This window comes from Leptospira chreensis, assembly GCF_016919165.1.
In the GTDB taxonomy this organism is placed as follows: domain Bacteria; phylum Spirochaetota; class Leptospiria; order Leptospirales; family Leptospiraceae; genus Leptospira_A; species Leptospira_A chreensis.
In genome coordinates this window covers 115,344-173,014 of record NZ_JAFFPS010000031.1, presented here as the reverse complement: position 1 = coordinate 173,014, position 57,671 = coordinate 115,344, and the positions used below count along the sequence as shown (strand labels likewise).

Below are 57,671 nucleotides of genomic sequence, written 5' to 3'. Positions count from 1 at the left end.
GACCTAGCTGATCCAAATTCCGAAAGTTTCCATTCCCAAACTTTCCCATGAAATTCATATTCATAGTTAGGTGCTCTTGGAGGGATTGTTGCCGCAGTTTGGTATTCTTTTAATTGGGTCTTTCTATACTCCGATCCAATTCCCAAATCCCAATACCTTCCCGAATAAAAGAGAGCATAATTCAAAGGAAAACCCACAGAAAGGATGAGAAGTAAGGGAGAAAACCAAATCGTTTTCCTGAGTTTATCAAAGGACGGCGAGTATCCCGATCCTTTTTCGCCAAGAAGGATTAGATAAAAACAAAGAAAGGCCCCATCGGAATTTTGGATTTGGACTCCAAAAAAGAATGGGATGATAAGAAGGAGGGTCTGTTTTCCGAGCCCCCTCTCCCACAAAAACACTCCGATAAAAAATAAAAATACAAACGAACCGACAAACCCTAAATCATGCACGAGCCATAAATAAAAGTTAGGTGGAAAATCGATCATACCAATCGAAGTTTTTGTCCCTGTTCTAAAGGGATCGAGAAGAGCCAAGGGGAAAGATCCTATCCCATTCCCGAGCCATAGATTATTTTTAATTCCTTCGATACAAATCGTCAAAAGTTCGGTTCGGGTATGGTCCATTCTTTCCAGGGCCAAAAGCGGTTCTCTCCTCCAAACAGGAAATGCTTCCATAAAACGTTTGGATAAAGCGACAAGGTCCCAATCTTTCTTTAAGAAACTAAGTCCATAAAGGACGAGAAATCCTAAAATCGGGATGAGTAAATACAATACGACCCTTGTGATTCTTTTTTTAGTGATGGAAATAATCCACAAATCAGTCGTTAGATGGATAATTCCAATTGCACTCGTAATGGTCCAAATCACCCAAAAGGCTTTCCCTTGTTTCAATCCGAGCCAAGTCACAAAAAGAAAAGATAGAATGGCAAGGATCAAACTGAATCTTTCTTTGGACTTACGCCAATTGGTGATCAGTTTCGTGATCCAAAGCGAAGAAAGAACAGGTAAAATCCAAGAAGCAGAACCTGAGTCTTGGAGAAGTCCTGTGGTCCGCCCCGCTTTCACACTTTCCAAAGTCCCTTCAGAAAAAAATTCCAAACTCGCAACTGATTGGATACTCATCACAAGTAGATTGATTCCAAGACCTAAAAAGATTCCAAATCGAATCTGCTCCGACAAACTGTCCTTAGACGGTGTCGGCATAGACCTTTCTTCAGAAAACAAATACAACACAACAAAGGACATAGGAACTAAGATCTTAGAAGAAAGGCCCATAGCTTCTCTGGAAGAAAGAGAAGGAAAATACAAATACTCTTGGATTCCAAGCCCTGTGGCCAAACCAAGTCCTTGGTATTGGAAAAGACAAAGCAGGGTCAAAATACAAAGGAAAAGAACAAAACCAAAGTAAGTGGAATACCAGAGCGGAAGGGCAGATTTTCCCGTGGGGTTACGGATCATCCAATCAGTGAGTATTTGTTCGGATTGTTTGGGAAGGGCCGTTTCATTCCTTCCCATAAGGACGAGGATGACCTCTCTTGTCCATATCCCAAGAATCGAACCAAGAAACAAACCTACAAGCTGGTAGGAGCCCACCATCGGCAATCCAGAGAGAAAGGGAAGCCGTAGAAATGTAAAAACGCCGAGGGCAGTGAATATCCTTCCCCATTTCCTTTGGTACATCTGTGGAAAGAACCCAAAGGCAAACTGCAAAAGAAAGGAAGGATAGAAGGAAGGACCGGGAACAGGTTCCACATACCGATGGAGGCTCCAAACGGAGAAAGTACTAAGGAAAATGAAAAGGAGATCAGAAAAAGGTAAGGAACGCAGGCGGCCTAGAAAATTCACGATAGAAAGAGTTTAGAGCCTGGCCTAGTGAATCAATTGTAAATTTAAAGGATTCGGGAGAATTCGCGTGGAGGGAGATCGGGGTTTTTAAAAAAGAATAAAGGGGACTCTCTTAATCTAGAGAATCCACGTCCATTCCGGTTGTAGGATAAGCAGACAAAGAATCCATGCGGTATCCAGCACGGTTACGGCTCTTCGCCATTTGTTCCGCAAATTCTACAGTAAATCTTGTCCACGGAAGCGCCTTGAGCCTTGCGATCGGAATTTTTTTCTTTGTTCCTTCGCAGATTCCATAGGTTCCGTTTTCAATCTTTTCTAACGCAAGTTCGATCTCACGTAGAGTTTCAATTTCGTTTTCAGTCAAAACAGAAGACAAAGCTTCCGAATTGAGTTCGGATGCGATATCCGCAATATCCCCCATTTCCTTCAATCCGGAAGGAGAACTGGTGTCTTCCCACTGATTGAGTTTGATGAGAAGCGACTCTTTTTTCTCTTGGAGGAGCTCACGCACCTCTTCGATGAACTTTTTGTCCACTCCCTTCTCTGCTGATGAAGATTTTGCAGCTGGTTTAGGCATCTTAATCCTTAGACTTTGGATTCCTTGTGATCAGTATGTGATTTGCAAAATTTGCAATATTTTTTAGTCACAAGTTTTTCCGACTTAGTCTTCTTATTTTTAGTCTGGAAGTAATTTGACCGCCCAGGTATCGCACATGGGACACAGGTTAGTTTTATGATTTCTCTCATAATTTATGCCATGACGTACCGACCCCATATATAGTCAATCGACAATAGCGGGTTTTTTCGGCTCCTTTCTGAAATAGGTCGCAAATAAACTTCCCAAGAGCGAATGAGTCAAACTCGATAAAGCACTAGGAATCGCGGTGCTCGGATCTAGGAAATGGGTCTTGGCAAGCACGGCTCCGAGCCCGGAATTTTGCATCCCCACCTCAATCGAAATGGTTTTTGCCGTTTTGGGATTTTTCGTCAGGAACCAACTGAAGATCCCGCCGAGTCCAAACCCACCTAGGTGCAAAAGTACCACCGCAAAAAAGATACGGAAGTCCGATTTTAGGATGGTTTCTTTTCCACTCGCAATGATCGAAGCCACAATCATTGCAATGAGTAAAACAGAGAGAACTGGAAAGACTTCCTGGATCTCTTTTGTGAGTTTGGGAAATAAAGATTTCAAAAAAAGACCGAGGGCAACAGGAACTAAAATCACTTGGAAGGTGGTGATCACAAGACCCAAACGATCAATCTCCAACCGACTGCCAATCAGAAGGGCCACAAGGAAAGGTGTCATGAGAATTCCGAGGATGGTAGAGACCGAAGTTAAGGTCACACTCAAAGGAACATCGGCTTTCGATAGAAAGGTAATGACATTCGAGGCGGTTCCCCCAGGACAACAAGAGACAAGAATGAGTCCCACAGCATAAGCTTCTGGCAATTGGAAAACATAACCCAAAGAATATCCGAGTATGGGCATGATGGTGTATTGTAAAACAGTGCCAATGAGAATGGGTTTTGGTTGTTTTAAGATACGAATGAAATCTTCTGCCTCCAAAGTTAAACCCATCCCAAGCATAATGGCACCCAGACTATAAGTAATCCAAGGGCCTTTGAACCAAATGATCTTTTCCGGATATAAAAATCCAACACCGGAAACAACAAGAAGGACAAGAGGAAACGCATTCACAATGAGTTTCAAAATTTTTGTGACCATATTTTTGTTCGTTCTCTACTTAATTTTGTTTTAAGTATTCTTCTAAGGCATCTTTGACTCGGGCCACATGTTCTTCTTCTATTGCAATATGGGGTGCCATTCGGAGTCTTCCCAAACGAACTGCTGTTATGATTTTCTTTTGTTTTAAGAAGGCTTGGATCCGTTCAGGTTGGAACTTAGAAGGATCTTTGTGACCCGTGATGGCAAGAATTCCTGTTTGCACTGATGGAAACGCATCCGATTCTAAAGTGAATCCTAAATCGTGGAGTACCTTTTTAAAAAGCCCTGCTACTTCGTAGATACGTTCTCTCACCCGTGAAAATCCAAGAGTCGACAACATCCGAAGGGATGCATAAAAATAAATCCAATCATTGAAGTTGATGGTACTTTGTTCAAATTGGTCAGCGGCTGGTTTCCATTCATTTCTATAAGGAAAATAATTGGAATCGTTGACCACACTGGCCTGGCCTTTGAAAATCAGTTTGAATCCTTTGGATTCTTCTTTGGATAAATACACAACCCCAAGTCCCAAAGGACCAAGTAACCACTTCCAAGCAGCAAAGGCACAAAAAGCCACTTTGGTTTTCCCAAAGTCTAGGGCGATATGACCGACAGCTTGGCTTCCATCAATCACAAGTTTAGTGTGATAAGTTTCGCAAAGTTTAGAAACGGCATCTAAGTCAAATGCTACACCGGTGCACCAATGAACAGGCGATAAGCTAAGGATATAGACATCCCCTTTTTTTAATTCCAAACTTAAATTGGAAAGGAAATCTTCTGGTGTTTTTCCCACAGGGATAAAATCCAAACCAACACCTTTCTCTTTCCAATGTTCCCAAGGATAGACATTGCTCGGGTATTCGTTTTCCAAAACGAGAATCCGTTTTCCTTTAGGAATCTGGATGCTATGAGAGTAGAGATTTATCCCCTCACTCGTGTTATGTACGATTCCAATCTCAGAAGGATCACAAACAAGAATTTCTGCGATGTATTCTCTTATGGCAGCCTTGATCGCTGGCTCTGCAAAACTCGGAGCAAAGATTCCAGACCTTGCATATTCCTGAAAGTAGAGATTCATCATCTCGATGGCATAGGTGGAAACAGGTGTGGTGCCACAATAGTTCAACCAGACGGAATCAGATTGTACGGGGAAATACTGGGAGATCCCTTTCCAATTGGCAAAAGGGGGAAATGAAGGAAGTTCGGAGTGATTAGGAAGCATGCAAAAATAGAAATATCTGAAGCGACAGAAGAGAAAAGTAAAAAAAAATGGGACCGTGCTCTCTTCACGAATTTACCTCTCTCGGTCGGCATTTAGTCACAATATCGCCCTCTTTCGCAAACTCATTGGGCCAAAAACCAAATTTACTGCCATCATCAAATCCAATGCCTATGGACATGGACTGCTTGCCGCGGCCTCCATCGCCCTCGATGCCGGTGCTGATTATCTGGGGGTCAATTCACTGGAAGAAGCCTTATCCGTTCGCAGGGTATTTACCAAAGCCACCATCCTCATTATGGGAAGTATCCCAGATCTGAAAGACCGGAAGGAATCCTTAGCAGATGAAAACTTTTGGGTTATGGTCTCTCGTGTCGAAGAAATCGAAATCTTAAGTAAACTTTCCCCCACTCCCAAGATCCATTTGAAAGTGGATACAGGAATGTCTAGACTCGGAATCCCAACGAGTGATGCCGATCTCCTTGCCAAAGAAATTTTTGAAAAGAAACTTCCCCTCTCCGGGATTGCCACTCACTTTGCGAGTACAGAAGATTTTACAGAACATAGTTATTCTATGTTACAACTAGGAAGGTTCCAAGACACGATCGACACATTCGCCAAACACGGGTTTATCGATCTTATTTGTCACTGTGCTTCTTCAGCCTCTGCTATGTTATTTTCAGAAGCGAGAATGGATTTAGTTCGTGTAGGAATTTCTCTTTATGGACTTTGGCCCAGTTTGGAAACCAAACTCTCTCTCTCCCTAATGAAAAAAGATGTAGGGATGTTAAAACCAGCCCTCAGTTGGAAAACACAAATCCAACACATCCAAAACCTAAACCAAGGAACTTTTATTGGTTATGGGTCCACATATAAAACCACTCACGATACGAAATTGGCAGTTGTTCCCGTCGGATACTATGAGGGACTCGACAGAAAACTTTCCAACCATGGTTACATGTTGGTTCGCGGCGAACGTGCTAAAATTTTGGGAAGAATTTGTATGAATATGACCATGCTTGATATCACTCATATTCCCGACGCAAAACTAGGAGACGATGTCGTCATCCTTGGAAAGTCAGGAAACGAAACCATATCAGCAGATGACCATGCGGCTTGGACTGGAACCATCAACTATGAAGTGGTTACAAAAATTCTAAGTTCTTTTCCCCGTATCATTGAAGACTAGAGGACTGTATGTCAGAAAGACAAATTTATAATTGGAAAAATCATAGACTCACTTATGTGAAACATAAATCGCTCAATCCCAAATCCAAAGAGACCATTGTTCTCATTGGTGGTTGGTGTTCGGCGGCAGGGTATTGGGGTCTCAATATTCCTTTTTTCCGCCAACTAGGAGACGTCATCGAACTCGACTTAGTCGGTCATTACCCTGCAGAAATCTTTGATCAAAAAAAAGGTTTAACCCTCCAAGATTTTTTAGAAACACAAGCACAAGGGATTTGGGCTTCTGCGGGAGAAAAGGACATCACACTTGTGGGCCATTCCACTGGTGGGATGGCGGTTCTAGCCATTGCTTCCCTATTCCCACAACGAATCAAACAAGTGATCTCCATTGCCCCTTTTGTCCATGGCCCCATTCCCGGTTTTTTAAAAATCGGTGTGATCGGACTTCGTGCCAACTTAGGTAGTTTTTTTGATTTTGGATTTAAAATTGGGAAATCTCTTCCCAAAGCCTTACAAATTGGATTTTCGTATGGAGTTTATGATTCTGCTGCCTTCCATGCAAGAGAAGACATCAAACAATTCTTAAAAGAATACAACCCACAATTTGAATGTTTGAATCCAAGATACATCCTAATGATCCTTGAGATGTTGGACAGGACCGACATTCGGCCTATAGTCTTTGGAAACCAAGTCCCCACTCTCATTATGCGGGGAGAAGAAGATCCCGTCATTCCAGGAAAAGATGTATTGGAACTAGAAAGAACCACTCCTCACGTAAAAGCAGTTTTGTTTTCCGAATGCGGACACTTTGTACATATGGAAAAACAAAAAGCAGCAGAGAAAGTAATGAAAGATTTCATTCTTATGAAAAAGGCTTCTACCACAAAGAAGACTTTTTTTTAAAACAGGCGATGGTTTAGACTAGGTAATTGATTTCTAATTTCGCTTAATCTTTGTAAGTCGATATCGGCAATGGCAAAACCCTCTTCTTTGTCTATCTCTGCGAGAATTTCTCCCCAAGGAGAAATGATGAGAGAATGGCCAAAGGTTTTACGATTTCCATGCGGGTCGTGAGTTCCCGTTTGTCCGGGTGCGATTACATACATGAAATTTTCAATCGCGCGGGCACGAAGTAATACATGCCAATGGGCTTCCCCAGTAGGAACTGTAAACGCTGCTGGTAAAAAACAAAGTTCTGCTCCCTTCTCAGAAAGAGTTCGAAAGAGTTCTGGAAACCGAATGTCGTAACAAATTGCCGAAGAAATTTTTCCATATTCGGTTTGGATGACATCGGGAACCTTTCCCCCACTTTCAGTGGAATTGGATTCGCTATAATTGAATCCGTCCCCGACAACAGCATTGAAAAGATGAGCTTTATGATAACGAAATACTTCCTCGCCTTCGGGGTTTGTGATGACAGCGGTATTGTAAACCTTTCCCGTAGGTGCCTTTGTGGGAAACCCACCACCCAAAAGAAAAATCCCTAAGTCTTTGGATGTCTCTTTCAGAAAAGCATTTGTTTCCTCTTCGATTTGACCGAGGAGATTTTTTTTCTCGGCCTCCGTTCCCATAAAGGAAAAGTTTTCAGGAAGGCCTATGACTTTGGCACCGGCCCGAGTCGCCTCTTCCACAAGTTGCCTACACTTAGTTAGGTTATTTGAGACTCTTGCTGTACTTGTGACTTGCACTGCGGCGGCTTTAAATTTCATTATCATAAATGAGGACTTTTATGAACCACCATTCTGAAAAAATCAATCATATCTTGGAAGCTCTTCCCTATTTGATAAAATATTCGGGGAAAACCATTGTCATCAAATATGGCGGGGCTGCCATGGTGGAAGAAGAATTAAAAGCGTCTTTTGCTGAAGATATTGTACTTCTCAAGTATTTAGGAATCAATCCTGTCGTGGTTCACGGTGGTGGACCCGAAATTAACGCTCTCATCAAGTCACTAAACCTCAATACCCAGTTCATTCGTGGCCATAGGGTCACCGATGAAGCGACCATGGAAGTGGTGGAGATGGTTCTTACCGGAAAAGTGAATAAACAGATTGTTTCTCTCATCCAAGAAAAGGGTGGAAAACCTGTCGGTCTATCGGGTAAAGATGGGGGCCTCGCTCTCGCAGAAAAGTATCTGATGGAAGTGGAAGGTGAAGACGGCAAGGTTCAAAAAGTGGACTTAGGTCTTGTGGGCGAAATTGCAGAAGTAGATCCCAATATTTTACTCACCTTACAACGTGAAGGTTTTATTCCTATCATCTCTCCTGTTGCTATGTCCAAAGAAGGCCAAACATTAAATATCAATGCCGATACAATGGCAGGTGCGATTGCACAAGCCCTTCATGCTGACAAACTCATACTACTCACAGACACACCAGGAATTCTCATTGATGGCCAATTGGTAACGGGTCTCAAAAAGGCTGATATTCACGGCTATATAAAAAGTGGACAGATCTCTGGTGGCATGATACCAAAAGTAGAGTGTTGTTTGGGAGCTATTGACTCAGGAGTCAAACGAGCCCACATCATTGACGGTCGAGTTCCCCATTCCGTCTTAATTGAAATATTGACGAACCAAGGGATTGGAAGTTTGATCGAACAAGGATAGATTCGGATGCCTACTAAATTACTGACATTAAGTCTGATTTCAGACATTACAAGCCGGATCAATTCCCATGAAGATTTGGATACCTTACTCAGCGAAATTATGGGGATCACCCGTGATGTCCTCCATACAGAAGGTTCCTCACTCCTTCTATATGATAAAGAAAATGATCAGTTAGTTTTTAATACCACTAGCGGTTTAAAAGAAGAATCCCTTGCTCACCTAACAGTTCCTAGAGGAAAAGGGATTGCGGGAATGGTACTCGAAACTCTCAAACCAGAAATTGTAAATGATGCTGCCAATGACCCAAGGATATTCAAAGCCATTGACCAAAAAGTGGGGTATGTCACAAGAAACCTTCTTTGTGTTCCCATGATTGCCCAAGGGGAAGTACAAGGTGTACTCGAAGCCGTAAACTCTCTCGACAACCGCGAATTTAATAATAACGATATCAAAATTCTAAAGTATCTTTCGAACTTAGCTGCCATTGCGGTGAAGAACCGACTTCTCATCGACAACCTCAATTTACGCGCGAACGAACTCAATTGCCTATTCCAAATTTCCCAGGCTCTTGCCAACATCCAAAGTTCCGATGAATTTATGGAACTTGCCGTCAAAACCATTTCGGAAGTTTTGCAAGTAGATAGAGTATGCCTAAATTTCGAAAAAATCGAAAAGAAAGGCCTCCCCAGATCCAAATCCAAAGGTTTTTCCGACCAAATCCAAGATGAAGATGTGGTGGCCCTACTCTTTGCTGACAAAGCGGATTGGATGTATAAGGGATTCAAAATCATAACAGCTAGTTCTCCTCAAGGTATCCAACTCACTACCCACAAAGGATTATTCCAACACAGTATGATCTTATTCCCCATTCTTAAAAATAAAGAATGGCTTGGGTCTCTCGTGGTGTCGGATAAAACATCACGCACTCGTTTCGATGAAATGGACATTCGGATTTTGCGAACCCTCACAAACCAAGTCGGGGAAGCCTATACTGCCTTACAAGTGAAGATACAAAGTGAACGTTTGAAAAACATAGACCGCGATATGCAAGTTGCGGCCATGATCCAAAAACATTCACTCCCCATCATTCCAAAACAATATTCTCTCTTAGAGTTTGATACGTATTACCAAGCATCAAGAGAAATTGGGGGAGACTTCTATGATATGGTGGTCCATGGAAAAGATGAAGTCTCTGTGATCATTGCCGATGTTTCTGGAAAAGGAACTCCCGCAGCCCTCTTTATGGAATTTTCCAAAACGGTTTTACAACAAGAAGTTTCGAAGACTACTTCCACAAGTGAAGCTCTCTTCAATGCCAATCAAATTTTACAAGACAAAACTGGGTTCCTTATGTTTGTCACTGCGATGCTTGTAAGAATCAATATGACCAAAAAAGAATTAACATATTCTTCTGCTGGTCATAATTTACAAATTATCTACCGCAAAAAACATCATAAAATCCAACACCTTTCCGGAAAAGGCCAACCGATGGGAATTGGAAATTGTGAATTCTCCGAACATACGGTGAGTTATTTACCCGGTGATCTTTTGGTACTTTATACAGATGGTGTCACAGAAGCAATGAATATGAAAGAGGAACTCTTCTCAGAAGAAAGATTAGAATCTGTGATTCTCTCTCATATCAATGATCCACCAGAAGTAGTCAGACAGGCAATTTTACAAAAAGTCAGTGAATTTGTGGGAGAAGCAGAACCTCACGATGACCTTTCTCTCTTTATTATTCGTCTAAACTAATAGTAAGGAGTTTTTATGAAACGCATTCTATATGCCATAGCAGTGTTCTTTCGATTGGACAAACTGCACAAAGCCATGTTAGATGCTGTTATCGAAACACGTGTCAAAAACGCGCTACAAACATCTGACAAATTACGAAAAGAACAAGATCGTTTGCGAGAAAAAGAATTTCGCAAACAAATGGAAGATTTACAAAACAATCACAACAGCAGTTTTGAAAATTATAAATTAGAAACAGAAAATCTAATTCGAATTTTTAAAAACCAGATCCTTGTGGAGAAAAAAGAAGTTCTGAAAGAACGCGAAGTGGTGCGTGAAATGCAACGCCAAGCCATGATCCGCGAAAACAGATTCCAACATTACATTTTACGATTCAAAGAAATTCTATTTGTAAACAAGAAGGTAGTGGAATCCATCCAAAGTCTTGTGAAAGTAGAATCCAACATCGAAGATCTGTTGTATGAAATTGATAACTACGATGAAAGTAAGTTCATCAAAAAACCAGAAATGATTTTGGATACAGAGTTTCTAAAAGAACTCCACCAGAAAGAAGAAGAGATCCGGGACAATATCCTCAAGTTCCAAAAAAAAGTAGAAAACAGCTGATCTATTGATCAGCCTTTCGCTTTCATAGAATTCGGTTGGCCTGTGGAGGCAAGAAGAGCTCGCCACAAAGTACTCCTCTCAGGTCGCAACACCTTCCGCTCTGCAATGGCCAAAGAAATCGGCATCACAGTAAATACGTTATTCCAAATCCCTACCACACAACCCGTCCGACCGGCAAAGGCAGCGTGGACTGCGTTTTGTGCAAGAAACCCACAGAACACCGAGTCTTCCGCATTGGCAGGAACAGACCGAATGATATAACTTGGATCTATGTATTTTAAATTCAGAGTGGTTCCTTCTTTTTTGAAGTACTCGGTAATTTTATCCTTAATGAAGATTCCAATATCCGCCAACTTCTTGTTACCCGACTGGTCTTTTTCCCCTTTGTCTTCAAAGTATTTTTGACCCGCACCTTCGGCCACTATGATCACCGCATGCCCTCTCTTTTGCACCCGGTCTTTTAGGACGGTAAGAAAGGCACCCTCCCCTTCTAAATCAAAATCAAGTTCTGGGATGAGGACAAAATTTACATTTTTGGAGGCAAGAGCCGAATTCACAGCTATGAAACCAGAATGCCTTCCCATCAGTTTCACAAGCCCAATCCCATTCGGAGCCCCTTTGGCTTCTTCGTGAGCACAGTTCACAGCCTCTACCGCCTTACTAAAAGCAGTCGAAAAGCCAAAAGTCTTTTGTACATAATTGATATCGTTATCAATCGTTTTGGGAATGCCCACAATGGCGATGTCTTCCTTTCGTTTACGCACTTCTTCTTGGATGGCCTGGGCTCCCCGAAGGGTTCCATCTCCCCCAATACAAAATAACATCTTCACTCCATACAGGAATAAAGTATCGACCATATCTCCAATATTTTGGTTCCCACGCGAAGATCCTAAGATAGAACCACCAAAGTTCATGATATGAGCCACTTTGTCGGGAGTGAGTTCGATAGGTCTATGTCCAAATTTTTTCACAAGGCCTTCATATCCAAAAGGAAATCCCAAAATACGGGGCACTTTGTACCGGTAATGGAGCTCCATCACAAGGGCTCGAATCACATCATTGATTCCTGGGCAAAGACCGCCACAAGTCACAATGCCTGCAGTGACTTCTTCCGGTCGAAAGTAGATCTTTTCTTTGGGGCCCGCTTGTTCAAAGAATACGGGACTCGTTTCTACCGTCTTTTTAGCGTCGGCGGGACCGGAAAATATCGTTTGGAAAAGAACGACGGAGTTGTCTTCCGTCCAATAGTCGTAGGCAGCAGGATTCGGGATGGTACAGGGTCCAAATTGTTCGACCTTGGTATCGTTTTCATTCATCGATAAAACTTATAACAAAAAAAGAGAGAGAAGAAAGCAAATTTCATTGCCAAACTAAGGAAAAGCAGGCATAAATGCTTTTAGATGCTTAAAAAGATAGTAATCCTTACCTCTCTCGTCTCAATGACGAGCCTTACTCTTTTAGCACAGGGTTTGCCTTTTTTTTCGAGTTATTCTTTCTCTGACCCCAGAGCGTCTTTATTCCAAGTGGGCGGGTCGCATAACGGAAATTTGGCGATTCTAATCCCATTTCGTTTCCCGAAGGAACTAGAACTCGGGTATGATGGCAAACTTCCTAAATCCGATGACCCAATGGCGGGGATTCAAATTTTTTCCCCCATCATTCCTTTCTCTACATCGAACCCTTATAGAAATCCAGAAGGGAATTTTGATGTTCGCCCTGAACGAATGAACTCAGCCCTACTTTCCTACCAACCTAACGTCACTTATGTGTATTACCGCAATGGTTTTACTTTTGATTTGGGACTGAGTATGGGAATGTCCATGAACCAAGGGGCTTCTGGTTATGTGGATATTGCTGAGTCAAGAGTGCGAATCAAATACCGACTCAATCGCAACTTGTTTTCCTTTATTAAAAATTCTCGTTGGGAACTGTTCTTACAACTTTCAGAACTCCACCGTTTTGATAACGATATCAACAGTCGTCTCAACTCTTCCATTCGTGCCCAAGAACCTTCTCGCACCAACTTCGTGGGAAGACAAGTCTACGTAACTCCAGGGATTAGCATTTCCAATAGCAACCTAACTTTCGAAGGGATGGTTCGGGTTCCCATCAACGCAAGGGAAGCGGGTCGCACTTTAGATGAACTTTGGGCACCGGAAATCCAAGGGAACTTGGGTCTCAAATACTATATGCCTGTCGCGGCATCGTCTCACTCTAATTAGTTAATTTCCATTCAAAACTAGCCAAACTCGCCACCACAATCATTTCTAAAACAAAATACAACTCACCCCAAACCGTGGTTTGTTCTAAATTCAAAAGCAAATAAACCATAGTCACCAAACAGTAGGAAAAGTTTGCAATCGCAATCACCCGTAAAAAAAATTTCCACTGGAACGGATTCAAAAAATAACATAACAACGAATATATGGCATACACTACAGGTATTATGGATAGAATATAAAGTGTATCTAATGGCATACCGAGTAGGTCGATAAAGAGAGGTAATACAAAAGCGAGTAACACTGCCGAAAGGATGGCACCGAGGCCATCCACAAGAAATATGTATCGGCGATTGTTTTTTAAAAACGTAAATTGATCTTTCATGATTCTATTTTTCCTTTGGGGCACATCGAATTTGATTCCATACTAGAATCGGATTTTAGACCGACCGGGCTCTTCGCTCCAATCTTTCCAAAATGATTTTGTTTCCATATTGTTTTTACTAACAGGAAAGGATTTCCGCTTTCGATCCCTTGTGCGGGACTTTAGGTTTGACTCGAAAACCGCTTCCAAGACAAATCTACATCCATCTTAGAAATCATTTCTTTTTTACGAGAGATCCGAAACTCGTGTTTGTCCCAAACAATTAAGGTTTCTTCTGTGGGACAACTGGCTTCCCCGCAACTGACTTCTAGAATTTCAAGCTCTGTCTCTTTCGGAATGTTTGTATATTCCTGAAGCCAAGTCGCGAGTTTGGAATGAAAGGGGAAACCGCCGCCAAGCGTTCCTTTGGCGACCGATTTCCATCCATGGTTATGGTTACTTTGAATGAAAGCCATTAAGATTCCCCCTAAAAGATGTACACTGACTCTTTAAGTCTTAGACTTACGCGACGGGTCATAGTTGAGAATTGGTGACAACCAACGTTCCACTTCTGATTTTTCCATCGCTTTGTCTTTTGCATAATCTACCACTTGGTCTTCGTTAATCTTACCAATGGCAAAATACCTTGAGTCTGGATGAGAGAAATAATACCCACTCACACTACTCGCCGGCCACATCGCACAGGATTCTGTAAGTTGGATCCCTGCATTTTTTTCCACATCCAGAAGTTTCCAAATTTTCTTTTTCTCTGTATGATCAGGACAAGCTGGATATCCAGGTGCCGGACGGATTCCGCGATATTTTTCACGAATCAGGTCTTCGGTCGTTAGATTTTCATCCTTTCCAAATCCCCACTCTTCGCGCATTCTATGGTGCATATACTCAGCGAAAGCTTCTGCAAATCGGTCTGCAAGTGCCTTTACCAAAATCGAATTATAATCGTCTTGTTTGGCTTCGTATGTTTTTGCTAGTTCATCAATCCCATGCCCTGCAGTGACTGCAAAAAAACCGATGTAGTCGTTTTTATTTTTCTCTTTAGGAGCAATAAAATCCGCCAAACTATAGTTTGGTTGGTTTGACATTTTGGTAGTCTGTTGGCGTAACATAGGATAGAGACCCAAAGATTTAGTTTTGGCATCATCTTCAAAAATCTCTACCATTTCCCCATGAGAAACTGCCGGAAACATTCCCACTACCGCTCTTGGTTTGAGGGATTTGTTTTCTAACATTTCTTTTAAAATGATTTGTGCATCGTTGAACAAAGAAGTGGCTTCCTTTCCAATGATCGCATCTTTTAAAATTTGTGGGTAACGGCCTTTTAGTTCCCAAGCCAAAAAGAAAGGAGACCAGTCAATAAACGGAAGTAAATCTTTCAAATTTACGTCGTCGATGTTTTTCACTCCCGTAAAACTTGGTTTTGGTGGAGTATAGGAATCCCATTCTGCATGGAACTTGTTTTTGATCGCATCCGCAATCGGCAAAATGTTTCGTTCGTTTTCTCTAGAATAAAATTCTTCGCGGATTCTGGATTGTTCTTCCACGATAGACTTTGCATAATCCACCGCTGTTTGTGGGTTCAGAGCACTATTCATCACGTTCACAACACGAGAAGCGTCCATTACATGAAGGACTGGCTTCGAATACTGCTCGGCAATTTTCACTGCGGTATGTGCAGGTGAAGTAGTGGCTCCACCAATAAGAAGAGGCACTTTAAATCCTTGGCGTTCCATTTCTTTGGCTACATAAACCATTTCATCGAGAGAGGGAGTGATAAGCCCCGAAAGACCAATGGCTGCTACATTTTCCTTTCTAGCAGTTTCTAAAATCTTTTCACAAGGGACCATCACACCAAGGTCTATCACCTCATAATTGTTACATGCAAGTACAACCCCCACAATATTTTTTCCAATATCGTGAACATCACCCTTTACCGTAGCAATAAGGAATTTCGCCTGTTTACTTTCGTCTTTTTGATTTCTTTTTTCTTCTTCCATGTAAGGAAGTAGGTAAGCCACGGCTTTTTTCATCACCCGCGCACTTTTTACCACTTGCGGAAGGAACATCTTACCGGCACCAAACAGCTCCCCCACTACTTTCATTCCATTCATGAGAGGCCCTTCAATCACTTCCAGGGGCCTTGCAAAACTAGTGCGAGCTTCTTCTGTATCTTGCGTTACAAATTCATCAATCCCTTTCACCAGAGCATGAGTGAGTCGTTCTTCCACAGAACCACTCCTCCATACATCGTCTTTCTTTTGTACTTTTGCTTCTCCATGGAAGGTAGCGGCAGCATCAATCAAACGTTCGGTGGCGTCAGGACGACGATTCAAAATGACATCTTCAATCAGTTCTAATAGATCTTTTGGGATTTGTTCATACACTTCGAGCATCCCTGCGTTCACAATCGCCATATCCATTCCGGCTTGGATGGCATGGTATAAAAATACGGAGTGCATCGCCTCCCGAACCGGGTTATTCCCGCGGAAGGAAAAGGAAATATTACTTAAACCCCCAGATACCTTAGCACCGGGACAAACTTGTTTGATCTCACGAGTCGCCTCAATAAAGTCCATAGCATAGTTGTTATGTTCTTCAATTCCTGTTGCTACCGTGAGGATGTTCGGATCAAAGATAATATCCGTGGGATCAAAATCTAGTTTTTCCACAAGAAGGTCGTACGCCCGCTTACAAATGCGTACTTTGTCATCTTTCGTTGCCGCCTGGCCTTGTTCGTCGAAAGCCATTACGATAGCAGCAGCACCAAATCTTTGTATGGTGCGTGCATGATCCAAAAATGATTCTTCCCCTTCTTTCAAAGAGATCGAGTTCACAATGGGTTTTCCTTGAATGCATTTCAAACCTGCCAATAGAACCGACCATTTGGAAGAATCCACCATAAAGGGAACTCGTGCAATGTCTGGTTCCCCTGAGATCAAGTTTAAAAACTTAGTCATCGAGGCTTCGCCGTCAAGGAGGGCTTCATCAAAGTTAACGTCGATGATATTGGCACCGGCTTGTACTTGTTGGAGAGCCACTTGCACCGCTTCTTCAAAGTTTCCATCTAAGATGAGTTTTTTAAATTTAGGAGATCCGGTTACGTTATTTCTCTCTCCCACATTGATAAACCCTTGGTCTTTGGTGAGTTTCAATGGTTCGAGTCCTGCAAAAGTACTGAGTTTTGGTTGTTCTTTTATGGGACGAGGAGCGATGGTTGCGACTGCTTCTTTGGCCGCACGGATATGATCTGGTGTTGTACCACAACAGCCACCTACGATATTTAAAAAACCGGACTCCGCAAAGTTTTTCATCCAACCACCAAACTCTTCTGGTGTTTGGTCATAACCACCAAAGGCATTGGGTAGACCCGCGTTCGGATAACAAGACACATAACAATCGGCCACACGAGAAAGTTCCTCGATATAAGGACGCATTTCCCCGGCCCCGAGCGCACAGTTGATTCCAACGGCGAGAGCTTTTGCATGTTTGATCGATACGTAAAAAGCTTCTCCTGTTTGCCCAGAAAGGGTTCTTCCTGAAGCATCCGTAATGGTCACAGACAATACAACAGGGATACGAATTTTTCGTTCTTCAAATACCTTTTCAATGGCATAAATACATGCCTTCAGGTTCAAAGTATCAATATTAGTTTCTGGTAAAAGTAAATCCACACCACCATCAAGAAGGGCAGAAACTTGTTCGTGAAAACAATCCACTAACTCATCAAAGGTGACCGCACGATATGCCGGATTGTTCACATCGGGAGAAAGGGAAGCCGTTTTTACTGTAGGCCCAATCGAACCCGCAATGAATACATCCGTTTTCCCTGTTTTTTCTTTGTATTTGGCGACTGCATTTTTAGCGCAAGTTACGGCAGCAAGATTTAGATCCCGAACCGCTGATTCCATTTTGTAGTCCGCTTGCGAAACAATGTTCGAACTGAATGTATTGGTTTCGATGATATCGGCACCGGCTTCTAAGTATTCTAAGTGGACAGATTCAATGATATCCGGGCGAGTGATGGCCAAAACATCGTTATTTCCTTTAATGGAACAAGGCCAATCCTTAAAACGATCTCCACGGAAATCATCTTCTTCCAAAGAATGTCTTTGGATCATGGTACCCATAGCACCATCTAAAACGAGAATTCTCTCATTTATTAATTTTAAAAGGTTTTTAGAAGAAGGATTTGTATATTCAAATTTCATATAATTATATTAGTATATAGTAAAAGGGTGCATAACTTTCGATATACACCCGTAAAATCATTTATTTACTCGAATCAGAACACTTTGCACCCTTAAGAGGTGGTTTCGTGTTTACTATGACCGGGTATTTGGTTGCTTCTTGTGCATTGACTTCAATAGAAGGTTTGTGTTTTTCCGGAACATCATAGTCCGGGAAAATCGCATCAATCGGGCATTCATATTGACAGGCATTACAATCAATACAAGTGTCCGGATCAATGTACAGAGTGTCCGGAGCTTCATGAAAAGCTTCCACGGGACAAACTGCTGCGCAACTTGTGTATTTACAATCAACGCAAATTTCAGTTACAACATAAGCCATGAGAAACTCCAAAGCCCTTCTTGAATTTTATCAAAAAGGGTAATTTTTTTAGTATCGGTAGTGGTCAGGTTTGTACGGACCTTCGAGTGGAACACTGATATAATCAGCTTGTTTTTGAGATAGTTTTGTTAAACGAACTCCCAACTGTTCCAAATGAAGAGCTGCCACTTTTTCATCCAAGTGTTTTGGAAGGCGGTGAACACCCAATTCGTATTTTGTAGTGTAAAGTTCAATCTGAGCCAAAACTTGGTTTGTGAATGAACTAGACATTACGAAAGATGGGTGACCAGTAGCACAACCAAGGTTCACAAGTCGACCTTCTGCAAGAACGATAATCGATCTTCCATTAGGGAAAGTATATTTATCTACTTGTGGTTTGATTTCTTTTTTGATTACGTCTTTTTCTGAATTCAAACGAGACATTTGAATTTCTGTATCGAAGTGACCAATGTTACAAAGAATCGCACCGTCTTTCATCGCTTTCATGTTTTCAAGTGTGATGATGTCATCATTTCCCGTTGCCGTTACAATGATGTCTGCATTTTCGATTACATCTTCTACACGAAGAACTTGATATCCTTCCATTACAGCTTGAAGAGCACAAATTGGATCGATTTCAGTAACAATCACTCGTGCACCGAAGTTACGAAGAGATGCTGCAGAACCTTTTCCTACGTCACCGTATCCACAAACAAGTGCTACTTTACCAGCAAGCATCACGTCTGTTGCACGTTTGATTCCATCTGCAAGTGATTCACGGCAACCGTAAAGGTTATCAAACTTAGATTTTGTTACCGAGTCATTTACGTTGATCGCAGGGATTTTAAGAGTTCCCGCTTTCAATTTTTTATGAAGTGCAATTACACCTGTAGTTGTTTCTTCAGAAACACCTTTGATGTCTGTAAGAAGTTGTGGGTATTTTTCATGAATGTAATGAGTTAGATCATGACCGTCATCAAGGATCATGTTTGGTCCTTTACCACCGTCAAAAAATAGTGTTTGTTCAATACACCACCAGTATTCTTCTTCTGATTCGCCTTTCCATGCAAATACAGGAATTCCTGCTTTTGCAATCGCAGCGGCAGCATGGTCTTGAGTTGAAAAAATGTTACAAGAGGACCAACGAATGTCAGCACCTAATGCAGCCAAGGTTTCAATTAGAACCGCTGTTTGGATTGTCATGTGAAGAGATCCGCAAATTCTAGCACCTTTGAGTGGCTTAGAAGTTCCAAATTCTTTACGAAGAGCCATAAGGCCCGGCATTTCTTTTTCTGCCAAAATGATCTCTTCTCTTCCCCATTCTGCAAGAGAGATATCCTTCACTTTAAATGGCAATCTTTCCGTTTTTGTTTCAGTTGCTGTGGACATATTGTCCTCCTTCTTCCTTTGTTGCTTTGATAGTTAAAATTTTAAAACTAGATTCTGTTTGGATCTCATTCATAGATCCGACTCTAAAACCTGCATTGGACAACCATGACTCAAATAGTTCTGGTTCAAATCCAAGCCACAAGTCTGCAAAATTATCACGCATATACTCTGCATTGTGTTTTGCTAAATCAACAATACACAATACCCCACCTGGTTTCAAAACCCGAGACACTTCTTCGAGGACTGTGGGTGGATGCGAAATATGATGCATGACCATAGAGGCGACAACAGCGTCACAAGAGTTAGTTGCCAGTGGCAAATGTTCCATGGGCGTTTGAATGAGACTCACACTGGGATTTTTCCCATAATTGGACGAAGCACTTTCAATCATTTTCGAAGAGTTATCCACTCCTGTCACATGTTTGGCCTTGTTCAAAAGAAAAGGAATGAGTCCACCCGGTCCACAACCCAAATCCAAAATGTTTTCACATGTCGGGAGCTCTTGTAACACCCAAGACCGGTAGAGTTTGGGATGTAAGGTCTCTTCTTGTAATTTCTCCCAACTCTCGGCCACGGTATCAAAAAAGGACTTTGATTTGCGTTCCCGAGTTTCGAGGATTTGGTGGACCATCTTTTGGTCCCTTTCCCTGGATGGAAGGTCTTCTTTGTAGGATAATAGTAGTTTGGTAAGTTCTAAAGGGAACTTTAAATTGGTATCTTCTTCTTCCGGAAGGAAACTATACACAAGACTCCCTTCCCGACGAGAGCCAATAAGACCGGCCTCGGTCAATATCTTCAAGTGGCGGGAGATCCGCGACTGGCCCATTCCCAAAATCTCCACCACTTCGTTCACGGAAAAAGCCCCAAAACTGAGGATATGGAGGATCCGAATCCGAGTTTCATCGGAAATGGCCTTTGTGGCAGAAAGCAGGTGGCCGGAGGGCCTAGAGGTAGAGAGGGTTTCTATCGCCATATCCTAGATATCTACATATCAAGAAATCTTGATATGTAGACTCCGGCAAGCAAATTTCTCCGATTTTAGGAGATTTTGAAGAAATTGATCTTTCGTTTCAGAGTTTCTGCCAAATTCGCGATTCCGTTGGAAGTGGCTGTCATCTCTTCGAGACCTGCAGCTGTCCCTTGGGTCAAATCATTGATACTGAAAATGGCCTGCGCCACCTCACCAATGGCATTTTTCTGCTCTTCCATGGATAGTCGGATGGCCTGGCTGATTTGATTCACCTTGTCCACCTCTTCCCCTACCTTTTGGTTGATGATAAGCTGTTCTTTGGTGCTTGTCTCAATGGAATCGGTCATTTCATTGAAGGAACTCACACCTTGGATGATCCTTTGGATGAGGGAAATGGTGGTTTCGATATTTTCTCGACCACTTTCAATTTCCTTTTCATTCGCTTGGATGAGCTCCCCAATGTCATTGATCGAACTTGCCGTTTTTTCAGCTAATTTCCCAATTTCATCCGCAACCACAGCAAATCCCCTTCCATACACTCCCGCACGAGCTGCCTCGATCGCAGCATTTAACGCCAGTAAGTTGATTTGTTCTGAGATATTATTAATGATTTCAATGACACTTCCAATTTCCTCAGAACTGTTACTGATTTTGGTGATGGAATTTCTCATCGAATCAAGGGAAGCTTGGCCTGAGCGAGCTTCTTCCGAAATGAGAGTTACATCCTTCGAAGCTTTACCCACTTGTCTTCCCGTCGCTTCGATCAAACTAGAAAGTTCTGCCATTTTTAATTTCAAAAAATCAACTTTGCGGAACTGGTCTTCGGCCTGTGCATCCACGTTTTGGACTGCCGCAGAAATCTCTTCGATCGAAGCCGATATTTCTTCTGCAGAAGCCGCTTGCGTTTGGGCGTTACCAGACAACATATTGAGGGAAGCTGACATCTGTTCTGCGGATGATGCAAGGTCTTCTGAGAATGCTTGGTTGGATCCCACAACTTCTGAAATTTGTTTTAGAGTGGCATTGAGCCCGCGCGCCAGTCTTGCAAACTCATCCGACGATTCTATTTTCGCATTATGACGCAGGTCACCCACTTCAATGTCATGGAGGATTTTTCCAATGGTTCTCATTGGTTTGAACCTTGCAGTAAACAATAGATAAATGGCTATGGCGATAAAAATAGCACCGACAATACTAATGATTGTTAGTCCGCGAAGGGAAGAAAGACTTTCAACTTCGATTTCTTTGATATCAATGGTTGAAAAGAATTGGAGACCATATCTTTCACTCACCTTTCTTCTAAGTAAAAAAGTGGATCCTTCCCATGGATTTCGGAATGAATCTAATTCCCCTGCATTTTTTGCGAGGGCCTCAAATTCAGAATTTTTAAAACTATGCATTAAATACTTCGGATTGGGATGATACACCATCGTAGATTGTTTATCTAATAAAAAGGAATATCCGGTAGTTCCAATTTTTACATTTTTAAGGAAGGATTCCATGGCTTTTCCCACAAGAAACGGCATCCCTACCATTCCAATGATAGTCCCATTTGCGTTTTTGACCGGGCCTGTCACCATAATCACAATACTACCGTTAATCGGAGATTTGACAGCCACACCGACATGGATTTTTCCCTCTTTGGCTGCATTGATATTTTCTAAAACTTCTGGATTGGAAGAAAGAGAATAACCCACGCTGGTGCCATTCGGAAGGCCCGAAGCTACAATCGGGGTTCCTTCTTCAAAGGAAGCAATAAACGCATTTTCTAAGAGCAATTGAGAATCATCCAAAACTTTTGCCAAGGTCGGTTCTGCGAGTTTGTAATTTTTAGTTTCGAGAGCTGTTTTCACCGCAGGAGAAACAACCAATCCTTTTAAATTGGTTTCCACCGATTCAAAATACACATGAATCCCAGCTTCGTTACTTTGATTGAAGTTGTAGAGTTGGTTCGAAAAGGCTTTTTCTAAAGACTTCGCATTCGTATTGAATGCATAAATCAAAAGGAAAATAGAAAGCACCATAACCATAAGTGAAAACATAATTGGAACTGTATTTCTTAGGTTTCGATAATAAGGAGAGACTCTTTCTTTTAGTTCGGATTGAAGAATCTCATCTTCCAAAACCAAATGCGAGGCCTTTTCCAAAAGGATAAAAGAGAAAATTACATTCAGAAGGGCTGTGAGGATGAGAACACAAACGATATAAAACGAATCCGACTTACTAGTTTCGGGAAGGTAAAGGAGAGGACCAATGACGATAGGAAAAGCCATAATCCACTGAGCACTTCCCACCACCGCACCGACCACAGGCATCTTGGCAATTAAGTTCCAAACGGCCACATAGGTTTTGGGATCTTTCTCTGCTTGGGACTCGAGGGCAACGAGTCCGTCTTTGATGGCCTTTAATCTTTTTGGGAAAATGAAAGCCGGTAGAATGAGACTGGTAAGTCCTGCTGCTATCGTCGCCCCAATAAAGGTCTTCACCTGAGTGGGACTTAAATCAACATAGAAAAGAATGAGAGCGATTCCAATGGGAACCACGACTCCTAAAGAGAATACTTGGGAGGCGAGCGTGAATGCCCTTGCGTAGCGTTTGTATAATTTCATTGAAACTTAGACCTAGGACTTAAGGTAAATTTCGCAATCGGTACGGCAAGGTTTTATGGATTTCCCCGAAGTTTTCCTAAAAGGAGAGTTTGACTCCCAGGTTTGCAGAGTAGAGATCCTTGCCACCATACAATCCTTCCGCAATGACCTTTACGAGAAACAAATCCAACTCCAATCCAACAATCCCGTATCCAATCCCACGTTTGGAATGAGACTCGCCAGCCGCACGAAATCCAAGAGTGGCATTGGGATTTTGTGCGAGAAGTTCTCTGTCCAAAACAGATTGGTATTCACGAGGGAGTTCCAAAGGAAGAGAATCGTTTAGGGTGACAAGAAAAGGGCCACGTCTCGAGAGGGAGGCAGAATTACTTCCCGAATTCCAACTATAACCCCCACCTACGATCACATTGGCGATCCAAAACACGCCAAGACCCGTACGTAAATCTACATTTGTAGTTTGAACCTTGGTATTAAAAATGAAGTTCGTGTCTCCGCCCCACTTTCCTTTTACGCCTTGGAATTCAATTTGGGAAGCCTTACCTTCTAGGTAACTGAGGCTCATGTTTTGTTCCATCACATGATGGCCCACTCCCACATTGATCCCGTTCCAAGTGATGAGGTTCATTAAAAAACCTTCTTTTTCCACCAATTGGTACCGGACCATACCACCATACGAGCGTACGGCGATGCGACCTTCGTAATTTTTATTATTAGAAGCAGCTTGGATTTGATCTTCTGTGACGGCAATGTTCATCCCATGGAGAAAAATCCCGATCCGACGAATGTATCCACCTTCAGAAGTTCCGAGTAACCATCCAGGATTGATGTCCAAATGAAAGGAAGGAATGACAGCACCACCGACGTTCGGAAGTTTTGGGTATTTGATATAATCATCTTTGATTTGGATGTCGTCTTTTTTGTATCCCGCACCCGAGACACTCACACCAAATTGAATGCGACGGACAGTACCTGTTCCGATATTACTTGCGCCTATGTTGGCAAGAAAACCAGCTTCCAAATTGGTTTTGAGTACTTCGTTTAAGTACCCAGTTTCGAATTTTTTAAGGGAACCATTCCCGGCTTCCGTAAGTGTAGATGGTAAAAAACCACAGGCTGATCCTTCACAAGTAAATTGTGCATACAGTTCCCCTTGAGACACTGTTGTGACAAATACGAGTAGAAGCAGCAGATTTCGCAATTTCATATAGTTCCTTGATTCTCTACCTTCTGTAACAATTGGAAAGAAAAATTCTCTCCTAAACAGAGGCTTCTTTTGTTTTTTTTACCGAACTAATCCAAAAAACACCAGTGAGTACGAATAATGTACCAATGGCATGTAGTATAGTTATCGGTTCATCGAGTAGCCAATACGCAAGAAAAAGTGTCGACATTGGTCCAATCGATCCTACTATAGCGGCTGTTTTGCTACCAACACGTTTGATTCCTTCGGAAACAAAGATAGCAGGCACAACGGTATTCACAGTCCCCATAATAAAAGCAAGTGCATAGAATGAGAATGGTTGGATGAGTTCTTTATAAGTTCCAAAAATGGCAAAATGAAGAAACACTGCAAACGAAGAAATAATGAGAGCCCAAGCAGTGAATTTCCTCGCACCTAACTTGGGAATGATGGAACCACTCCCCATCAAATATATGGCGTAAGTCAAAGCGGAAAGCAAAATAAAAAAGGCTCCCAAACTCACATCTTTCGCAGAACCCAATTGAACATCTTGTCCATAAGCTATGGACACTCCGGTGTAAGTGAGAATGAGAGAAAAAACTTCCCGGAGATGGATCTTCTTCTTTAAAAATAAAAACGATAAAATAACAACAAGAGTGGGATAGATAAAAAGAATGATTCGTTCGAGGCCCGCACTGATATATTTAAGTCCAAGGAAGTCAAATAAACTGGCGAGATAATATCCCACAACCCCCATCAGGATGACATTAATCACATCTTTTTTGGTGAGCGGAGTTTTTCCTTCTTCTCTTTCCGCCTTCCAAGCAATCCAAGCCAAAAAAGGAAAGGCAAACAACATCCGAAAAAATAGAGATCCAATGGCAGAAATTTCATATCGGTAAGTCAATTTCACAACAACAGCCTTAGCGCTGAACAAAAGTGCCCCGATGAGAACAAGCACCACCCCTTTCCATTCTGTACTCAATTTTTCTTTCACAAACCCATCCTGAAAAATGCACTAAATCCCGATAGTTTTATTGAATGAGACTAACTTTGGTTTTAGGAATCTCTACGATTTTTGGTTTTGTCCTTTGGGCTGTGCCTGCAGCAGAAATTTCAAAACCTTTTTTACGAGTCTTTCCCAGTTTCCGACCAGAAGAATGTGAGGACTGGGCGATCCGACCTTTCATTTGTAAACAATGTATCTGGGAAGGAAAACGGTATGCGCAGGAAATTCGATTTTATGAACATGGGCCCTACCGGACTCACGGTTGTTATGCAGAACCTGGGGGATTTGAAAGTTTAGAGGAAGAGGGAAAAACCGGGAACAGAAGTTCCCGGTAGGATTTGTAAAATTATTTTTTTACACAACCCATGATGCCAGCGAAACCTGGAGCATTTTTCAAACAGTTAGGATCAAATTTTCCTTCCGTACACTGATCGATCATTTTTTGTTTACCTTGTTGTAATCCTGCGAGGACTGGTGCTGCTGCTGGATTCTTTTTAGCTTCTTCTTCAATTTGAGTGAATGTGCTAGCGAGAGCAGACTCACACTCTTCTTGGGTATAAACTTTGGATTTACAATTAGCCAAAAAAAGCCCGAGAGCGAGCGCCAGGATGAGGGATTTTTTCATGAAAAACTCCGTGAGATAGATTTCATGATAGCTTCTTTTTTATAAAGGGATTTGAAAACAAAAAAATGATTCACCACATTGCCATAGGTACTCCGAACCCTTCCAATTTAGCAGAGTTTTACCTCCAAATTCCAGGGGCCAAGAAAACCCAGGAATTTCATTATGAATCGGGAACGATCCGTTCCATTTGGATCGAGGTTGGGCCAACCATCCTGATGTTAGAGGAAGGAGTAAACAAGTCCCCACGCGCACTCGTTTTTTCCTTGGAACAAAATGAAAAATCAGAGTGGATCCAGTTTCTAAACCAAGTGCAGATCCAAAACAAAACTGATTTCACTGTATATTTTTTAGACAGTGATGGGAATCTACTGGGACTCAGTCAATATCCAGAAAAACTCACTCTCTTGTAAATTGTGTTTGAGAAAACAACTCACTTACTTACCGTAACATTCACTTAGGAAAGTAAATCCAAGAGAATGAACATCAAACAGAAGTTAGCCTTAGGAACATCAGTCATTACACTTTTTTCATTAGGAGTAATCCTCACCCTCATCTCTTATGTCATATATAAAAATGCCAAAGAAAATGCTCTAGAAAACATCTCCGTCCTTGCAGATAAGATCTCTCTGGATGTAGAAGATTATCTCTCCGCACCTTTAAATGAAGCTTTCCTTCTAAAACAAATTTTGCAAGAACCGAACCTTTTGGATCGGGATCGGATTTTTCGAATTCTGAATGTGATGACCGCATCGAATGAATCCATTCTCGGAACTTATGTTGTTTTCGAACCCAATGCCTTTGACGCAAAAGACTCTAACTATCGTAATGCGAATTATCATGATAATTCTGGTAGACTTATCCCCTATTCCGTGAAATCCAATGGAAAAATCATCATCGAACCGGTGGTGGGTTTTGATTTACCTGAGTCTGACTTTTACCAACTTCCTAAAAAAAACAAAAAAGTAGAACTCATCCCACCGTTTGATTATAAGGTGGATGGCAAAGATGTAACGATGATCTCTCTTGTGTATCCCGTGATTCGCAATCAAAACTTTCTTGGAATTGCCGGTGCGGATCTTTCTTTAGAAACCATTCGGGCTTACTTGCATAACCTAAAAATTCTAGAGGGTGCTGTAAAAATCACACTTGTGGCAAGTAACGGTTATGTATTATTCAATGGACTCCATCCTGATGTGAAGGATGTGCAGTGGAAAGATAAAGAAGACGTCTATGTAAATTTAGCTATGTCTTCCAAACAAAGGCAAAGTTATTCTGATTCTGAATACTTTCATGTGAGTTTGCCAATCCAACTCGTGGAAAACACAGCACCCTGGACACTTCGTATTTCTTACCCACAAGAAAAGATTACAAACGAAATTCAATTTATCTTTTGGATTGCCTTAGGTCTTGGAGTGACTGGAATTTTATTTTCTACTTTGGCCAATGTCATTATCTTTCGTAAACTTGTAGATAGCCGACTCCAAACCTTGATTGCTTTTACAAAAGATGCGGCAAGTGGAAATCTCTCCAAAGAAATCAACGATACCCACAAAGACGAAATTGGGAATTTGGTAGAGGCTGTGGTTGCGATGATTGAAAGCATTCGTCATATCTTAAGTGTCGCTCAGACTTCCGGATCGGATCTCACAGAGACATCTAAATTTATGGAACGAACCATCATCGAACTTTCTGATTTGGCACAAAGCCAAGCGGCATCTTCCGAAGAAGCAAGCGCAACTGTGGAAGAACTCAATGCATCCTCAGAAACAATCAACTCTAATGTGGTACAAGCTGTTGATAATTCTAAATCGATTCACGTTTCATTACAAGCCATCCAAACTCTGGTGCAAAACATCACAACAGAAGTGGAATCCTTTGGTCAAATTGCAGTCCTTGCCAATCAAAAAGCAGAAGAAGGACGCAATATGGCAGGGCTCACTTCGAAAGCCATTGAAGAAATCCAAGAGAAGTCCCTTGCCATTACCGAGTTTTCCGAAGTCATCTCCAATATCTCCGAAAAGACAAGCTTACTCGCGTTAAACGCTGCGATCGAAGCGGCAAGAGCCGGGGAATCGGGCCGAGGGTTTGCTGTGGTGGCAGAAGAAATTTCAAAACTTGCCGCCCAAGCCGCCGAATCAGTTTCACAGATCAACACCCTCTCAGAAGAAGCCTTACATTCCATCCAAAATGGGGGAACACAAGTCACGAAACTCATTGATTTGCTCCGAGAAATTATCAAGGAAGTTTCTGTAATCTTTGAAAAGGCTAGAGAAATTGTTCCCCTCATCCAAGACCAAAAAACAAGAACCGATCAGATTTATGTTGAGATTGAAGAGATTACAGATCTTGTTGAATCCATCCAACAATCCACAGAAGAACAAAAAAGAGCCACCTTCGAACTATCGAATATGACTATCAATATTTCCAATGGTTCCCAAATTCTTTCGGAACAATCGGAGACCATGTCGGCCAATTCTCTTCGTATGACAGGAATTAGTTCCAAAATTTCAGAAGTTTTATTGAAATTCAATTTATAGGCACAATATGAGTATCAAAAAGAAAATCATTCTAATTTCCCTGGCTGTCATTTCTGTCATCATCGCAGGGATTATGATTGTATTGTCTTTGGTAGTCAGATCCACTCTTCTCCATAACTTAGAGGAAGATACAGAATACATTTCCTCTAAAATCGTCGGTGACATTTCCCACCAACTGAGAGTCCCTTTAAACAAAACCTTTGCCTTCCGCAAATCCTTTGAAGATGGGGTGATCACTTCAAGACCTGCTGCCATTCGGTATTTAAAAACGCTAATCGCCGAAAAAGACATTGCTTTTGCTGCTTACTGCGGATTTGAACCCAACGCCTTTGACGGAAAGGATGCGGCGTTTAAGTTTGCACCGGACCACGACGGAACCGGCAGGTTTATCCCTTATATATTTCGTGATGGAGACAAAGTTCATTCAGAAGTGTTAAAAGATTTGGATGATCCCATCCAAGGTGAATTCTACCAAAAACCAAAAGCCACTTTAAAAACAAGCATCACGTCACCTTATATCTATAAGGTGGGTGGCGTAGATACTTTCATTGTTTCGATTATGGAGCCTATCCTACGCAATGGTAAATTCATTGGGATTTCTGGAATCGATATCAGCCTTGCCACGATAAAGAAGTATTTGGATTCTCTAAAATTTGCCGACGGAGAAGGAAAAATCACACTCGTCTCCGACAACCATTTGGTATTGTATGATGGATTCTCGAACCTTTCCGAAGGCCTTGACTTTCGCTCCCAAGCCGATGCATTTTTTTATGACCGTCTAAAGAACAAAGACAAATCCATTTATCGGTATCAGGGGTACTACCATGTAGCTGTTCCCATCACCATCATTGAAGACAACTCCCCTTGGTTTGCAAGGATCTCCATCCCCGAATCCCAAATCCAATCGACTCTGAATTCCATCCTCATCACTACCATAACTCTTGGAATTTTGGGTGTGGCACTCTCGACACTCTCCATCTACTTTAGTTTCCAACGACTAGTGGACCGAAGGATCAAAGCCATCAACTTATCCACTGACAAAGTAGCTTCTGGTGATTTGAGAGAATCCATCACCATTGATCAGTTAGACGAACTGGGAAGTATCATGGTAAGTCTAGACAAAATGATTGAACACTTACGCAAACTGATTCGGATTGCACAAAAATCTTCCGGTAAAATCAGTGAAACCACGGACAAAATCCAAGGAACCATTACCGAACTTACCGATTTAGCACAAAACCAGGCCGCCTCTTCGGAAGAAGCGAGCGCCACTGTGGAAGAACTCAATGCCTCTTCCGAAACCATTCATAGCAATGTCCTCAGCGCCGTTGAAAATACAGAAACCATTCACCAGTCGTTAGGTGATATCCAACAGTTGATGAAACGAATTTTGGAAAAGGTCAATTCTTTTGGAGAAATCTCCGTGCGAGCCAACCGCAATGCGGAAGAAGGAAGGATCATGGCAAAAGAAGCCTCCCTTGCCATCCGAGAGATCCAAGACAAATCCAAAACCATCACAGCATTTTCCAATGTCATTTCCGATATTGCCAAAAGGACCGGTTTACTCGCGTTAAACGCTGCGATCGAAGCGGCAAGAGCCGGGGAATCGGGAAAAGGATTTGCCGTGGTGGCAGAGGAAATCACAAAACTCGCAAGTCAATCCGCGGAATCGGTTTCCCAAATTAATGTTCTCTCTTCCGAGGCCCTCGATTCGATTGAACGTGGGAATGTGCAGGTGGAGAAACTTGTGGAAGTCTTGAAAAAAATCACGGATGAAGTATCCGAGATCTTTGTTTCTTCCAATGAAATACGACCGATGATTGAAGACCAAAGTGCAAGGACGGAAAGTATTTATTCGGAAGTGGCAGAGATTACTGACCAAGTCAAAGCCATCCAACTTTCTACAGAGGAACAACAACGGGCGACCAATGAATTGGCCAATATGACAGTCAATATTTCAAACGGTTCTCAAGTGTTATCGGACCAGTCTTCTTCTATGTCAGAAAATGCGGAAAGGCTCAGTCAAGTGACAACCACGCTGGATGAATTGTTAAAAAGTTTTAAGATTTCGAAGGAATAAAGGAATCTTTCCAAGCGACTGCATAAAGCCCGAAGGAGACCACCCGTTCGGAACTTGGAAAGACTGTGTCTGGTCGGTTTTGCAACAAAGCTTGAGGCGTTATTGCCCAGCCACCTCGCGAGTCAAAAATCTTGTGTCGTAACAACTACTATCCAATTAGACCACCTCCTCTGCTCATACCTTAGCTATGCCTTTTCTAGTACTATAAAGAAATAACGTCAAGAAAACATTTGATCAAAACTAAAAATAAAAGAAGATGGGGTTACCATGGCAAAAGAAGAACAGGAAAAAACCGCAAGTGATGTCGGCCAGTCTAACGCCCTAAAGCTGGATTTTGAAGTTTCCATTTTTGATCTCTACAAACACTACTTCCAGGTTCGGCTCCTTGTCCAAACAGACCAATCGGAGATGACTTTTTGTTTGCCCAGTTGGACTCCAGGATCTTATATGATTCGGGACTATGCCACCCACCTCCATAAACTCGAAGTCAAAAACGTAAAAACCGGAGAACCTGTATCTTGGGAGATGGTAGACTTACATCGTTGGAAATTAAAAAATTTACCTTCCGAATTCGAAATTTCTTATATCATCTATGCCTTTGAAGACTTTACCGTTCGAACCAATTATTTAGAAACAGAGTTTGGATTCATCAACCCACCCGCTTTGTTTTTATACCCAGAAGGAAAACTAGAAACACAAGCCGCAGTTCGATTCCAAGTTTCTCAATTTTTCCCTTTTGTGTATTCGAGTTTGGCTCGTAGCGAAGAAGACTCTCATCTATTTTTTGCCGAAAATTTTGACGAACTATTTGATTCCCCATTCCATTTGAGTAAACAAAACTCTGTATTTTTTACGGCGGGAACCACCAAACATGAATTACTTGTGGAAGGAGATGTGAATTTTGATTTCAAAACAAAACTCGCACTGGACTTAAAGCGAATCACAGAAACACAAATCGATTGGATGATGGACTCACCCAATCCTTATTATCTTTTTGTTTTGAACTTGAGTTTGCCGGCTTACGGGGGCCTGGAACATAGAGCCTCTAGTATCAACTACTTCAACCCAGACTTAATTTCGGATGAAGAAGAATACAAAAGGTTACTCGAACTTTTATCTCATGAATACTTTCACCTTTGGAATATCAAACGAATCCGTCCGATCGCCCTTGGACCTTTTGATTACCAAAAACCCAACCTAACTCGCGAGTTGTGGATTGCTGAAGGATTTACTAGTTTTTATGATGCTTATTTTCTCTACCATTCAGGATTTCTCACAAAAGAAGAATACTTATCCAAACTCCAATCGGACATTCTTGCTCTCGAAGACAACGAAGCCGATTCCTGGATGAGTTTAGAAGAATCTTCTTTTACAGCCTGGACCAAGTATTACAAACGAAACGGGAATAGCCACAATATCACTGTTTCCTATTATACTAAGGGTGGGGTCATTGCCTTGTGTATGAATTTATTTTTACTGAAAGAGTCAAAAGAAAGAAAAACCATCCGCCATGTATTCCAACAATTAAACGAAGTATTTGTCAAAACCAAAAACAGAGGATTCACCAAACAAGAGTTTTTTGATACAGTAAAAGATGTTACAGGTGTGGATTTAAAAACAGAATTTAATGATTATTTAGAAAACCCAAAACCAATTCCTGTGGACCATTATTTGGATATCATTGGAATCCAAAGGATCCAATCCGATCCAGCCGGCGAAACTGGATTCAAAACAAAAGAGAAAAACGGGAACCTATACATTCAAAAACTCCAACACAAAACGGATATCGGTTCTTTCGATTTAATGTTAGATGATGAAATTCTTGCCATCAACGGAAAACGGGCCACCCCAACTGCCTTACAAAAATTAGAAAAAAACCTGCACCCGGGAGAAAAATTCCATCTCATCCTATCTAGGGCTGGAAAAATAAAAGAGTCGATGATTACAGCTTCCGGATATTTCAAAACAAGAAAATTTGTGATAGCAGAAGACTCTTCCGATGACAGAAAAGAACTCAGAGAATTTTTCTTAAGGAATATAGTATAAATGCCAGCTCTCTTTAATTATATTTTAACTCCAACGAGTAAAGATGAAGTCCTTCTGGACAGACCTCTACCCCTCTCCCATAGACATCCGAAACATTGGATTCATATCACCGCAGAAAACGAAGAAAAACTCATGTTTCTCTTTCAAAAACATGATATCCACCAACTTACTATAGAAGACATTCTAAACCCCAATAGCCGGATCAAACTGGAGATCTTTCCTAACTATATATTTTTTGTTTTCCGAGGATTTCATTTTGAAAGAAACCAACTCACTCAAAAGAACTTCAACTTCATCCTAACACCAAACCAAATCATCTCTCTAACGCTAGACTACCGAGATAGTATTGGTGACTTGATCGACCAATGGAAGGTGAATAATAAAATTCTCGCTCGTGGGTATGAATTTATTGTACACAAAATTTTAGATATCGAAACAGACCATACACTAGCCATAACTCAAAAAATAGAAGAACGGATTGAACATTTTGAAGATCAAATTTTTAGCAATTCCAAATCACTCGATATCAGTAACGTATATAGTCTGCGAGCCAGTCTCCTATCGATCAAAAAAGGAATGTTACAAAACAAAGAAGTGTTAGAAGATTTGGAAAAAATTAAAAATAGTTTTTTTAGCGATGAAGCAGATGCTTTCTTTCGCGATGTAAGAGACCATTCCCTTAGGATTTTAGAACTTGTGGATAGTAATATTGAATCCATATCCTCGGCCCTCGAAGCTCATATTGCCATTTCTACTCGGAAAACCAATGAAATCATGAAAATTCTTACCATCATGACAGCCATTATGTTGCCGATGTCCCTTGTGGCTGGAATTTATGGAATGAACTTTCGGCATGTGCCCACTCTCGATTGGGAATACGGGTTTGCCTCTGCCTTGGGTAGTATGGGTTTTTTAGGGATTCTAATGTTACTTTATTTCAGAGTCAAACGTTGGTATTGATTAAATCAAACCACGAATTTGAACGAGGAGTTCTTTGTCTTCTGCCGGTGGATCCAACTCACCTCTTGTCCACTGGTTGAACAATTCCTTCAAACGTTTGTTCAGCGAATCAAACTCAGGTGAGTTCGGAAACAAAATCACAGAGTTTGGTTTCACCGTTTTTCCCGTTGTGGATATAAAAGCAAAATCAGGAATCATTTGTTCCAAAGTTTCTGCAGAAAATGCAGGATAATTAGAACCAAGCCAATCGACCGAAGGCAAACAATTCTTTTGAAAATAAGCATCACTCAAAGCAGAAATGAGAGCTCGTTTGAGTTGTTGTTTTTTTTCTTTTTCAAACCGTTCTTCTCTTTCTCTTAGTTTCTTTTTAAAGAAATTTTCCCTACGTTTTTGGTATAAAAACTGACGATCCATCTGTGCATAAGTAAGGATTGATTTTGCCTTCGCATAACCAGAGTTTACGATCGGAGACACTCCTAAATAATAGAAAAGTTTATAAAACCAAGGAATATAATTAAAATAAACCGTTTGCAGGTTTTTGCCATAGGTTTTTACAAAATCATCATCTTTGAATAGAGGTTTTAGTTCTTTTTCATTCAGTTCAATGATGGCTTTAAGATACAAAATATGTTCTGTAGTGAACCTATAATTTTGAAAGATTAGATGGTTGATGTCTTTGATATTGTTTTGGTTGTTATTCACAAAAACAGCAATTTTGGAATCCTGGTCATGCCATTCGGCAGAAAGAACTTTGGGATTCTTTCTTAAGAGATCCACAATGATGGTATCATGTTCATTGTCTTTTTCTAAATTGATTCGGAGGAGCCTGGAATCAAAGTCAAATTGGCTATCCAACATCTTCATATACACTTTAAGAAGTCGGTCCACCTCACGTTTTTTTTCCACCTCAGCAAATTTGGCCGCAATCTCCGCCACTTTCCGTAGGTTATTGACTAAAGGATAAAAACCATTTTCTTTCAGGATTTCTTTAAATCCATATAACATTTCAATTTTAGAACGGATCAGATCCACTTCGTTTGGTTCAGCATTCCCACTCACAGGTGTCAATGTATGGATTCTATCAAAGGCCAAACGAATCTCTGTATCGAATGCCTTTGCCAAAGGTTCCACTTTGGTCATTAAATACTCGTTAGCGATATGTAAAAAATTAGCGGCTTCCGACTCTGGTATGGAATAGAATCCTACATGGGGAAGGACAATGATCCGAGGATCCGCTTCCAACTCATCAATGATAAGACCACGAGATCTTGATAACATCTCCGCTGACGGTTGTAAGGGGAACTGTTTTGGTTCCAACATCCGATCCAACTCATCACCAGATCCCTTTGTTTCTTTATAATCAATGTCTGCCAGTTTGTTCAGGACATTACGCCAAGTATCTTCTGTTAGAATTCGTTTGGCTTGGATGTATTGGAATAAATGTTCGGTAGACCTTGCGATCAGTAATTTATAAGGTTCTTCTAAAGGCATTCCGCCGGGAAGTCCTACAAGAAAATTAACAAATCGTAATTCGCCCACATCGGCATCAAATTTGATTTCAAAAAGTTGGGTGGTCAGTCCATAATCAATGAGCTGCCAAAGTCCATCCAAAGCAGTTTCCCGATCCATTTTTAGTTTTTCAAAATTGGAATCTGTTGGGCGAAACAAATGCCCTGCTTCAATGTTTTCACGGGAACTTTGGATCTCCACTGTTTTCATAATGGACAAAGCTTCTTTTTGTAAGATGATCCCGGAAGACCTTCCTAAGGTTTCTTTCGTGGTGAGTTGTAGGAAGTGGTCGTGCGGGGGAGATATTCTCATAAGTTAAATGGCTGTGAGTCCGCCGTCGACAGTCCAATTCGATCCAGAAATGTATCCGGATTCTTTTTGAAGGAGGAAATTGACTACACGAGCAATTTCGGAAGGTTCTGCAATTCTTCGAACGGGTGTCTTATCTATGATTTTTGATTTATGATCGGAGATTTGGTCTTCTTGGATTCCCATCTTTGTGTCCACGTAACCTGGACTCACTGCGTTGGCCGTGATTCCATACTTTCCCCATTCATCTGCAACAGAACGAATGAATCCAACTAACGCATGTTTTGAGGAAGAATACGCAACTGAGTTGGCTGATCCCACAATGGATAAAGAAGAGGCAATGGCGACAATCCGTCCAAAACTTTGGTTTTTAAAAATGGGCAAAAGTAATTTGGATAATAGAAATAAGCTATTTACATTGATACGAAATATACTTTCCCATTCTTCAACAGAAACTTCGGTAATGGGATGGTAAGGCCCGCCAAATCCAGCGTTGTGGACAAGTCCAAAGATGTCCCCAGCCTCTGAACTCTCTTGGATGATTTTGGAAAGACTTCTTTCTACCACAAAGGGAGTTTCGGCCAAATCAACTTCTCTATAGGTCTCTTGTAAAATGGGGGATGCGGGGCGAACTTTGTCCAAGTTCCATACAGAGAACCCCGAAAGGACGAGGGTGCGCACAATCTCTCTTCCAATTCCACCACTGCCACCGGTCACGAGTACAATCGATTCCTTGAATTCCATGGGAACTATAAGATTCCTTTTTTTGGGGTAATGGATAAGTCATCGACAAAGATAGATTTAGGCAAGTGGGAAATACTCCACAAATACTCGGAAATGTCCGAAATTGTAACCATATCATTCTTGTCAAACTGGGGTCTTGTGTCCCAAATTTCTGTAGCGACCGCTCCCAGGCTGATATGCACCACCTTGGTTCCGAAGGGTTTCCACTCTTCCCTAAGTGCCCGCGCAATTCCGAGAACTGCATGTTTGGAAGCACAATAGGCTACGGATTCCGGGAATCCCTGTTTTCCGGCAGTGGATCCCAAAAATACAAAGGTGGAACTGCGAAAGGAAGCTAAAAGGGAAGCAAAAGCTCCAGAAAGTAAAATGAGAGAGTGGACATTCAGATCAAAATGGGATTTCAAATCGGCCGCGCCTAGATCGGCAACTGGCCCAAAGACACCATCCCCCAAAGCAAAGTAAACCACTAGGTCTATATTCTTTAGAGAAAAAAGTGGAGGCAGAGATGAGGTATTGGTTTCGAATCCGTATTTAGAGAATAGCGATGTTCGAAAAGAATTTAGATCGTCTGTGTTTTTGGCATCGAAGACAAAACTTCCGCTTTCTTTGTCCCGGAAGGACTGAAAAGACTCTTCTCCCTTTCTAGAAAATCCAAAAAGAGAAACGGATGCGTCTTCTAAAAAACGTTTGTGAAGCCCTTGTCCAATTCCGGAACCTATTCCAAAAATATACACATGGGTATTCTCTTTCATTTCCGCCTTGCCATCACTTGCAAAAGAAAATGTACCGCTTCCAAATGTTTATTGGCTTCGGCTACCGACTTTCCCCAAACTGTGGGGCCATGGCCTTCGATCAGTAAAAAAGGAACCTGCGGTTTCCCATTGGTTTCAAAGTAACGTTTGATTTCCGAAGCAATGGTCGGGACATGGGTATGATTGTAAAAAACAGGAAAGGTTAGATTTGGTTTTTCGTCCCAAATTCCAAAGGCTTTGATGATTTCTATCGGTGGAAGAGGAAAATCGCGAAAGCCCTCTTCCTTTCCTACACCAAACTCAAGTAAGTTGGAATCTAAGGTATGGACATGGAGAGCTGCACCCGCATTTGGAATCTGAGAATAGACCACCTGATGGATGCTAGTTTCTGCAGAAGGTTTTAAACCATCCCTTGCGGAAACTAAAGACCCGTCGGCGACAGAGACACAAACAAAGTCTTTATCTGTAAGTTCGCCTTTGTGTTTTCCGGAAGCCGTGATCCAAAAGGAATCCCGGTCGCGTGCAGAAAGATTGCCGGCAGTGGCATACATCCACTGCCTTTCATAATAGGTATGGGAAAGTTTGGTGAGTTCTTGTAAGAAAGAATGCGATTCCAAATCTATTTGTTGACTCGCTCCACGTAGGTCAAATCTCTGAGGTCAATTTTTACAGTGTCCCCTTGTTTGATAAAGATGGGAACTTGAACTTCTCCACCAGTTTCAACCGTCACACGTTTGAGGGCAAGACCTGTTGTGTCCCCTTTCAAACCATCTTCGGCATAGGTAACTTCCAACACAGCAAAGTTAGGAGGTGTGACACCAATGGGTTTGTCATTATAAAACGCAACTTCCACAGGTGTTTCTTCTTTCATAAAAGGAAGGATGTCTTCCACATAATCTTTAGAAACAGGGATCTGTTCGTAATCGTTGACATCCATAAAAATGATTTGGTCACCGTCAGCATAACAATACTGCATTTTGCGACGTTCCAAATCCACACTTTCCAATTTTTCTGCAGCTTTGAAGGTTCTTTCAATAGAAGAATCGCGGACAATATTTTTAAGTTTGGTACGGATGAATGCAGAACCCTTTCCTGGGTTCACAAACTCGGTTTTGACGACGGAATAAAGCTCATTGTCAATCTTGAGAATCATTCCTTTTTTTACTTCTGTAATGCCTAAGTTCATAATTTCGTTACTCGTAAACAAAATCCGAGGGACTTGGCCATATGTCAACCGAAGTATGGTCATAAGCGATGACTTGGTCGGATTGGAAATGGCAATTACAAAACCGAATCACTACTCTTAAGGATTTGGAAGAAAAACTGACTCTCACTCCCGAAGAGAGGGAGAGTTTTGCGCCTGCATTAGAAGAATTTAGTTTTGCCGTCACTCCTTACTATTTAGAAAGGATCGACAAAGAAAATCCCAACTGTCCCATCCGCAAACAAATCCTCCCCCGGGCCGGGGAACTGACCAAAAAACCCAATGAAGTAGAAGATCCGCTGGCGGAAGAACGATATATGCCGGTAAAAGGTGTGACTCACCGCTACCCAGACCGAGCCATATGGTATATTTCTCATGTATGCGCAGTGTACTGCCGGTTTTGTACAAGGAAACGAAAGGTATCGGATCCAGAAGAAACTCCGAACCGTAATGAATGGGAAAAGGCTCTCGAATACTTTCGTAATCATACAGAACTCAGAGAGATCATTTTGTCCGGTGGGGATCCACTCACCCTTGCCGATTCGTCCATCGATTACCTTCTGACAGAACTAAAATCCATCCCTCATCTCAACCAAGTGCGGATTCACTCCCGCCACCCCGTCACCATGCCCATGCGACTCACTGAAGACCTATGTGAAATTTTTGCAAAACACTTTCCTATTTATATGGTCACTCATTTCAACCATCCGAATGAAATTTCGGATGAGACAAAAACATATGTTATGCGACTGATCAAAAAAGGTCATGTTTCTATTTTTAACCAATCGGTTTTACTTTCCGGAATCAATGATGACGAAAAAGTTTTATCCGAGCTCAATTACAAATTAATCTCTATCGGGATCAAACCCTATTACCTCCACCAATGTGATGAGGTATTTGGAAGTTCAGATTTTGTTGTACCTATTGAACGAGGGATTGAAATTTATCGCAAACTGCGAGGATTCCATTCAGGAATCACAATCCCCAATTATGTAAAAGACCTCACCGGTGGTGGTGGAAAAGTTCTTCTCTCGCCCGACTATCTACAAAAGAAAACGGAGAACGGATATCTATTCCAAAATTATTTAGGAGATGAATATGAAGTGGGCCATTAAGATTCTCCTGGTTATGATTTTCTCTCTCATTACGGTTTGCCAATCGACAAAGGAAACCAACGTAAGTACTAGTCCAGAGACTCCCCAACCAAATCCAAATGGGGAACCCAAAAAACTTCATCTAACAAAAGAACTACGACTCACCTACCATGCGGTTTGGGTGGCAAAAGAAAATTTTGAACTCCTCAAATCTGGTTCTATTTTTGGAACCGGGAATAGTTATGAAATTCGTTTGGATGCCGAGGGAAAAATCCAATGGATGCGTTTGTCTTCCACCGATAGAGAAAACCAGTCCCAGTTTCCCTACTTCTATAAAGACGAAGTGCAAAATCCCGATGTTTCTTACTTTGTTTGGGGAACGAAAAAATGCAGTGTCCTTGTCTTCCCTTACCGGGATTCCCAACTCTATGCCCGCTGGGAAGGGATTCATAATGGATTTTTACTCGTTTTTGAGACCATCACTCCGAACTCCACCGGTTCCAAGGAACTCGCAAGAGTTCTCCACCAAATGGTCCTCCAATCTCTGGATCTCTACTAGTTCCAGGAAATTTGGGCAAAGCCTGTTTTTTTAGAAAAAAAGATTAGGCAAATAGGGAGTGGCCGTTAGGCTTTGAGGAGAAATTTTATGTGGTTAAAACTCGGTGAATCGGAAGTTATCAATTTGGATTACATTGCCTCCATCAAAAAAAATCCTAACCAACCTTCCATTGAAATCATTTACCAAGATCTCAATAATGTAAAATCTCTTCCTTTTCCGGGCAATGAAGAACGTGATCGTGCCTTCAAAGCCATTTTAGAAAATCTATCCCGAATGAAATTATACTTTGAATAAACAATGGAATTTGAAGCACTAAACCCTAATCTCTATGCACAAGTTTTGGATGAATTAGAACTCATCCCGTCAACAAAACCCTACCAAATTCTTTTTTATGGATCTCGGGAACGTGGGGACTTTCACGAGGAATCCGATCTCAACTTTTATTTGGTGGCACATTCCACAGACCAAATGAAATCCCAGTTCATCGATTCTATTTCACGAGCCTTACAAAAGTTAGAGGACGTGGCTCCTGTCAATATGATCGCAGGAGATGCGGACTCTCTTCGCCACCGGCTCAAAATTTCCGAACCGGGAAGCCTCCAACTGATGGAAGCTTCTTCTGTATTTTTTGGTGAAGGAATCATCGATGATTTGCGTACCGATTGGGACAAATGGAAACAAAGAGAGATTCCCAAATCCGACCTCATCCAATACTTAGAAAAAAGAATTCGTTTCTTCAAACAACAAGTCACAAGAAATACAAAAGATGAAATCTCTCAACTTGAGAGAATCACAACTCTCACTCTGCATATTTGGGCCTTACAAAATATTCACGACCTAACCCATGTAGAACTTTTGAAAATGGATACCCCCGACCAAATGGCGCCTCTTTTTACCAATCTTTATAGAAAGGAAATGGAAGATTCGGTTTGGGAACTTTTAGAATTACAAACCCGCGTTCGGAAACTAAAAGTAGATATCCGTTGGAAACGAGAAGTGTCAAGAGAAGACATCCACGAAACCAAATACAAACTCATCTCACTTCGTAATGATGAAGAGTTTATGATGAACCTTTGGGCGTAAAACCCAAAGGTTTAAAATTCTGCAAGAAAGGATGGATACCCTCTTTCTTTCAATTTTGATTTAGGTATGAATTCCATCGAAGCTGAATTCATACAATAACGTTTGTTCGTTGGTTTTGGCCCATCATCAAACACATGGCCTAAGTGAGAATTGCCAGTTTTCGAACGCACCTCTGTCCGTGTCATTCCATAGGAACGATCTTCGATTTCGATGACATTGGTTTTGACAAGAGGCTTTGTAAAACTAGGCCATCCTGTTCCCGAATCAAATTTATCTTTGGAACTAAACAAAGGTTCTTTCGAAACAATGTCTACATAGATCCCTTCCTCATGATTGTCCCAGTATTCATTTTGGAAAGCAGGTTCTGTTTCATCTTCTTGGGTGACACGGTACTGCAGATCGGTCAATTTTTTTCGTAGTTCGGGATTCTCTGGTTTTTTGGGAGAATGAGAAGAAGTCTCGGAACAAGAAGTTGTCACAAACAAACAAAACACCAAAAGGAAAGAAAACAAAGACAAAATCGTAGTTCGTTTCATAGACTTTAGACTAAAGGAAAACGGAAATTTTGCTTTCCTTTAGGGGAAAATGATTTCGTCTAAACTTCGTATGATCATTGCCCCGGAACCGGAAAATGAGACCGCACGTCTTTCGGCCTTAAAAGCACTTGAGATTCTCGACACTCCTGAAGAGGAAATGTTCGATGAAATCACGAGACTTGCCTCTATGATTTGTAATGTCCCGATCTCCCTTGTGAGTCTCATTGATGAAACAAGGCAATGGTTCAAATCCCACCATGGACTTACCGCACGCGAAACCCCAAGATCCCTTGCTTTTTGCTCCCATGCCATTCTCGGAGATGACCTTTTTGTGGTTCCTAACGCCAAAGAAGATATACGATTCAAAAACAATCCCTTAGTGGATGAAGCACCCAATGTTATTTTTTATGCAGGGATCCCACTTGCCCTGGACGACCAAATCAAACTTGGTACTCTTTGTGTCATCGATAACAAACCAAGAGAACTAAACGCAGAACAACTTCAAATGTTGCGACTCCTTGGAAAACAAACCATTCGGTTGTTACAAATGCGAAAAGCCGCAGAACGATTGGAAATAGAAAAACTTTCCGCAGAAAGAGCCACTGCTGCGAAACGAGATTTTATTGCAGCCATTAGCCATGACATTCGCAATCCTTTAAATTCACTCCTTGGTATGTCTGAGATGATTCGGGAAACAGAATTAAATCCAACGATCATCAGTTATGTGGATCATATTCGTAACGCAGGAGAAGTCATTTTACATTTAGTCAACGACACCATCGAACTCTCTAGGTTAGAAGAAAATGCCAGTGTATTAAAAAACGAATGGTTTGATCTGCACCAATGCCTGCATATCCTTGATTCTTTTTTTACTCAAGAAACCAAACGGAAAAAAATAGAATTCAAACTAAATAACGAAGTCAATAAAAACATATTCTTACATTCCGACAAAAGAAAAATTGAAAAAGTATTTTGGAACCTGACTGCCAATGCAGTCAAATTCACAAACAAAGGTTCTGTCAATTGTTCGGTTTATTTAGAAACCAAGGCAAATGACGAAGGTATTTTGCATATTGAAGTGAGTGATACAGGCCCCGGAATTTCCCCTGAAGTGAAAGATAGACTCTTTCAAAAATACAATCAATTTGTTCCTGAAGGTTGTGGGATCTCCGGTTCGGGCCTTGGTCTTTCGATTGTCAAACTATCACTGGAAGAGATGAGTGGAGAAGTAGAAGTAGAATCCAAGTTAGGTGAAGGATCTTTATTCAAAGTAAAAATCCCTGTCCTTTGGAAATTGGAGGAAGGAAAATTCCAACCAGCCGAGGTCGATGCAAACAACGAATCCCAGCTGCCTACTTTTTCTAGACCACAAAGAGTCCTTCTTGCCGATGACAATGATTTGAACCGAAAAGTCCTAAAAAGTTATCTGAAACCCCTACATTTTGAAATTACCGAAACTAGTAACGGAATCGATACGGAAAGGGAATTGAACCATTCCTCCTTCGATATCGCCTTTTTGGATATCGAAATGCCCGGAAAACATGGAACTGAAATTGCCAAGGGTTTGGCTGGAATTTCCCCCAGACCTGTTCTATTTGCCTGTACAGGCCTTTGTATGCCTGAGGAGAAAAAACATATCTTGGATTCAGGATTTGATTACTTTATGCCCAAACCCTACCTAAAAGAGGAACTCTACGAAAACCTGAAGGAAATCGCGAAGACTCGCCCCTGAGCCAGTCTGGTATTTTTACCTTTCTTTTTTAGGCCGTTTTTTTATTGTATCCTATTTCCATGACTAAGAATGACACCGAAGTTGGAAATGACTTCCAATCCTTCGGATTACGTCCTGAAATACTACAAGGAATCACTGATGCAGGCTTCGAACTACCAAGCCCTATCCAAAAACAAGCGATTCCGCTCGTATTGGAAGGAAAAGATTTAATCGCACAAGCGCAGACCGGTACCGGAAAAACTGCCGCTTACGGACTCCCCTGTTTGAACCGAATTAATGTGAATGATGGCATGCAAGTGCTTGTCCTCACACCAACTCGTGAACTTGCACTGCAAGTATCTGACGAACTGTTTAAATTGGGAAAACATTTAGGAATCAAAACCACCACTATCTATGGCGGCGCTTCCTATTCTAAACAAATTACACAAGTGGCCAAAGGTGCCCAAGTTGCAGTTGCAACTCCAGGAAGACTTCTCGACCTATTGAAAGGAAAGGAACTTAAAAATTTCAAACCTTCAATGGTGATTTTGGATGAAGCAGATGAAATGCTCGATATGGGCTTTATGGATGATATTGAATCCATCTTTAATCTACTGCCAACCAAACGACAAACCTTACTTTTCTCCGCTACTATGCCGGAGCCCATTAAGAAGTTGGCAAGTAAGTACCAAACGCACCCCGCTCATGTAAAAATTGCAGCAACAGAAAAATCTTCTAAGAACATCGAACAAGTGTACTACGTGATCGATGAAGCAGAACGAGAAATTTCTGTAGTTCGAATTTTGGATTATGAAAACCCTTTTAAGGCAATCATCTTCACAAAAACTAAAAAAGAAGCAGATGATCTTAAATCAACACTTAGTTTCAAAGGATATCCTGTTGAAGCTCTTCATGGAGATTTAAACCAAAAACAAAGAGAACAAGTTTTAAAAAGCCTACATGATGGGCGCGTAAAAATCCTTGTAGCAACTGACGTTGCCGCACGTGGTCTTGACGTAAAAGATTTGTCACTCGTGATCAACTACCACCTACCTTTTGATAGCGAAAGTTATACACATAGAATTGGTCGTACAGGTCGTGCCGGAAAATCTGGAAAAGCTGTGACTCTTGTAACCACAAGAGAATCTCGTGCCCTTCTTAGATTGAAAGGAACCTCTGGAACCAATCTTACGATTGCAGCTCTTCCTACGAAAAAAGAAGTTCTTGCAAGAAGAGAAGAAGACTTCCTAAACAAAGTGGTGGAAACTGAGATCCATGCGGATGCAGAAGAAGTATTAGAAAAACTTTTGAAGTTAGATGACAAACGTTCTTTATCTTTGAAACTTCTTTCGAATATGCTCGACCAAACCAAAATTTCTGGCCCGGAAAAAATCGGAAAAACACCTGGGGAATGGAGTGAAACTCCTCCTAGTGGTGGATCTGGTGGAAGACGACGTGAAGGTGGTGGAAGTCGCGGTGGTTACCGTGGCGGAAGATCCAATAGCGAAAGAAGCGAACGTGGCGGGGAACGAAGTGAACGTGGTGGTGAAAGTCGCCGCAGCAGTGCTCCCCCTTCTAAAAAAGAAGGTGGAGTTTATGTGAAGGCTGCTGGGAAAAAAACTCAGCGTTTTCGAAGTAAGTAGTGGCTCACAAACCACTCCTCACCATTTCGATAGTCCCATAACTCGGCACAGGCGAGAAAGAAAACTTTCCAATAAACAAACCATTTGGTTTTTTCTTTTTCGCCGTAAGTACTCGCAAGGATAGGTAATAACTTATCCTTGTTTAGTATCATATTATCATACCAAGCCTCACTCGTTCTCGCATAATGCGTTCCATTCACCACCCAATGATTTTCGATTAAAAAATCCTTTTGGAAGTATAAAAACAAATCATCCGACGGCATCTGTCCCCCGGTAAAAAAATACTTCGCCATAAAGTCTGTTTCATCAATGACTTCGAAAGGGTAAGCAAACTCCTTATGAGTGAAGATATGAACAAAAAACTTTCCATCCGCTACTAAAAACTTCGAGAGTTTTTCAAAGAGTTTCTCATAGTTTTTCATATGTTCTAACATTTCCACAGAAACAATCCGATCGAATTTATCTTTGGTAGTAAATTCGTTCATGTCCTTTGTGATGATGGTGAGGTTTTTTAATCCCCTTTCCTTGGCACGTTTGTCGATAAATTCTTTTTGTGTTTTGGAATTGGATACACCAGTAACTTTCGATTTCGGAAAATGTTCCGCGATGTAGAGGGAGATACTTCCCCAACCACATCCCAAATCCAAAACCTTCATTCCATTTTTGATCTCTGCTCGTTCGACAGTAATCCGAAGCATTTCTTCTTCGGATTCCGCAAAACTCGTATCGAAGGAGGGCCAATACCCAGAAGAATATTTCATCCGAGGGCCCATTACATACGTAAAAAAATCACTTGGTACTTCGTAGTGTTGTTCGTTGGCCGCTTTCGTATGTACGGCGATCGGTGATTTTTTTAACTCATTCACATAATTCATTTTATGTTGGAGCTGGGCTGTGGCGTTTTCTTTCCGTTCTTGTTTGATCCGCAGATTCAAAAGTTGGCGGATGCGAAACCGAATGAGCCAATCCGGAAAAAAATCTTTTTCTAAAAGGGAATTGATACTAAAAGCCGAGCCCTCTTCTTTCGAGGGCGAATCATTAAAATTCATGTTTTATCCTTTATTATTTTTGTTTTGAAAACCAGGGAAAAAAAGCATTGGTGGTCTGTTGGTATTCACGAAACGCATCTCCTTTGGAAAGGAGGGAGTATTTTTCTGCAAAGGGAACACCCGATACAAATCGTAACAACACAAACATAAAAAGAGGGGTGAATAGGGATACAATGGCTTGTGGTGCAGAAAGAATCGGAATGATTCCAATCCCCACCCAAATGATCCATTCAAAAAAATAGTTGGGATGGCGTGAATACTTCCAAAGACCGATATTACAAACCTTACCTTTGTTTGCCGGATCTGCCACAAACCTATGGAGATCCCGGTCAGAAATAGTTTCTCCCACCACTCCCAGAACAAACAAAATCCAACCGAGTAAAACCATTAAATATCCGTTAGGCCCGAGAGCTCCCGAGTTGGGGAATAAATCCCACTGTGCGGCAAAATAAAACGGAAGAGAAAGAAAGAGTGCTAAAAATCCTTGCAGAAGGAAGACATTGGTAAACATCTTCCTATGGACTTTGTCACCGTAGTCTTTTCGAAATCCAGTGTAACGTTTGTCTTCTGGATGGTTTGTACGGATGCGTGTCCAGAAAAGAAAGCCGGATAAACGAAGGGCCCAAATCCAAACAGGAATCAGCACTGCCCATTTTGCAAAAACATTCCCACTCCCGAAATAAACAAGGATGGAAGCGATTCCTGCAATCACAAGCCCCCAGCCCACATCAATGACTGCGTAGTTGTCTCTAGACTTTCCCCAAAACCACATCAGACTCATAAACAAAAATGTAAATATAACAGTCGCTAAATACGAAAACAATAAATTGTCCAAAGGATAGTCCCTCTTTCTATACTTTGGTTTAGACAGGTCTCAGTGCGATTTGAAGTCCGCGTAGAGTTTTTTATAGAGAATTTTTTCTAAAAACTTAGGAGAGAAAAATCGCATCCATTCCAAAAACCGACCGGACAGATTGAATGTTACAAGCCTTGCTTCTTTGTCCTGAGCCACACTCATTAATACATGAGCCACTTCCTGTGCGGTCTTTCGTTTTCCTTTGGCAGGTGCTTCGGAAAGGGTTCCACCTTCGGCATCAAGGCCCGATAAACGAAGGGCAGTGTCTGTATAAGGAACACAAACTAAAGAAACACCGAGACCTTCCTCCCTTGTTTCAATCCGAAGCGATTCGAGAGCCGCATGTAAGGCCGACTTGGAAGCAGAGTAAGCAGCCCGACCCGGTACACCGTATAAAGCAGAGACTGTGGAAGTAGTCACAATATTTCCTTTTGCCGTAAGCAAAAGAGATAGAAGTCCCCTTACCAATTGGATGGGTCCAAAGAAATTGGTGGCAAAGGTTTTACGATACACTTCCATCGAAAGAGAATCGAATCGGCCATGGGCTGTAATCCCTGCATTATTAAACAAAACATCAATTTTCGCAACTTTCTTTTGGATCCACTCGACTGCATCGAGTACTGATGTGGGGTCAGAAAGGTCGCAGGTCACTCGGTGAATGGTCGCACCCAAGTGTTTGTTTTTGGGTTCTTCAATTTCTGCCGCACGTCTTGCTACAAGCACAAGTTCGCAAGGGAAAAGGGCGAGCTCTTCGTACAAAGCTTTCCCAATCCCACTCGAGGCTCCGGTGATCACTACCACCCTATCGTTCCAAAAATCTTTATTCATCACGGCCTTTATCCCCTATTCCCACTCGACAAAGGATAAGGAGACCCGAGGATCTGACGAGTGAATTTTGATTTTAAAATTTAGAGGAATTATGTTAAACAAAGTATGGGAAATTCAAGGATCATTTGGACTAGAAAACCTAAAACAATCCACAAGGGATCTTTCTGAATCGCTAAACCCCAAAGAAGTCCTCGTTCGCCTAACAGCGACTTCACTGAATTATCGAGATTATTTAATGGTGATTGGTACTTACAATCCCCGTCAAAAACTCCCCCTCATTCCTTGTTCCGATGGAGCTGGTGTTGTGGAAGCTGTCGGATCAGAAGTTACTCTTTGGAAAAAAGGAGACCGAGTTCTTCCCATCTTTGCCCAAAAATGGATGGATGGAGCACCCAATATGGACAACCTTCGATCCACTCTCGGCGGGCCAAATGACGGATGTTTGGCGGAGTATGGAAAATTTTCTGAAACCGGCCTGGTTGCCACACCGAGCCACCTAACGGATGCAGAAGCTGCTACCTTAGGTTGTGCCGGCCTAACAGCTTATAATGCTGTCGTCAGTTTTGGCGGGATTGAACCTGGATCGGATGTCGTATGCCTTGGAACCGGTGGTGTGTCTTTATTTGCCCTTCAATTTGCAAAGATGATGGGTGCCCGAGTCATCATCACCTCTTCCAGTGATGAAAAACTGGCCCGTGCTAAAACGCTTGGTGCCGATGAAACCATCAACTATTCCTCAAAAACCAATTGGGAACGAGACATTCGCAAACATACCAAAATGGTGGGAGCCGACCTCATCATCGAAGTCGGTGGTGCTGGCACCATGCCAAAATCAATGATGAGTGTGAAACCCTACGGAACCATTGCTCTTATCGGAGTTCTTGCCGGTGGAGAATCGACTCTTTCTCTCTACCCTATCCTGATGCAAGGTGTAAAAGTCCAAGGAGTGATTGTCGGAAGCCGCGTCGACTTCCAGAAAATGAACCGTGCCATCGAACAAAACAAAATCAAACCCGTTGTGGACAAAGTGTTCGGTTGGAATGAAGTTCCCGAAGCTTTGTTGTATTTACAAACAGGGAAACATTTTGGGAAAGTGGTGGTGAGCTGGGGCTAGATTGTAACGCCTGTTCCGACTGGCGAGCGTAGGCTAGTAAAGATTATCTTTAGTAAGATTGGGGCGCCTCGAATGAGTTAGTAGATCCACATTGGATTCAATAACGACCGCGCTTTACGCTCCAATCTTTCGCTTTCGCGAAAGGATTTCCGCTGCAATCGCTGGCGCAGGGGTAGTATTCTAGTTTTGGCATTTAGAGTAGTGAAATGCATCATCAAAATATGCACACAATACATTCCGTACGTTTCTTACGCAAATCCATTAATTCAAAAACAATTTCACCATCTATCGAACCAATTGTTTAAGATCAAACTATCTTGTATCTTTCACAAGCTCTAACAAAAGATACAATTTGCTTAGTATTTTAAGCATTCTTCATAATTTTTACTACTTTTGATCCAAAGTGTACGATTCTTGCATTTCGGTTTCTTATAGGAGAAGTCCGCAAGGCGCGGTCTTTTAGAAAATGCAGATGCGAAGAATACCAATCACTCTACTCTCTTTATATTTATTCCTTGGTTTTGGACTCTTGGGCCAAACCGCTACGCCGGTCACGGAGGCTCCAAAAGAGCAGAACCTAAATCCAAACACAACTCCCCCACCGACACAGGAGCCACCAAAACCTATGGCAACACCGACATGGTCGGATGGTTTTTCCGCAGGAGCCCTTGTACGATTTCGTCCCGAAATGAAGTATAACTTAGATTTCAATCGAACCACTAATGACAATGTAGATTTTACAGGACAGAAAATTCAATTTTGGGTTCAGAAAGAATTTACCAAAGATGTGATTGCTAAAATCACTTTCCAGGATGCAAGGCTTTGGGGAGCAGAAAAAGGCTCACTCACAGGGCTTGCGACTGCTAATGATGGAACCAGACAAAGCACTGATGTTCGTGAAGCTTATATCGAAGTAAAAAATAACTTCAACCTTCCCTTTCATATCCAGGCTGGCCGTCAAATTTTGCGATACGGTGACGAACGTTTGGTGGGATCTTTGGATTGGACCAATGTAGGTCGAAGTTTTGACGGACTTAGATTGAAATGGGATGATAAATACATCTCTTCCCATATATTCGTAACCTCCGTGAGTGAACGCCACTCTGATATTGCCGGGAACACAACCTCCTTTGGAGTCAAAAACCAATATAGTCCTTATTTAGATTGTCCTTATAACGGAACCAAAGCATGCACTTTAAAACCAGATGCCCAAAGACAAGAGTTAGGTGATTCTTATTTTACAGGATTTTATAATACTTTGAAACCTTCCGATTATTTTCATATTGATTTGTACTACTTAGGTTTACAAAAAGAATATTTGCGGACAAACCAATCTCTCGTTCTCACTACAGGAGAAACAGGAACACCAACATCCCGAGCTGGCAGATGGGACATCTTACACACGTATGGAATCCGTATTACCAACAAAACTCAACCCAATAAAAAAGCCCTTCAGGCGTTTGACTATTCCTTCGAATATGCAGTGCAAACCGGAACTACTGGTAAATCCATCCGTCCAAGTTGGGACAACCAAAGAACCGAAATTACATTAACCGATCCTTTAACCAATGGAACTTATAACCACAACCTTTATGCAGAAAAAGAAAGATACAAAACCTTTGCTTTTGGTGCGGATGTTGGATATACAATCGATAAATTTAGGTTAGGTGTAGCTTACGATATCGGAAGTGGAGATCCCAATAGGACGGATGGATCGATCGCCAGTTTCCAAAACTTGTTTCACACCAACCATTTATTTTATGGGATGGCCGACCAAGTCAGTTGGGTCAATATGAAATCCAAATCAGTAAACGCCACTTACAACTTAGGGACATATGGAAATTTCCGTATCGATTACTTTGCCATCGAAAAACACAAACTCCAAGATAGTTGGTATGATGTCGCAGGAGTTGCCAAAACGGGAGCGAGTACGGAATCAATTTCAAATAACAGTTACGATACAAGCCAAGTCCTAACAGAAAAAGGTGCCGGTGACAATCGCCCAGTTTCTATGCTCGGGAAAAGTTTATTTCGTGAGCTTGATTTCAAATACAATGTCCCTTATAAAAATTTAATTTTAGAATGTGGGTATAGTATGTTATTTGCTGGGGATGCCATCCAAAACCGTGTGAACGATCGCACGATCAACTCCCAAGTATATACCAATCAATTTTCCAAAAATGCACAGTTTGCTTATCTAATGGTGACTGCTCAGTTTTAAATTTGAAAAAACAATTACATTTACCTATCAAAGCAAGGTGCCGAAATCTTTTGGCGCCTCGCAAATTTTAGCTAAATTAAAAATGGATTCCATAACGCGACCGCGCTTTACGCTTCAATCTTTCAATTTTAATAGTCCCGACATCGCCTTATGCTCTAAATCCGAAATTTGATTCAAAAGATTTTTTATCGGAAGCAATCGATGAGCTTCACCCGTCTTACCTAAAGAATCAAATAAGGAAGCAACTTCTGTCCAATGGTCTGCAATCTCTTTGAATTGTTTGTAAGCATTTTGAAAGATCGGATCTTTTGTGATCGAATCAGCTTCTAATAAAAAATCGCGATACAAGTTTCTAAAAATAGCTCCCCCCGTGCCTGCCTTCTCCATCATCATCGCTGTGGTTGTAAAATCTCTTTTAGGATCGGCAGATGAATGAAACCATTTTTCTAAATAGGAGGCGAGTTTTTTGATTCCTTGGAACGAAACATTCGTGATGGGTGGATGCAAATATTCTTCTGCATTCTTTTTTGCCGCGACTCTTACGATCTTTGCGAGGTCTGGTATTTTTTTCCCCGGGCCGATTGTATAAAAAAGATTTTTGGAAGCCATCGGTCCTTTTTCACTTCTTGCCAATTCCAAACTTTTGATTGAAGTTTGGGCCTTGGTTCCTTGTTGTTTGGTATCCACCAAATAGACATTTGATTCATCATAACCGTAAAGGGCTACGTAGTGGCCGGCAAAGTGAAATGGTTTGGAAAAATATTCTAAATAAAATGAATCCAATTTCAAACCTACCGGAGTTCCCCTATCAATTAAATCTCGAACCGACGACCAAGCCTTCGTTTTCGAAGCGGTTTCCTGAATTTCTAATTTCAGATTTAGATTTTTACATATATTTGCCGTTAGTTGGTCAGGTTTTACCCTTCCACCAATAAAAGGAAAATCCATCGACTTCATATTCCAAAAGATAAAACTAAGACCTTCCCCAAGTCCAAATAACATTGGTTCCGAAAAGTCCATCCCAATATGTTTTAAAAGTGTTCCGGTGGCTGTGGTTTCGCAGTGGGCTCCTACAAAAGGAGAAAATTTAGATAGGATCATATTCTAATAAATTACCAACGTAATAATGGTTTGGAATAGGCGACGAGAATATTTCCATTTAATTTTTTCTCAAACTTTTGACAAACATCTAATGCCTTAGGATCTAAATTTGCATATTTGAAAGTTGTACATAACCCTTTCGGTTTTGCGATGGTTCCTTTTTTATAAATAGCTAAAAAAGTATGAAACTGCTCTCCCATTGCTTTGCATTCTTTCTCTAGTCCTTGATCCAAAACCACCAGGTCAGAAAGATCATAAGTATTAAATTCGGAATCAGGAATCCAATCATACAATAAACTTTTGGTAAGAAAAGAATTTGGAGTCATCATCCTTCGAAAACTTCAGCCAAGCCCCACATCCAGAGCCATCATGAGAACAAATCCAAACATGGCACCGAGAGTTGACATTTCCGTTTCTTTGCCTGTATGGGATTCCGGAATCAATTCTTCCACAACGACAAAGATCATAGCACCTGCAGCAAAAGACAATGCAAAGGGCAATAGGCTTTCGACATAAAATACAAGAGCCGCACCAATCAGTCCACCGATCGGTTCCACTAATCCAGAAAGTTGCCCATACCAAAAACTCTTTCGTGCACTAAAACCCTCACGTAACAAAGGAATGGAAACTGCAGCTCCCTCTGGTATATTTTGAATCCCAATCCCGAAAGCAACAACCGCCGCCGCCATCAGAGCTTCATAGGTAAATCCATCACCTAGCGCGCCAAAGGCGACACCTACTGCCAATCCCTCGGGAATATTATGGAGAGTGATGGCAAGAACCAGAAGCAAACTCCTTTGAAAGGAAGACTTCCCTCCTTCCAAATGGTTTTCTTCCAAACCCACATGCAAATGCGGAAGAAGTTTGTGCAAAACATAAAGAGTGAGTCCACCAGACAAAAACCCAAGACTCGAATGGAGCCATGCGGGATGGCCTGCCTTCTCGGAAAGTTCAATGGAGGGCAATAACAAAGACCAAAAACTGGCAGCAATCATAATGCCGGAGGCAAACCCGAGCATCGCATTAAAAACAGGTCTTGGCACAGTTCGAAAGAAAAAAACAAAACCAGCACCAAAGGCCGTACAAAACCAAGTAAACCCTGTTGCCAGAAGAGCCAATGCCACAGGGTGCCAAAACATAATCGAATCTAACATCTATTTGGCTGGCATCATTCCAACAAAAAGGGAACTCATTTCTTTCGATCGCCAAAGACCATCCGAATCTTTTTCCACAGAAACAGGACGGAAACTGGACGCCCCACGAGTCGCGACAAAAAGTTTGATTTTACCTGTAGATTCATCTCCCGAATAGGGATTGGTATAAGTTTCTACGGTTAAGGGTAAACTCGGAGTATACCCGTTAGACGGTTCGGCACCTTTCCAATATCCGTTCGTTAACATTTTATATTTATCCAATTGGCCAAGTAAGAACTGATCCCCGTTACCTAAATCCACTCCCTCCACTGCTGTTGGTTTTGTAGACTTCTGCCTGTTTTTGATAAGAACAGAAAGTGTGATTGTTTTTCTACCAAAGTCTTGGTTTTTCCCATAAAGAGAAATCGCAAGGACAAGGATCGCAGCCCCTCCTTCCGGTGTAGTGGCAAGGGACGATTGTAACGACTTGAATTCTTCAATCGTTGTGGGTTCCGAAGGGATCACTACCGCATTACGAGAAGTTAAATTCTGGGCAAAGATTGGCCCTGTTACGAGAGAAAAACAAAACACTAGTATTGGGACTTTTTTCATAATCTCTGAATGTAGGGAAATTCCTGATATTTATCAATTTATTTTCCGTAGGCTTTTGAAAAAAAAGAAGACACCGAACAATTACCAATAAATATGCGTTAGCAGGCTATAAGCTAACAGAAGGTTAAATGAATAAAAATAATTTTAAAATAATTACAGTCTTCAGTATTTTTATTCTGATTTTTACAATATTTAACTGTGGAGAACCAAAAACAGAAAAAGAATCCGATATGCTCCTCCCTTTACTCGCGCTTACAGCAGGTGGTGGCGGTAAAGGTGTTGATGAAAGATGTTTTTCAGATAATGAATGTGCAACTGGTTTATTCTGTGGAGATGCATATAACTTATATACTCCTTACACATACAATCTTTGTACAGTAGTCCCTTCCATTTCTGGAACAATCACGGGCAATGGATCAGGCCAAAATGCGAATCTCACGAGCGCATCACCTGTGGCAGATTTTTCATTAACCATTACTGCTCCTGGGAGTTATACTTTTCTAGCTTCCGTCGGAGGAATCCCATCTAATACTCCAAAACCAGAAATCAGCGTCTTTCCGGACTCAGGAAAAAATGCAGTATTCATCAAAATACGAAATGCATCGAATAATTATCAAATACGAACCTTTAACTTCACTAATGCAGGTACGTATCGTGTACGTGTGGCAGGTTATTATCTATCTGGCCTTTTTGGTGGTGGCATACGGCTTTTTGGCTCCAAAACAGCAGTAAGTGGCGGTGGTAGTTGTACTCACTCAGCAAGTGGAAGTCGTTGTGATGATTTTGCAGTGAACCATCTTTTTAATGCGTCATACTGTACAACTTCAGTAAGTTCTGGTACATACAGTGCCAACACTTGTGCCACTCAGAATGGTGCAAAGGTTTACCGGGGAGCCTGCACAATGGGTATGGGTCATGGCAACACATATGGAAATGGACTGATCACCCGAAATTATTATGATGCATCCACGGATTCACAAATAAATTCCGAATGTAGCAATAACAACGGAATTCGCTTATAGTTATTATAAATAAGGAAAATTCTATTGTGGATACTCGCTACTTGAGTAGCGGGAAAATCCTGACGCTATTTGCGGTAATTCCATTTTTTTCTTTACCAAATGGTGACGACCTATAAAATTCTTGTATGAAAAAAATTTCCATTTTCTTACTCATACTAGCCCCCCTCCTCATCACCGCACAAACAGTAAAGGACGCTAAAGAATTCCAAGCGTTCTCTAAAAAAATGTGTGCCAAAACTTCTGAATGTATGAAGGAAAAACTGAAAGACCTTCCCGCAGACCAAAGGAAGATGATCGAAGCTCAGTTTGTGAATGGAAATGTCTGTGAAGCACGTTACAAAAACTATGTAGTGGAAGGACAAAAACCGGCAAATGACAAACCTACCAAAAAACTCACCAAAGAAGATTTAGAGAACATGAAAAAATGTGCCAAAGAAATGGCGACTTTCTCTTGTGCGGACTTAGAAGATGGAAAAGTCCCTGAGTCTTGCGAGAAGTTCCAAGAAGAAGACTAATTTTTTTCTAAACTTCCATCCAATACGGGCTAATATCACCTAGCCCGTGTTTACCGGACAACTTCAATAACAACCGGTCCATTCCAATGGATATCCCTGCACAGTCCGGAAATCCATTTTCCAAACACCGAAGGAAGTCTTCATCCATCGGAAAAACTTCTTTTCCTAATTTTGTTCGTAATTCCTGTTCTTCCTTAAATCGTTTTCTTTGTTCTTTTGGATCACTTAGTTCATAGAAGGCATTGGCAAGTTCCAACCCGTCCCAATAGATTTCAAATCGTTTGGCAACCCCTTCCACCACTCGCGCCAGAGCCGCACATTCCGGAGGATAATCGTATAAAAATACAATTCCCTCACCTAATTTCGGTTCTACTAAGTTGAGAAATACCAAAAAGAAAAGGTCTTCATACTGCCAAGTTCCAAGTTCTGCCAAACTGGATGTGGATAGTTTTCGTTTTTCAATTGTCTCGAGCAAATCCGCGCGAGAAAATCCATGTCCCACATTTTTGACAAAGGCCTCTTCCACAGAAAGATGACGGATCCAATCGGGACCGGATGCTTTTTTATGTTCTTCTTCCTTCCCAAAATAGTGGATCAGTTCTCGTAAAAAAGTTTCTATAAAATGACGTAAGGAACTATCATTCATTCCTTTGGCATAGAGCTCTAACATCAGAAACTCTTTGGAATGAAACTCACTTCCCATCTCTCCGGATCTGAAGGTATGAGCCAATTCAAAGATCCGAGTCATCCCTTTTGCCATCATCTGTTTCAAACTGTATTCAGGAGAAGTGATGAGGTATCCTTTTTCACGACCATCGGGAGAGCGAACTTCAAAAGGATCCAAATAGGGCTCCATCCCCACAATGGGTTTTAAGGTAGGGGTATCGACTTCCAAAAATCCATCCCGCCATAAAATCTCACGGACCTTTCGGATCACTTGGGAACGAAAAATGAGTGTATCTTTTGAGAGTGAGACCATACATTACCTCCAATGGCAAAAAAAACAAAATACCTGAATGTGCGCGAAGTTCAGAATGCGTATGAAATTGTCATTTTGTCGAAGAAGGTACATAACGAACTGGAAGAAGAAATGGATTCGGTAATGCATATGTTATTCTTCCAAACTAGATCCCATATCCAAATGGATCTTTCTAACCTTCCCTACCTTCCAATCACTCTTCTCACCAAACTCTTAAACATCGCCCGGGATCTCCGTTTGAAAAAAAGAGTCCTTGTCCTTCTCGGACTCCCCATTTCCAGTTATATGTATCTAAAACGATTTGGCCTCATCCGACTCGTTTTCCCAAGTGAGGCGATCCTTAGGGAATCTCAGAGGCAGCCCAGGGGATAATTTCCAAATTCACTCCCATCTCACCTAACAAAAGCATAGTCCTTTTGTCGAGAACCACACCTTTTGTGAACTCAGACGCAAACTCTACCGAGGCATAGATGGTGGATTCATAACTTTCTGTGAATTCTCTTAAGTCTTTGCGAACAGGTGCTAAGGTTTTAAGCAGATCCCAGATATGATCGAGTAATGGGAATTCCGGTCCAAGCTTCGAATTCAGCTGCCAATGACTCGGAATTGTCATATTTTCGATGTCTTTTACATCCGCACCGTGATAATAGTCCGGTTGGATGCCTAGTTTCTCCGTCACTTCCAGAGGCCGTAGCCTTGGACCTGTGATGGCGAACATCGCCCACGATTTTGCTTCTCTTTGTGTTCCCGATTCCATTTTTTACTTTTTTTTTCTACTACAAGAACCAAATTGAGAAAGAACTCAAGGGAAAAACATGAAAAATATTTTGGTAATTGAGGACGATCCGGATATCGGCAACCTGATCCGGAAATCTCTCGATTCTGCTCACTACACAACCTCCGTTTTTGAAAATGGCGAAGAAGGTTTGAAATTTTACAAGTCCAATCATCCTGATTTAGTGATTCTGGATCTCTCTCTACCGGACATCGATGGTATGGAAATTTGCCGTAGCATCCGAAAGGCCGACGAAAGTACGCCGATTTTTATCCTTTCCGCAAGGACAGAAGAAATCGATCGCATCATGGGACTTGAGTTAGGTGCTGATGATTACATCACAAAACCATTTTCGGTGCGCGAACTAAAAACCCGAGTGGATGTTTTCTTCCGTAGATGGGATAAAAAAATTGGGATCAAACCCAATGTGGGACAAGCCGGAGAAATCATTCGTGGTGCTCTTAAAATTGATTCCATTCGTAGACGAGTCACTCTCAACGAAAACATCATCAATATTTCTAGAAAGGAATTTGACATCTTACAACTATTAGCTGGTTCTCCGGGAAAAGTTTTTTCTCGCGAAATGATTTTGGAATCGGTTTGGGGTGTGGAATGGGATGGATTTGAAAGGATGATCGATAGTCATATCAAACGCATTCGTTCCAAACTAGAAAAAAACTCCGCACAACCAGAATGGATTGAAACCATTTGGGGAATCGGATACAGATTCACTGATAACTTTGAGAACATTGTTGTTCCAGACTAAAGAACTTTTATGGAAGAAGTGAAAAAAGACAAGTCCCTCATCGACGAAATTAA

General features: G+C 41.5%; 57 protein-coding genes (2 of these 57 cut by a window edge). 25 read left to right on the top strand and 32 right to left on the bottom strand.

What is annotated here, in order from left to right; genetic code table 11:
- The 5 genes from JWG41_RS10245 to JWG41_RS10225 form a co-directional block, all read right to left on the bottom strand.
- On the bottom strand, positions 1–1,754 hold the 5' portion of the coding sequence (locus tag JWG41_RS10245; RefSeq protein ID WP_205269827.1) for a hypothetical protein. The gene continues 232 nt to the left of window position 1, outside the view; the window shows 1,754 of its 1,986 coding nt (coding positions 1–1,754); its start codon is at positions 1,752–1,754; its stop codon lies off the left edge, out of view.
- A 205-nt stretch (positions 1,755–1,959) separates the two neighbouring features.
- Positions 1,960–2,424, bottom strand: a complete 465-nt coding sequence (locus JWG41_RS10240) for a TraR/DksA family transcriptional regulator (RefSeq protein ID WP_205269826.1) — start codon at positions 2,422–2,424, stop codon at positions 1,960–1,962.
- A gap of 8 nt (positions 2,425–2,432) precedes the next feature.
- On the bottom strand, positions 2,433–2,594 hold the full coding sequence (gene rpmG, locus JWG41_RS10235; protein WP_081431684.1) for a 50S ribosomal protein L33: 162 nt from the start codon (positions 2,592–2,594) through the stop codon (positions 2,433–2,435).
- Between the two features lie 34 nt (positions 2,595–2,628).
- On the bottom strand, positions 2,629–3,573 hold the full coding sequence (locus JWG41_RS10230) for a bile acid:sodium symporter family protein (RefSeq protein ID WP_205269825.1): 945 nt from the start codon (positions 3,571–3,573) through the stop codon (positions 2,629–2,631).
- A gap of 19 nt (positions 3,574–3,592) precedes the next feature.
- Positions 3,593–4,795, bottom strand: coding sequence for an aminotransferase class V-fold PLP-dependent enzyme (locus JWG41_RS10225; RefSeq protein WP_205269824.1), 1,203 nt, complete (start codon positions 4,793–4,795; stop codon positions 3,593–3,595).
- Between the two features lie 55 nt (positions 4,796–4,850).
- Here JWG41_RS10225 and alr point away from each other — a divergent pair, with 55 nt between their 5' ends.
- Positions 4,851–5,981, top strand: coding sequence for an alanine racemase (gene alr / locus JWG41_RS10220; RefSeq protein ID WP_205269823.1), 1,131 nt, complete (start codon positions 4,851–4,853; stop codon positions 5,979–5,981).
- A gap of 8 nt (positions 5,982–5,989) precedes the next feature.
- Positions 5,990–6,883, top strand: a complete 894-nt coding sequence (locus JWG41_RS10215; protein WP_205269822.1) for an alpha/beta fold hydrolase — start codon at positions 5,990–5,992, stop codon at positions 6,881–6,883.
- Here the strand turns inward: JWG41_RS10215 and JWG41_RS10210 are convergent.
- Positions 6,880–7,689: a carbon-nitrogen hydrolase family protein gene (locus tag JWG41_RS10210; protein ID WP_205269821.1), complete on the bottom strand. Its 810-nt coding sequence runs from the start codon at positions 7,687–7,689 to the stop codon at positions 6,880–6,882. The two genes, JWG41_RS10215 and JWG41_RS10210, sit on opposite strands and share 4 nt — an antisense overlap.
- Before the next feature lie 20 nt (positions 7,690–7,709).
- Between JWG41_RS10210 and argB the strand changes: the two genes are divergently transcribed.
- From argB to JWG41_RS10195, 3 genes are read left to right on the top strand one after another with little or no spacing between them, the layout of a single operon-like run.
- Complete coding sequence (gene argB / locus JWG41_RS10205) at positions 7,710–8,588, top strand: acetylglutamate kinase (RefSeq protein ID WP_205269820.1); 879 nt, start codon at positions 7,710–7,712, stop codon at positions 8,586–8,588.
- A 6-nt stretch (positions 8,589–8,594) separates the two neighbouring features.
- The gene (locus tag JWG41_RS10200; protein ID WP_205269819.1) at positions 8,595–10,343 is read left to right on the top strand and encodes a SpoIIE family protein phosphatase; all 1,749 of its coding nucleotides are present in this window, start codon (positions 8,595–8,597) and stop codon (positions 10,341–10,343) included.
- 15 nt (positions 10,344–10,358) lie between these two features.
- On the top strand, positions 10,359–10,949 hold the full coding sequence (locus JWG41_RS10195; RefSeq protein ID WP_135578035.1) for a hypothetical protein: 591 nt from the start codon (positions 10,359–10,361) through the stop codon (positions 10,947–10,949).
- A gap of 8 nt (positions 10,950–10,957) precedes the next feature.
- On the opposite strand, the gene JWG41_RS10190 is transcribed toward JWG41_RS10195, so the two are convergent.
- Complete coding sequence (locus JWG41_RS10190; protein ID WP_205269818.1) at positions 10,958–12,265, bottom strand: ATP-dependent 6-phosphofructokinase; 1,308 nt, start codon at positions 12,263–12,265, stop codon at positions 10,958–10,960.
- A gap of 84 nt (positions 12,266–12,349) precedes the next feature.
- Between JWG41_RS10190 and JWG41_RS10185 the strand changes: the two genes are divergently transcribed.
- The gene (locus JWG41_RS10185; protein ID WP_205269817.1) at positions 12,350–13,171 is read left to right on the top strand and encodes a hypothetical protein; all 822 of its coding nucleotides are present in this window, start codon (positions 12,350–12,352) and stop codon (positions 13,169–13,171) included.
- Here the strand turns inward: JWG41_RS10185 and JWG41_RS10180 are convergent.
- From JWG41_RS10180 to JWG41_RS10140, 9 genes are all read right to left on the bottom strand, one after another.
- On the bottom strand, positions 13,164–13,553 hold the full coding sequence (locus tag JWG41_RS10180; protein ID WP_205269816.1) for a hypothetical protein: 390 nt from the start codon (positions 13,551–13,553) through the stop codon (positions 13,164–13,166). The two genes, JWG41_RS10185 and JWG41_RS10180, sit on opposite strands and share 8 nt — an antisense overlap.
- Before the next feature lie 161 nt (positions 13,554–13,714).
- Positions 13,715–14,008, bottom strand: coding sequence for a hypothetical protein (locus JWG41_RS10175; protein WP_205269815.1), 294 nt, complete (start codon positions 14,006–14,008; stop codon positions 13,715–13,717).
- A gap of 33 nt (positions 14,009–14,041) precedes the next feature.
- On the bottom strand, positions 14,042–17,758 hold the full coding sequence (gene metH / locus JWG41_RS10170; RefSeq protein ID WP_205269814.1) for a methionine synthase: 3,717 nt from the start codon (positions 17,756–17,758) through the stop codon (positions 14,042–14,044).
- A gap of 61 nt (positions 17,759–17,819) precedes the next feature.
- Positions 17,820–18,119 carry an indolepyruvate ferredoxin oxidoreductase subunit alpha gene (locus JWG41_RS10165; protein WP_205269813.1) on the bottom strand — a complete coding sequence of 100 codons (300 nt, stop codon included), beginning with the start codon at positions 18,117–18,119 and terminating at the stop codon, positions 17,820–17,822.
- A gap of 48 nt (positions 18,120–18,167) precedes the next feature.
- Positions 18,168–19,487 carry an adenosylhomocysteinase gene (gene ahcY / locus JWG41_RS10160; protein ID WP_205269812.1) on the bottom strand — a complete coding sequence of 440 codons (1,320 nt, stop codon included), beginning with the start codon at positions 19,485–19,487 and terminating at the stop codon, positions 18,168–18,170.
- Positions 19,471–20,460 carry an ArsR/SmtB family transcription factor gene (locus tag JWG41_RS10155; protein WP_205269811.1) on the bottom strand — a complete coding sequence of 330 codons (990 nt, stop codon included), beginning with the start codon at positions 20,458–20,460 and terminating at the stop codon, positions 19,471–19,473. Before JWG41_RS10155 ends, ahcY begins: the two co-directional genes overlap by 17 nt.
- Before the next feature lie 65 nt (positions 20,461–20,525).
- Entirely contained in the window at positions 20,526–23,066 is a 2,541-nt protein-coding gene (locus JWG41_RS10150; RefSeq protein WP_205269810.1) for a methyl-accepting chemotaxis protein, read from the bottom strand.
- A gap of 76 nt (positions 23,067–23,142) precedes the next feature.
- Complete coding sequence (locus tag JWG41_RS10145) at positions 23,143–24,270, bottom strand: Lsa36 family surface (lipo)protein (protein WP_205269809.1); 1,128 nt, start codon at positions 24,268–24,270, stop codon at positions 23,143–23,145.
- 52 nt (positions 24,271–24,322) lie between these two features.
- Positions 24,323–25,243, bottom strand: a complete 921-nt coding sequence (locus JWG41_RS10140) for a DMT family transporter (RefSeq protein WP_205269808.1) — start codon at positions 25,241–25,243, stop codon at positions 24,323–24,325.
- 44 nt (positions 25,244–25,287) lie between these two features.
- On the opposite strand from JWG41_RS10140, the gene JWG41_RS10135 reads away from it, so the two are divergent.
- Positions 25,288–25,590 (top strand): hypothetical protein, encoded by a 303-nt coding sequence (locus JWG41_RS10135; RefSeq protein ID WP_205269807.1) that lies wholly within the window; start codon positions 25,288–25,290, stop codon positions 25,588–25,590.
- Positions 25,591–25,601: 11 nt separating this feature from the next.
- Here JWG41_RS10135 and JWG41_RS10130 read toward each other — a convergent pair whose 3' ends face one another.
- Positions 25,602–25,880, bottom strand: coding sequence for a TIGR04454 family lipoprotein (locus JWG41_RS10130; protein ID WP_205269806.1), 279 nt, complete (start codon positions 25,878–25,880; stop codon positions 25,602–25,604).
- 65 nt (positions 25,881–25,945) lie between these two features.
- Between JWG41_RS10130 and JWG41_RS10125 the strand changes: the two genes are divergently transcribed.
- The 5 genes from JWG41_RS10125 to JWG41_RS10105 all read left to right on the top strand — a co-directional run bounded on the left by JWG41_RS10125 (position 25,946) and on the right by JWG41_RS10105 (position 33,503).
- Complete coding sequence (locus JWG41_RS10125; protein WP_205269805.1) at positions 25,946–26,290, top strand: VOC family protein; 345 nt, start codon at positions 25,946–25,948, stop codon at positions 26,288–26,290.
- A gap of 66 nt (positions 26,291–26,356) precedes the next feature.
- Positions 26,357–28,417 carry a methyl-accepting chemotaxis protein gene (locus JWG41_RS10120; protein WP_205269804.1) on the top strand — a complete coding sequence of 687 codons (2,061 nt, stop codon included), beginning with the start codon at positions 26,357–26,359 and terminating at the stop codon, positions 28,415–28,417.
- Positions 28,418–28,424: 7 nt separating this feature from the next.
- Positions 28,425–30,497: a methyl-accepting chemotaxis protein gene (locus JWG41_RS10115; protein WP_205269803.1), complete on the top strand. Its 2,073-nt coding sequence runs from the start codon at positions 28,425–28,427 to the stop codon at positions 30,495–30,497.
- 267 nt (positions 30,498–30,764) lie between these two features.
- Positions 30,765–32,543 carry a M61 family metallopeptidase gene (locus tag JWG41_RS10110; protein ID WP_205269802.1) on the top strand — a complete coding sequence of 593 codons (1,779 nt, stop codon included), beginning with the start codon at positions 30,765–30,767 and terminating at the stop codon, positions 32,541–32,543.
- The gene (locus tag JWG41_RS10105) at positions 32,544–33,503 is read left to right on the top strand and encodes a magnesium transporter CorA family protein (RefSeq protein WP_205269801.1); all 960 of its coding nucleotides are present in this window, start codon (positions 32,544–32,546) and stop codon (positions 33,501–33,503) included. It begins immediately after the preceding gene.
- On the opposite strand, the gene JWG41_RS10100 is transcribed toward JWG41_RS10105, so the two are convergent.
- Genes JWG41_RS10100 through efp form a run of 5 tightly spaced genes read right to left on the bottom strand, consistent with a single transcriptional unit; the run spans position 33,504 to position 38,003 of the window.
- A complete protein-coding gene (locus JWG41_RS10100; protein WP_205269800.1) occupies positions 33,504–35,324 on the bottom strand; it encodes a hypothetical protein in 1,821 nt (606 codons plus the stop codon).
- Between the two features lie 3 nt (positions 35,325–35,327).
- A complete protein-coding gene (locus JWG41_RS10095) occupies positions 35,328–36,065 on the bottom strand; it encodes an SDR family NAD(P)-dependent oxidoreductase (protein WP_205269799.1) in 738 nt (245 codons plus the stop codon).
- 5 nt (positions 36,066–36,070) lie between these two features.
- Positions 36,071–36,817: an SDR family oxidoreductase gene (locus JWG41_RS10090; RefSeq protein WP_205269798.1), complete on the bottom strand. Its 747-nt coding sequence runs from the start codon at positions 36,815–36,817 to the stop codon at positions 36,071–36,073.
- Complete coding sequence (gene mtnB / locus JWG41_RS10085; RefSeq protein ID WP_205269797.1) at positions 36,814–37,434, bottom strand: methylthioribulose 1-phosphate dehydratase; 621 nt, start codon at positions 37,432–37,434, stop codon at positions 36,814–36,816. Before mtnB ends, JWG41_RS10090 begins: the two co-directional genes overlap by 4 nt.
- Positions 37,435–37,436: 2 nt before the next feature.
- Complete coding sequence (gene efp, locus JWG41_RS10080) at positions 37,437–38,003, bottom strand: elongation factor P (protein ID WP_205269796.1); 567 nt, start codon at positions 38,001–38,003, stop codon at positions 37,437–37,439.
- A 68-nt stretch (positions 38,004–38,071) separates the two neighbouring features.
- Here efp and JWG41_RS10075 point away from each other — a divergent pair, with 68 nt between their 5' ends.
- From JWG41_RS10075 to JWG41_RS10060, 4 genes are all read left to right on the top strand, one after another.
- On the top strand, positions 38,072–39,136 hold the full coding sequence (locus JWG41_RS10075) for a KamA family radical SAM protein (protein WP_205269795.1): 1,065 nt from the start codon (positions 38,072–38,074) through the stop codon (positions 39,134–39,136).
- Positions 39,120–39,674 (top strand): hypothetical protein, encoded by a 555-nt coding sequence (locus JWG41_RS10070; RefSeq protein WP_205269794.1) that lies wholly within the window; start codon positions 39,120–39,122, stop codon positions 39,672–39,674. Before JWG41_RS10075 ends, JWG41_RS10070 begins: the two co-directional genes overlap by 17 nt.
- An 87-nt stretch (positions 39,675–39,761) precedes the next feature.
- Positions 39,762–39,968, top strand: a complete 207-nt coding sequence (locus JWG41_RS10065; protein WP_100791940.1) for a hypothetical protein — start codon at positions 39,762–39,764, stop codon at positions 39,966–39,968.
- 3 nt (positions 39,969–39,971) lie between these two features.
- Positions 39,972–40,757, top strand: coding sequence for a hypothetical protein (locus JWG41_RS10060; protein ID WP_205269793.1), 786 nt, complete (start codon positions 39,972–39,974; stop codon positions 40,755–40,757).
- 11 nt (positions 40,758–40,768) lie between these two features.
- Here the strand turns inward: JWG41_RS10060 and msrB are convergent, their stop codons facing one another.
- Positions 40,769–41,293, bottom strand: coding sequence for a peptide-methionine (R)-S-oxide reductase MsrB (msrB, locus tag JWG41_RS10055; protein WP_205269792.1), 525 nt, complete (start codon positions 41,291–41,293; stop codon positions 40,769–40,771).
- A gap of 70 nt (positions 41,294–41,363) precedes the next feature.
- Here msrB and JWG41_RS10050 point away from each other — a divergent pair, with 70 nt between their 5' ends.
- A complete protein-coding gene (locus JWG41_RS10050) occupies positions 41,364–43,025 on the top strand; it encodes a hybrid sensor histidine kinase/response regulator (protein WP_205269913.1) in 1,662 nt (553 codons plus the stop codon).
- Between the two features lie 59 nt (positions 43,026–43,084).
- On the top strand, positions 43,085–44,647 hold the full coding sequence (locus tag JWG41_RS10045) for a DEAD/DEAH box helicase (protein ID WP_205269791.1): 1,563 nt from the start codon (positions 43,085–43,087) through the stop codon (positions 44,645–44,647).
- On the opposite strand, the gene JWG41_RS10040 is transcribed toward JWG41_RS10045, so the two are convergent.
- Genes JWG41_RS10040 through JWG41_RS10030 form a run of 3 tightly spaced genes read right to left on the bottom strand, consistent with a single transcriptional unit; the run spans position 44,626 to position 47,380 of the window.
- Complete coding sequence (locus JWG41_RS10040) at positions 44,626–45,696, bottom strand: SAM-dependent methyltransferase (RefSeq protein WP_205269790.1); 1,071 nt, start codon at positions 45,694–45,696, stop codon at positions 44,626–44,628. The two genes, JWG41_RS10045 and JWG41_RS10040, sit on opposite strands and share 22 nt — an antisense overlap.
- A 13-nt stretch (positions 45,697–45,709) precedes the next feature.
- On the bottom strand, positions 45,710–46,531 hold the full coding sequence (locus JWG41_RS10035; RefSeq protein WP_205269789.1) for a DUF1295 domain-containing protein: 822 nt from the start codon (positions 46,529–46,531) through the stop codon (positions 45,710–45,712).
- A gap of 39 nt (positions 46,532–46,570) precedes the next feature.
- Positions 46,571–47,380, bottom strand: a complete 810-nt coding sequence (locus JWG41_RS10030; RefSeq protein WP_205269788.1) for an SDR family NAD(P)-dependent oxidoreductase — start codon at positions 47,378–47,380, stop codon at positions 46,571–46,573.
- A gap of 91 nt (positions 47,381–47,471) precedes the next feature.
- On the opposite strand from JWG41_RS10030, the gene JWG41_RS10025 reads away from it, so the two are divergent.
- Positions 47,472–48,494 carry a zinc-dependent alcohol dehydrogenase family protein gene (locus JWG41_RS10025; protein WP_205269787.1) on the top strand — a complete coding sequence of 341 codons (1,023 nt, stop codon included), beginning with the start codon at positions 47,472–47,474 and terminating at the stop codon, positions 48,492–48,494.
- Positions 48,495–48,960: 466 nt separating this feature from the next.
- Positions 48,961–50,715 (top strand): alginate export family protein, encoded by a 1,755-nt coding sequence (locus JWG41_RS10020; RefSeq protein WP_205269786.1) that lies wholly within the window; start codon positions 48,961–48,963, stop codon positions 50,713–50,715.
- Positions 50,716–50,829: 114 nt separating this feature from the next.
- On the opposite strand, the gene JWG41_RS10015 is transcribed toward JWG41_RS10020, so the two are convergent.
- Genes JWG41_RS10015 through JWG41_RS10000 form a run of 4 tightly spaced genes read right to left on the bottom strand, consistent with a single transcriptional unit; the run spans position 50,830 to position 53,561 of the window.
- Positions 50,830–51,816, bottom strand: coding sequence for a BtrH N-terminal domain-containing protein (locus JWG41_RS10015; RefSeq protein WP_205269785.1), 987 nt, complete (start codon positions 51,814–51,816; stop codon positions 50,830–50,832).
- A gap of 11 nt (positions 51,817–51,827) precedes the next feature.
- Entirely contained in the window at positions 51,828–52,145 is a 318-nt protein-coding gene (locus JWG41_RS10010) for a hypothetical protein (protein WP_232373910.1), read from the bottom strand.
- A 12-nt stretch (positions 52,146–52,157) separates the two neighbouring features.
- A complete protein-coding gene (locus JWG41_RS10005) occupies positions 52,158–52,970 on the bottom strand; it encodes a ZIP family metal transporter (protein ID WP_205269784.1) in 813 nt (270 codons plus the stop codon).
- Positions 52,971–53,561: a DUF6935 domain-containing protein gene (locus JWG41_RS10000; RefSeq protein ID WP_205269783.1), complete on the bottom strand. Its 591-nt coding sequence runs from the start codon at positions 53,559–53,561 to the stop codon at positions 52,971–52,973. It abuts the gene before it with no gap.
- Positions 53,562–53,791: 230 nt separating this feature from the next.
- On the opposite strand from JWG41_RS10000, the gene JWG41_RS09995 reads away from it, so the two are divergent.
- Both JWG41_RS09995 and JWG41_RS09990 read left to right on the top strand, forming a co-directional pair.
- Positions 53,792–54,583, top strand: a complete 792-nt coding sequence (locus tag JWG41_RS09995; RefSeq protein WP_232373908.1) for a hypothetical protein — start codon at positions 53,792–53,794, stop codon at positions 54,581–54,583.
- A gap of 125 nt (positions 54,584–54,708) precedes the next feature.
- The gene (locus JWG41_RS09990; protein WP_205269781.1) at positions 54,709–55,098 is read left to right on the top strand and encodes an LA_2478/LA_2722/LA_4182 family protein; all 390 of its coding nucleotides are present in this window, start codon (positions 54,709–54,711) and stop codon (positions 55,096–55,098) included.
- A 7-nt stretch (positions 55,099–55,105) separates the two neighbouring features.
- On the opposite strand, the gene JWG41_RS09985 is transcribed toward JWG41_RS09990, so the two are convergent.
- On the bottom strand, positions 55,106–56,077 hold the full coding sequence (locus tag JWG41_RS09985) for an amino acid--tRNA ligase-related protein (protein ID WP_205269780.1): 972 nt from the start codon (positions 56,075–56,077) through the stop codon (positions 55,106–55,108).
- 12 nt (positions 56,078–56,089) lie between these two features.
- Between JWG41_RS09985 and JWG41_RS09980 the strand changes: the two genes are divergently transcribed.
- Complete coding sequence (locus tag JWG41_RS09980; RefSeq protein ID WP_205269779.1) at positions 56,090–56,449, top strand: hypothetical protein; 360 nt, start codon at positions 56,090–56,092, stop codon at positions 56,447–56,449.
- Here JWG41_RS09980 and JWG41_RS09975 read toward each other — a convergent pair.
- A complete protein-coding gene (locus tag JWG41_RS09975) occupies positions 56,418–56,834 on the bottom strand; it encodes a DUF4279 domain-containing protein (RefSeq protein ID WP_205269778.1) in 417 nt (138 codons plus the stop codon). The genes JWG41_RS09980 and JWG41_RS09975 overlap by 32 nt on opposite strands.
- A gap of 58 nt (positions 56,835–56,892) precedes the next feature.
- On the opposite strand from JWG41_RS09975, the gene JWG41_RS09970 reads away from it, so the two are divergent.
- Both JWG41_RS09970 and JWG41_RS09965 read left to right on the top strand, forming a co-directional pair.
- A complete protein-coding gene (locus JWG41_RS09970) occupies positions 56,893–57,618 on the top strand; it encodes a response regulator transcription factor (RefSeq protein WP_002975764.1) in 726 nt (241 codons plus the stop codon).
- A 9-nt stretch (positions 57,619–57,627) separates the two neighbouring features.
- On the top strand, positions 57,628–57,671 hold the 5' portion of the coding sequence (locus JWG41_RS09965) for a hypothetical protein (RefSeq protein WP_205269777.1). It continues 241 nt past the right edge of the window; the window shows 44 of its 285 coding nt (coding positions 1–44); its start codon is at positions 57,628–57,630; its stop codon lies beyond the right edge, outside the window.

Excerpts from the sequence above, each read along its gene's own strand:
- JWG41_RS10045 (WP_205269791.1), top strand. The coding sequence starts at position 43,085 with ATGACTAAGAATGACACCGAAGTTGGAAATGACTTCCAATCCTTCGGA.
- JWG41_RS10060 (WP_205269793.1), top strand. The coding sequence starts at position 39,972 with ATGGAATTTGAAGCACTAAACCCTAATCTCTATGCACAAGTTTTGGAT.
- JWG41_RS10070 (WP_205269794.1), top strand. The coding sequence starts at position 39,120 with ATGAAGTGGGCCATTAAGATTCTCCTGGTTATGATTTTCTCTCTCATT.
- JWG41_RS10020 (WP_205269786.1), top strand. The coding sequence starts at position 48,961 with ATGCAGATGCGAAGAATACCAATCACTCTACTCTCTTTATATTTATTC.
- JWG41_RS10110 (WP_205269802.1), top strand. The coding sequence starts at position 30,765 with ATGGCAAAAGAAGAACAGGAAAAAACCGCAAGTGATGTCGGCCAGTCT.
- JWG41_RS10200 (WP_205269819.1), top strand. The coding sequence starts at position 8,595 with ATGCCTACTAAATTACTGACATTAAGTCTGATTTCAGACATTACAAGC.
- JWG41_RS10155 (WP_205269811.1), bottom strand. The coding sequence starts at position 20,460 with ATGGCGATAGAAACCCTCTCTACCTCTAGGCCCTCCGGCCACCTGCTT.
- JWG41_RS10065 (WP_100791940.1), top strand. The coding sequence starts at position 39,762 with ATGTGGTTAAAACTCGGTGAATCGGAAGTTATCAATTTGGATTACATT.
- JWG41_RS10230 (WP_205269825.1), bottom strand. The coding sequence starts at position 3,573 with ATGGTCACAAAAATTTTGAAACTCATTGTGAATGCGTTTCCTCTTGTC.
- JWG41_RS10145 (WP_205269809.1), bottom strand. The coding sequence starts at position 24,270 with ATGAAATTGCGAAATCTGCTGCTTCTACTCGTATTTGTCACAACAGTG.
- metH (WP_205269814.1), bottom strand. The coding sequence starts at position 17,758 with ATGAAATTTGAATATACAAATCCTTCTTCTAAAAACCTTTTAAAATTA.
- JWG41_RS10115 (WP_205269803.1), top strand. The coding sequence starts at position 28,425 with ATGAGTATCAAAAAGAAAATCATTCTAATTTCCCTGGCTGTCATTTCT.
- JWG41_RS09985 (WP_205269780.1), bottom strand. The coding sequence starts at position 56,077 with ATGGTCTCACTCTCAAAAGATACACTCATTTTTCGTTCCCAAGTGATC.
- JWG41_RS10005 (WP_205269784.1), bottom strand. The coding sequence starts at position 52,970 with ATGTTAGATTCGATTATGTTTTGGCACCCTGTGGCATTGGCTCTTCTG.
- JWG41_RS10105 (WP_205269801.1), top strand. The coding sequence starts at position 32,544 with ATGCCAGCTCTCTTTAATTATATTTTAACTCCAACGAGTAAAGATGAA.
- JWG41_RS10025 (WP_205269787.1), top strand. The coding sequence starts at position 47,472 with ATGTTAAACAAAGTATGGGAAATTCAAGGATCATTTGGACTAGAAAAC.
- efp (WP_205269796.1), bottom strand. The coding sequence starts at position 38,003 with ATGAACTTAGGCATTACAGAAGTAAAAAAAGGAATGATTCTCAAGATT.
- JWG41_RS10195 (WP_135578035.1), top strand. The coding sequence starts at position 10,359 with ATGAAACGCATTCTATATGCCATAGCAGTGTTCTTTCGATTGGACAAA.
- JWG41_RS10015 (WP_205269785.1), bottom strand. The coding sequence starts at position 51,816 with ATGATCCTATCTAAATTTTCTCCTTTTGTAGGAGCCCACTGCGAAACC.
- JWG41_RS09995 (WP_232373908.1), top strand. The coding sequence starts at position 53,792 with ATGCTCCTCCCTTTACTCGCGCTTACAGCAGGTGGTGGCGGTAAAGGT.
- JWG41_RS10040 (WP_205269790.1), bottom strand. The coding sequence starts at position 45,696 with ATGAATTTTAATGATTCGCCCTCGAAAGAAGAGGGCTCGGCTTTTAGT.
- ahcY (WP_205269812.1), bottom strand. The coding sequence starts at position 19,487 with ATGTCCACAGCAACTGAAACAAAAACGGAAAGATTGCCATTTAAAGTG.
- JWG41_RS10175 (WP_205269815.1), bottom strand. The coding sequence starts at position 14,008 with ATGGCTTTCATTCAAAGTAACCATAACCATGGATGGAAATCGGTCGCC.
- argB (WP_205269820.1), top strand. The coding sequence starts at position 7,710 with ATGAACCACCATTCTGAAAAAATCAATCATATCTTGGAAGCTCTTCCC.
- JWG41_RS09970 (WP_002975764.1), top strand. The coding sequence starts at position 56,893 with ATGAAAAATATTTTGGTAATTGAGGACGATCCGGATATCGGCAACCTG.
- JWG41_RS09990 (WP_205269781.1), top strand. The coding sequence starts at position 54,709 with ATGAAAAAAATTTCCATTTTCTTACTCATACTAGCCCCCCTCCTCATC.
- JWG41_RS10100 (WP_205269800.1), bottom strand. The coding sequence starts at position 35,324 with ATGAGAATATCTCCCCCGCACGACCACTTCCTACAACTCACCACGAAA.
- JWG41_RS10050 (WP_205269913.1), top strand. The coding sequence starts at position 41,364 with ATGATCATTGCCCCGGAACCGGAAAATGAGACCGCACGTCTTTCGGCC.
- JWG41_RS10190 (WP_205269818.1), bottom strand. The coding sequence starts at position 12,265 with ATGAATGAAAACGATACCAAGGTCGAACAATTTGGACCCTGTACCATC.
- JWG41_RS10095 (WP_205269799.1), bottom strand. The coding sequence starts at position 36,065 with ATGGAATTCAAGGAATCGATTGTACTCGTGACCGGTGGCAGTGGTGGA.
- JWG41_RS10210 (WP_205269821.1), bottom strand. The coding sequence starts at position 7,689 with ATGAAATTTAAAGCCGCCGCAGTGCAAGTCACAAGTACAGCAAGAGTC.
- JWG41_RS10010 (WP_232373910.1), bottom strand. The coding sequence starts at position 52,145 with ATGATGACTCCAAATTCTTTTCTTACCAAAAGTTTATTGTATGATTGG.
- JWG41_RS10000 (WP_205269783.1), bottom strand. The coding sequence starts at position 53,561 with ATGAAAAAAGTCCCAATACTAGTGTTTTGTTTTTCTCTCGTAACAGGG.
- JWG41_RS10030 (WP_205269788.1), bottom strand. The coding sequence starts at position 47,380 with ATGAATAAAGATTTTTGGAACGATAGGGTGGTAGTGATCACCGGAGCC.
- msrB (WP_205269792.1), bottom strand. The coding sequence starts at position 41,293 with ATGAAACGAACTACGATTTTGTCTTTGTTTTCTTTCCTTTTGGTGTTT.
- JWG41_RS10120 (WP_205269804.1), top strand. The coding sequence starts at position 26,357 with ATGAACATCAAACAGAAGTTAGCCTTAGGAACATCAGTCATTACACTT.
- JWG41_RS10165 (WP_205269813.1), bottom strand. The coding sequence starts at position 18,119 with ATGGCTTATGTTGTAACTGAAATTTGCGTTGATTGTAAATACACAAGT.
- JWG41_RS10090 (WP_205269798.1), bottom strand. The coding sequence starts at position 36,817 with ATGAAAGAGAATACCCATGTGTATATTTTTGGAATAGGTTCCGGAATT.
- JWG41_RS09975 (WP_205269778.1), bottom strand. The coding sequence starts at position 56,834 with ATGGAATCGGGAACACAAAGAGAAGCAAAATCGTGGGCGATGTTCGCC.
- JWG41_RS10075 (WP_205269795.1), top strand. The coding sequence starts at position 38,072 with ATGACTTGGTCGGATTGGAAATGGCAATTACAAAACCGAATCACTACT.
- JWG41_RS10135 (WP_205269807.1), top strand. The coding sequence starts at position 25,288 with ATGAGACTAACTTTGGTTTTAGGAATCTCTACGATTTTTGGTTTTGTC.
- JWG41_RS10225 (WP_205269824.1), bottom strand. The coding sequence starts at position 4,795 with ATGCTTCCTAATCACTCCGAACTTCCTTCATTTCCCCCTTTTGCCAAT.
- JWG41_RS10130 (WP_205269806.1), bottom strand. The coding sequence starts at position 25,880 with ATGAAAAAATCCCTCATCCTGGCGCTCGCTCTCGGGCTTTTTTTGGCT.
- JWG41_RS10150 (WP_205269810.1), bottom strand. The coding sequence starts at position 23,066 with ATGAAATTATACAAACGCTACGCAAGGGCATTCACGCTCGCCTCCCAA.
- JWG41_RS10215 (WP_205269822.1), top strand. The coding sequence starts at position 5,990 with ATGTCAGAAAGACAAATTTATAATTGGAAAAATCATAGACTCACTTAT.
- JWG41_RS10180 (WP_205269816.1), bottom strand. The coding sequence starts at position 13,553 with ATGAAAGATCAATTTACGTTTTTAAAAAACAATCGCCGATACATATTT.
- JWG41_RS10240 (WP_205269826.1), bottom strand. The coding sequence starts at position 2,424 with ATGCCTAAACCAGCTGCAAAATCTTCATCAGCAGAGAAGGGAGTGGAC.
- JWG41_RS10125 (WP_205269805.1), top strand. The coding sequence starts at position 25,946 with ATGATTCACCACATTGCCATAGGTACTCCGAACCCTTCCAATTTAGCA.
- JWG41_RS10185 (WP_205269817.1), top strand. The coding sequence starts at position 12,350 with ATGCTTAAAAAGATAGTAATCCTTACCTCTCTCGTCTCAATGACGAGC.
- rpmG (WP_081431684.1), bottom strand. The coding sequence starts at position 2,594 with ATGAGAGAAATCATAAAACTAACCTGTGTCCCATGTGCGATACCTGGG.
- JWG41_RS09980 (WP_205269779.1), top strand. The coding sequence starts at position 56,090 with ATGGCAAAAAAAACAAAATACCTGAATGTGCGCGAAGTTCAGAATGCG.